This window comes from Polaromonas sp. P1_F4 (assembly GCF_056405675.1).
In genome coordinates this window covers 109,450-167,120 of the sequence record NZ_JBFUBP010000008.1, presented here as the reverse complement: position 1 = coordinate 167,120, position 57,671 = coordinate 109,450, and the positions used below count along the sequence as shown (strand labels likewise).

Here is a 57,671-nt window from a genome sequence, read left to right as displayed (position 1 = left end):
TTCAGGGCCAGAGCGAGGGCCTTGCGCCGGGCAGCGCGCCGGAAATCCGCATACAGCGGCGGCAAGGACAAGGTCAACAGCATGAGGGCCAGGGGCACGACCCAGATGAAACCGACGTATTTGAAGCCGGCCGCACCGACCAGGCCGCCGGCAATGAACATGGCCAGCAAGGTGCCGAAGAGCCGCACCTTGATACGGTTGGCGCGCACACGGGACTCCATGGAGCTGGCGGTACGGTTCCAGTAAAACATCTTGCCGAGCTCGATGCCGAGGTCAGTGATGACACCGGTCATGTGCGTCGTGCGAATCTGGGAGGACGAGATTTTGCTGACCAGCGCGTTCTGCAGGCCCATGGTGAAGGCCAGCACCAGCACGGTCAAGGGCACTGCAAATGGTGTCTGCCGGTTCAGCGTTGCGCCAAGCAGGCCGAAGACCAGCAGAAGCACGGACTCGAGCAACAGCGGCAGCGCGAATTCACTGCGAAGGTGGCGATGGCGCGCCCAATTGACCAGCACGGCCGTCACGGCCGCGCCCAGGGTGAAGGCCAGCAAGGCGCCCACCGCACCGAGCACCAGCGTCAGGTTGCCGAGGATGAGGTTGTCGGCCACGATGGAGACAAACCCCGTCATGTGCGAGGTGTACATGCTGACGAGCAGAAAGCCGCCTGCGTTGACAGCCCCGGCATTGAATGCGAGCACGCCGCCGAGCAGGCGGTTGATGGTGGGCGTGCGGTGCTGCCCGGTGAGATGGCGCAGGCGGCGCATGAGCTACCAGCCCGCCGCCATGCGGCCGCGGTTCAGGATTCCGGCGGGATCGAACTCGCGTTTGAGCTCCCGGTGGATCCGCTCCAGCGGTGGCTTTAATGCATCAAATCGGGCTGTAGCGCCCGCTGGATGAGCGCCAGCAGCTATAAAAAGAGTAGCATGCCCGCCAGCTTGGGCAGCGGCCGCACGCAGTGCCTCTGCGTGCCCTGCACCTGCCCGCACCCATCGCTGGGCGCCATGCCATTCCACCAGCGGCGAGTCGGGTAAATTCTGAACAGGCGCCGTTTGCGGCAAGGACAGCCGCCACAAGTCCTGGTCGGCCTGGCGTGCCTGGAACCACGGGTGCTGCTGGTTGCGGCATGCCTGCCAATAGCTGGCAGCTTCGGCGCTGCCTTGTTTCTCACCGCCCAGCACTTTGCAGGCGGCTTCGACGGCGGCGACAGCGCCGCGCAATCGCAGATAGAGCGTACCGACATCGGCTTCTGCGGACCAGCAGCTCGCGTTGAGCGGCAAGGGCCGGCCGCCCCAGGCGTTCAGCCAGTCAAGCGCCTGCGCCTGGCTGCATTCAAAGCGCAGGGTGGCCTCGGCAGGCGCCGTTGGCAGCACCTTGAGGCTCACTTCAGTGAGCACGCCCAAGGTACCCAGGGCACCCGCCATGAGCCGGGAAACGTCATAACCCGCCACATTTTTCATGACCTGCCCGCCGAACGTGAGCAGCTGGCCGCGCCCATTGATGAGCTTGAGGCCGAGCATGTAGTCACGCACCGCGCCCACACTGGCGCGTGCCGGCCCGTTCAGGCCGCTGGCGACCATGCCACCCACGGTGGCTTTTGCCCCTGCATCGTCGAAACGGGGCGGCTCGAAGGGGAGGCACTGGCCTTGGGCCGCCAGCAAGGCCTCGAGTTCGGCCAGCGGCGTGCCGGCGCGCGCAGTCACGACCAGTTCACTGGGTTCGTAGCTGATGACACCCGCGTACGGCGTCATGTCGAGGATGTCGCCTTGCAGGGATTGGCCGTAGAAGTCCTTGGTGCCGCCACCGCGAATACGCAGCGGCGTGCCGGCGGCAGCAGCGGCGCGTATCCGCCCGGTCAGGGAGTCCATCACATCATCGGTGTCTGAAGGCATGGCTGGATGGTACGTGGGTATCGCGCCTGGGGCGTTGATCTTTTTGCATGCCGCCTGTTCGGTTTTTTCAGAGGGCGAGGCTCAATCCTCGAAAAAATTCACCGGCAGGCCGGGCACATCCACCCGCATCGAAAACACGCAGCCAGACTCGGGATAGGCCTGCAGCTCGGCAGCCGGCCGGTTGTAGCATGCCGTGGTGATGTAAAGCGTTTGCAGGTCGTCGCCGCCAAAACACGGCATGGTCGGGCATTGCGCCGGCACGGGAATTTCAGCCAGCAACTCTCCTGCCGGCGACAGCTTGAGAAGGCGCGCACCTTCAAACATGGCCACCCAGTAGTTGCCCTGGATATCCACCGCGGCGCCGTCGGGCCGCCCGCCATAGCCGGGCATGCCGAACTGCCAGCCGGCAGGTTTGCCCGGCCATTGGTGGAAAACGCGGCGGTTTGCTATGGCGTTGCTGTCGGCATCCCAGTCCCAGGCATGCGTGGTGTGCGTGGGGGTATCCGTCCAGTACACAGTTGCGGCGTCCGGCGACCACGCCAGGCCATTGGCGATGATGGCGCCGCCTGCCTTGCGCTCCACCACGGGCACGAGGCTGTTGCGGCAGTCGATGGAAAAAAGCTCGGCCACGGACTTGTCCCGTGGTTCGTACATCGTGCCGGCCCAGAAGCGGCCGCGGGGGTCGGCCTTGCCGTCGTTGAACCGCGTCGTGTTGGTGTCATGGCCGGCCCGCATGAGCTGCTGGAGCTCGGCGCCCCACTCGCGGGCGCGGTAAATGCCGTCGCGCAATGCGATCACCAGCCCGCTGCCTTGCCCCTGTGTACGGGCCGGCGCAATGCTGCCGGGCTCCGACGGCATGGGCCAGCTTTGCACCGTCCCCATAAAGACGTTGCAACGGTGAATCTGCCGGCCTGGAATGTCAACCCAATACAGCATTTGCTCGTCGGGATGCCAGAACGGCGATTCACCCAGTTCACTGGGTTGTGCAACAACGGTTTGCCATGTCATGCGGCGTTCCTTGAAAGGCTGAAAAGTGGATAGGCACCCAAGGTTAGCACCGGCAGGGCCACCGCCGGAAACGGCCACCGCAACCCCATCCTGGCGATCGTGCAACGCCCATAAGGCACGCGCCAAAAAAAACAGCCCACCGGCTTGCGCCAGCGGGCTGAACATCCAAAGGAGATACTCAATCAGGGGGCTGCCTGGGGCAGCCCGAATTCGTCTGACTATGAATTAACGGTTGTAGGCGGTCTCACCGTGCGAGGTGATGTCCAGGCCTTCGCGTTCGTCTTCTTCGCTGACGCGCAGGCCGATCGTGAGGTCAACCACCTTGTAGGCGATGAAGGAAACCACACCGGACCAGACGATGGTGATCAGCACGGCCTTGGCCTGGATCCAGACCTGGCCGGCGATCGTGTAAGCGTCAGGCGTCACGGCCGTGGCGGTCACCCAGTCACCCACGAAGCTTGGGCCGCCCAGGGCTGGCGAGTTGAAAACGCCGGTGAGCAACGCGCCCAGAATACCGCCCACGCCATGCACGCCGAACACGTCGAGCGAGTCGTCAGCGCCCAGCAGTTTCTTCAGGCCGTTCACACCCCAGAGACAGGCGAAGCCGGCGATCAGGCCGATGATCAGGCCGCCGCCGATGCCGACGTTGCCGGCTGCGGGCGTGATGGCCACCAGGCCGGCGACAGCGCCGGACGCTGCGCCCAGCATCGAAGCCTTGCCGCGCATCAGCGCTTCACCGACGCACCATGCCAGCACAGCGGCAGCGGTAGCACCCAGCGTATTGATGAAGGCCAGGGCGGCGAAGCCGTTGGCTTCCAGGGCGGAGCCGGCGTTGAAGCCGAACCAGCCCACCCACAGCAATGCGGCGCCAACCATGGTCAACGTGAGGCTGTGAGGGGCCATGGCTTCCTTGCCGTAGCCAATACGCTTGCCGATGCAGAAGGCGCCTACCAGGCCAGCGACAGCGGCGTTGATGTGCACCACGGTACCGCCCGCAAAATCCAGGGCGCCCATTTGCCAGATATAACCGCCCTTGGCGCTCATCGCGTCGGCGACTTCCTTGCCGGTGTAGGCGTCAGGGCCCATCCAGAACCAGACCATGTGGGCAATAGGTGCATAGCTGAAGGTGAACCAGATCGCCATGAACAGCAGCACTGCGGAGAACTTGATGCGTTCGGCAAAGGCGCCAACGATCAGCGCGCAGGTGATGCCGGCAAAAGTGGCCTGGAAGGCTGCGAACACGATCTCGGGGATCACGACACCCTTGCTGAAGGTGGCGCCATTGGCAAAGGTGCCCGCGACGTTGTCCCAGATGCCCTTCATGAAGAGCCGGTCGAAGCCGCCGAAGAAGGCGTTGCCTTCAGTGAAGGCCAGGCTGTAGCCATAGATAAACCACAGCACGACGATCATCGAGAACGTCACCATGACCTGCATCAGGACGGACAGCATGTTCTTGCTGCGGACCAGACCGCCGTAGAACAGCGCCAGGCCGGGCACGGTCATCATGATGACCAGCAGCGTGGAAACCATCATCCAGGCGGTATCACCTTTGTTGGGAACAGGCGCCGGTGCTGCGGCGGCAGCCGGTGCAGAGGCTGCAGCTGCAGCGGCGGGTGCTGTCGCTGCGGCAGGCGCGGCGGCAGAAGCAGCAGCTTCAGCCGGTTTGGCTTCTGCAGCGGAAGCAGCAGGTGCAGCTGCCGGGGCCTGCGCCATCACGGCGCCGGTCGTCAGCAGGCTCAATCCCAATACAAGGGAGGCAAGTAGTTTTTTCATGTCTATGTTCTCTTCGTTTTTTGGGTAAGCCTTACAGCGCTTCCTTGCCGGTTTCACCGGTACGGATGCGCACGACCTGCTCGAGGTTGTAAACAAAAACCTTGCCGTCGCCGATCTTGCCGGTGCGGGCGGCGCCCTCAACCGCTTCAATCACGCGATCCACCAGATCGTCGGAGACTGCTGCTTCGATCTTGACCTTGGGCAGAAAATCGACGACATACTCTGCACCGCGGTACAGCTCGGTATGGCCTTTCTGGCGGCCGAAGCCTTTGACTTCAGTCACAGTAATGCCTTGCACGCCAATGCCGGAAAGCGCTTCACGCACTTCGTCCAGCTTGAACGGTTTAATGATGGCCGTTACGAGTTTCATTTTCAGGTTTCCTCCAGGGATGAATAGGGAAGCAGCATCGTCAAGCACCACCTCAGCCGGATTAAGGCTTTTGTACGAGTCATTGCTGATGGAGTCTCCGTAGAAGCTCCAAAGGTTGGCAACTTGCGTGGACTTCTTAGCAGGTAACGTGCCAAAGACGCTTTGCATGGATGACCGGCCTGCCCCTGAACTTCGAGCGAACCTCCGCAAATTGCACCGGACAGGATGCACCAACAAAGTGCTCACAAACGCACAATTTTGGCGCATAAATCCGAAAAGGCATCATCAAGCCTGTCTTTAGTGCACGGCGTCTTCTGCAACGTTCGTTTCTGGGACGGCCAGCACCAGGAGATCGGCGGCAAGAATGCCATGGCGGATTCTGGTACTGACACAACCAGGCAAGTGCATGGGACGAAAGTGAGTGCCACTATCGGATGCAGCGAGGCACGCCTTTCTGGTGAACCGGCGGGTGGCTTCTCTCGCTAGGCGATACTCGTCTTACGTGAAGGTATGGTGCGCCTGCAACCCGGGATGGCCTCGGGTTCAGTTGTGATGCCGCCTCTGAGGGAGGAAGTTTCGAATGAGCTTGTCTTTAGTGCATAGCCGCGCCTTGTTGGGCCTGGAAGCAAGGCCGGTGCAGGTGGAGGTGCATCTTGCCAACGGTTTGCCCAGCTTTACGCTGGTCGGGCTTGCGGAAACGGAAGTCAAGGAAGCGCGTGAACGCGTGCGCTCGGCCATCCAGAACGCCGGACTGGAATTTCCCGCCAATAAACGCATTACGGTCAATCTGGCACCCGCCGACCTTCCCAAGGATTCCGGCCGGTTCGACCTGCCCATCGCGCTCGGTATCCTGGCGGCCAGCGGCCAGATCGACGCCCGCAAGCTGGAAGGCTATGAGTTCGCCGGTGAGTTGTCCCTGGGCGGCGACTTGCGACCCATTCGGGGAGCGCTTGCCATGAGCCTCGCCCTGGCGCGCCCGGCACGGCTTGCCGCCGAGAAATTGCCGAAGCTGGTTCTGCCAGAGGCCAGTGCCCAGGAAGCAGCGTTGGTCCCCGGCGCTGAAATCTTTCAGGCGCACCATTTGCTAGATGTGGTGAGGCAATTTTTGCCGGGCGACACCCCGACTGAAGCAGGGGAAGGCTGGTCTCGCGTCAAGCCGATCGTGCCTTCGGGGCAGTCCCCGTATCCCGATCTGGCCGACGTCAAAGGCCAGGCGGCGGCCCGACGCGCCCTGGAAATTGCCGCGACCGGCGGGCACAGCGTACTGATGATGGGCGCCCCAGGCTCCGGAAAATCCATGCTGGCACAGCGCTTTGCGGGCCTTCTGCCGGCCATGACCACCGAAGAAGCACTGGAAAGCGCAGCGGTAGCGTCATTGGGCGGCCGGTTCACGCTGGACAAATGGGCGATACGCCCCACCTGCGCGCCGCACCACACGGCCAGCGCCGTTGCGCTTGTCGGTGGTGGTTCCCCGCCGCGGCCTGGTGAAATTTCCCTGGCGCATCGCGGCATCCTGTTTCTGGATGAACTCCCGGAGTTTCCGCGGGCAGCCCTGGAAGCACTGCGTGAACCGCTGGAGTCCGGCACCATCACCATTTCGCGAGCCGCCCAGCGCGCCGAGTTTCCGGCGCGCTTTCAACTGGTCGCAGCGATGAACCCTTGCCCCTGCGGTTACCTCGGCTCGAGCTTGCGGGCTTGCCGTTGTTCGCCCGAACAGGTGTCGCGTTACCAGGGTAAGCTCAGCGGCCCGCTGCTGGACCGCATCGACCTGCATGTTGAGGTGGGTGCGCTCGCAGCCGATGAACTGGTCAACGCGCCGCCGGGCGAGGCCACCGCCGTTATCAGGGTCCGGGTTGCCACGGCACGTGATCGCGCTATTGCCCGGCAGGGCACCACCAACCAGGCACTGGAAGGCCAGGCCATTGATGCACAGTGCCAGCTCGATGACGCGGCCGCGAAATTCCTGAACACCGCAGCAGCGCGGTTAGGGTGGTCAGGCCGCAGCATCCATCGCTGCCTGAAAGTGGCCAGGACAATTGCCGACCTCGCAAGCGCGCAGGCCGTCCAGGTCGTCCACGTCGCGGAAGCCGTGCAGTACCGCCGGGCGCTCAAGGCAGCCCATTGACCGCCGCCGCACAACTGCTCGAAGGCCTGTTAATTTCAAACGCTCAATAGGTGGCAAGCACATTCAGGAACCAGCCCCGGCTGCGATAAGACAGGTCGGTCAGGTCATCGGAATACTTGGTGAAGTTGTATCCCACCCCAACCTTCACCCCCTTGCCAAGGTGGCGATAGACACCGAGGAGCATGCCGGCTTTTGCATCCTGCGCCTCCGTGGCGCGCAGGTTGCGCCATTCAATCAGGGCGTCCCATTCTTTAACCAAATGAAGATCCGCCCGGAAGATCAGAAGATCAGCACGGCTGGAGAACCACTCCCCGCCGGCAACCGGCATTTTCAGCTCGCCGATGCGGAACGCGTATTTGGCGCCGACGGAAAGCCACGGCTTCACGTCGTAAATCGTGTCGACGGAAAACACCTGGCTGCGCTGCGCGTAGTCGGCCGCCTGGCCCGAAGGGGTCAGCTGGCCCGCGGTCGGTACGTTGTGCAGGTTGGTGTACTTGAACAGGGTGTTCCAGCGGTCGTTGTCAACCGGCCGGTAGGCGCTGCCCAGCACAAACTCATGGTAGTTGCCGTCGACAAAGGCCCCTTGGCTGTTGCTTGAGCGCGAGACATTGAGCTTGCCCAGCACGCGCCAGGCAGGATCCACCTGCAGGCCCACCGTGTTGCGCATCAACCAGGTGGTACGTTCACCGGAAACATTGCTCCGGTCGTTGCGCCACTCAAGATTACCGCCGTATTTCAGGCTGTCCTTTTTGTAGCCGACAGAGCCACCGAGCGCACGGCGCCTGAGATCACCGGCCAATGGGTCGGACACGGTTCCGAACTCGACCTTGGCGCCCCAGTTCCAGCGGTCATTGGGCGACCAGTCCATGCCAAAGGCTTGCGTCAAGCTTTGCGGGCCGGCCCCATTGACTGCACGTGCCTCGCCGAACACCCGCAGTTGATCCGATACGCGGGTGCTTGCACCAGAGACCAGCGTCCCTTGGCGGCCGCGCCACGCGACATCCGGGCTTTCTGTTTCCATCGTGTACGCCAGATAGGCATTGCTCCGGTCGGAGATGCGGTAGTCGGCGCCCAGCTTGCCGCCGGCGCCCATGCTCCCGCCGGACGCTTCGCCACTGAGCTTCACGCGTTCGCTGACTTGCAATGCGCCACCCAGGCCGACGCGGTTGTTGGGGTCGCGCGTATCGTCACGCTCCAGCGTGCCCTGAACGTAACCATAAGCTTCCCAGCTTTCTTTTTCGCCGGGTTTTCCACCCGAACGATCAGGCCGGTAATCCGCCCTCACCTGCGCATCCGTGCGCGATCCGGTCTGGGACAGCAAGGGGCTGGCATTTGGCGTGACATTGGAACGATCGTCCGCACGGACCCCGACAGCGACTTCCCATTCGCTGTTCAGCGTCTGCCGCACCGCAAGCTCGGCGTTCTGGCTATTCTGCAGATCGCCGTCGCGCTTGTCTGCCTTGACCAGCACGCGCGTGCCCGGAGCAAGCTCCACATCGGCGGCGGCACCGGCCTGCCGGACCGCCTCGCCGCCTATGCCAATCTGCCCCGGGGCCGAATAACCGCGGTCACGGTTCTGGACATAAGAGGTGATCTTCCCCTTCATGCTGTCGGTGACTTCGGCGAGATCCACCGAGCCTTCCAGACGTTCTGCGCCGGCCGACTGGATGCCGCCGTTGTTCAGCGTGTTAAATCCAAAGCCGCCATCAAGAGAGGTTTGGGCGCCATTGCCCGGCCCCTTTGAACGTGCCGCCTCAAACTTCAGCCAGGTGCCAGGCTTGTAGCGCAGCGTCCCGTCGATTCCCTTGAGCGTCTGGCTGGATCCTGTTTCGCCCTGGTGGTAGCTGCTGGCGCCCAGCTGCACATGGTCGTTCAGCCATTGGCTCGCGCGAATGCCGGTCGACAGGTTGTTAATGGCCGTGACGCCGGGCGCAAACTCGTATGTCGTCACGAGGTAGACCGGCTGGCCGCCTACCGCAGACGCCATGATCAGGCCGGCGCCGGCGCCGGTCGCGGACAGAGGCGACTGCAACAGGATACGGCCTTGAAGGTAGTTGATCTCGTAGTCCTGCGTAGGTGCGAGTTCGCGGCGCTCGATCACCATGCCGGAGTCCTTGTCGCGGACCTCGATCCAGACGCGCTCCGAGCCCTGTGTGATGTCGAGGTGGCGCAGGTAGTACAGCGAGCCTCCCGTGCCGCGAAATTCCTCGCGCGAAGCCAGCGTTCCCGGATCGGCGGCAAAAGCATCAATCTGGGTCTGTTTTTCGCCATAGGTCGTGGCATCTTCAGAGCGGTAGCGCACCTGCGCGCCATAGAGGCCCCGCGAGTACTGCATCAGCTCCGTTCCGCTCCACGAGGTCTGGAAGTTACCCCACATCACGTGCGAATCGCCTTTTTGAAGTTTGACAAAAAACTTGCCTTGCGTCGGCGCATCGTCCACCGTCGTGCTGTCATCGCCGTAGACGGGGTAGTAGAGGTTGGGGTCAATGCTGCGCAGAAGGTATTTGGGATCCTTGCTGGAGAAGTTGGAAAACAGGTCTTCGATAGGGCCTTCGCGGGTATCGGCCGAAGCCGTCAGCAGCCATTCGCCCTTGATTTTCCCCTTGAGGTAAAAAGCGGCACGGCCATCAACATACACCTTGTCTTCGTAGTGGTTCAGGTCTCCGGTCACCAGTTTCGCGGGCCCGGAGACATTGTTTTTCCCGACCGTCAAATCCCCCAGAGCCAGGTAAAACCAGTCATCCGCGGCGATGTTGAGGTTGCGGCGGAACGTGCTTGCGCGTCCGTCTGATTCTTTCAGCGTCACCTCTACAGACTGCGGGCCCGCCGGCATGATTTGCTTCATGGCGAACTTGCCCTGCGCATCGATCGGCAGTTCCAGCCCCAGCGCTTCGATGCGCTGGCCCGGCTTGAGATTGGTGCCGTTGACCGTGACCGTGCCCCCGGTAACCGGAATATTGCGCAAAGCCAGGCTGTTTTCGCCATAGCCTGTCAACCGCTCGCGCTCGAGCTTCTCCGCATCTTCATTGACCGGCATGGCGCGCGCCAGAAGGTTCAGGGATTTCAGACTGGTCTCGTCGAAACGCCCCTGGGCGTCATAAACACGCAGGAGGTAGAACACCTGGTCGCCGGCCGTGTTGGCCGGAACCGTCCAGTTGAGCGCGCCTGACCATGTGATGGGCACAACCTCAAAAGGTTGCTCCTGTGTCTTCTGCCCTGCACGGAAAAGCCGCAGTTCGGCTTTTTTGATCCAGGGAATGTAGTTCGACCAGGCCCGAAACTCCACCATCTCGCCCTTGACGACGGCATTGGGTGTAACCCAGGCATTCATCACCGGCGCAATGGCCAGGCTGTCGTAACGCACCTGGATGTCAGCCTTCTCGAGCGCGACGTCAGCGCACCGCTGACCATCTGCCTCATTGGGAATCTCGGATGCATTGATGGGCTCGCCATCAATCGTGATGCGAAACGGCACCGTGGACTGCCCGACAGACTGCGGTGTGCAAGGCTTGGCGACCGCCAGCGGAACAGGCGCGGCGGCCGGCGCGGCGGCTTCGAACCATACGCGTAGCTCGACACGGCGATTGCGGGCCATTCCTTCGGGTGTCGCGTTCGATGCCAACGGTTTGTTCTCACCTGCACCCTCGATCGAATAGGTGACGGCGGGATTGTTCAGCTGCTGCTTCAGATAGGCCGCAACCGCCAGGGCGCGCGCCTCGGAAAGCCCCTGGTTGTCCCTGAAGATTCGCTTGGTTTCCGGCGACAGCCTCTGGTTGTCCGTGTGCCCCACAACAGCAATGCGCATGCCTGGAGACGACGCGCCTTTGGCGCGTATCTCTGCAGCCAGCGCTTCGATGGACGCTTTGGCGGCAGGCAGCAACTCGGCCTTGCCCGATACAAAAAGGCTCAGGCCACTGGCTTCTTCCAGCGCCTTGTTGACGGAGGCGACGCTCTGCGGCACCTGCGCGGCGCGGCTGCGCATGCCTGCCGCCTCTTCCCGCGTAACGCCCGAAGGCAACGGGTAGTTGATGGCCGGTTGTACCTCCGCAGGCGGCGGCACCGAGAACATGTCGATACGGCCATTGTCAATTCGCTTGCCACTGACTTCGGTGGCGGCCCATACAGAAGACCCTGCACAAAGGACGCTGACGGCTACTGCAATGGTGTGTGTACGGAAATTCATTTCGCCGACTCCAGCTCGGTTTCAATCATCAAGGGATGGAGGGGTTCACTGTCTGTTTCCGCGCGCTCCTTCTTTCGCCTTTCCTTCCACAAGGCCTGTATCCGGTCGCTGATCGTCGACACGCGTTTTTCCGCAAGCCCTGCCGCCTCGGCGCCTCGGCGATAGGCAATGCGCAGGATGGATGGACGTGCCGCCAGTTGCGAAGGCAGCTTTTCCAGCGTCGCGAGGTACGCAGGCTGCAACTCCGTGCCGTCGTTCAGGAATGCAGCGCCGGAGAGTTCCAGCCGGACCACGCGATGGACCGTCGCGCCGAAATTGAGTTTCACCATCTTGCCGCGTGTCACCCGGACATCACGCGGGTTTTCGGTTGTCAACCGATAACCCGAAGGCAGGGTTCTTTCGTCCACCTTCATCACGAAGTTGGAACCGCGGTCAGCGTTCGGGATTGCCGCGCAAGCCACGTGGAAGCGTCCATCATGGTCGCTGGTGACCAGCAACCCGCGCGCAGTTGCAATGCGGACATTCGCGATGCCCGGCTCCCCCTCGTCCTGGTAGCCATTGGCGTTCTTGTCGTCAAAGACCTTCCCGATGATGTCGGAGCAATCGAAGGTGGGATCTGGGACCACACGTACCGTCGCTGTGGCGGTGTTGGACACCTGGGCGTTGACCAGCGCATTGCGGGCTGCGACCTGATTCACGTAAGTGCCTTCCGACACACCGCTGCCGACCACCAGCAGCATGCGCAGTGTTTTGCGCTCACCTGCGGTAAACGTCTGGCCGGCCCAGGTGAGGTTGCGTCCGCTCACCGTGGGCTCAAGTGCCACGCCGTTGAGTGATGCCGAGCCGGTGCGATACCTGAAGCCCGCCGGAATCACATCCACGATATTGATGTTGCCGAGCACCGCATTCAGCGTGTTGGTCGCCGTGATGTTGTACGGCACCAGGTCGCCGCGAACCACATTGACCAGCGGCGTGTTCTTTGTCATCACAATCGCGCCGCCCAACACCGGGTCCAGCGGGATATGGTTGTTCAACACGTTGGCCGAACCTGGTACTGCGGCAAAGGTGAACGTGTAGAAGTACTGGGTCGTGGCCGCACCGCCCGCAAGGGCCAGGGTGTTGCTGGGGCAAGCTGCGGGGTTGTGCAACGGCACGCCCGCTGTGGGTGCGAAGTTGCTGTTCTGCACCAATGCCGGGTCTGGGCTCGGAGGCGCCAGGCCCACGCCCAGGGTCGCGGTACAGGCTGGAATAATCGCCGACGGACCGGGCAGGTAGCCCGGTGGCGACGTCACCGTCAGCGTGTACAAGGTCGCGCCTGCCGGAGCGCCACCCAGCAACAGGAACTGGTAAGAACCATCGGCGCCTGTCGTCTGCGTCAGACTGCCGCCAATCACGTCGGCTGCGGTGAGGCCTGGGGCCGAGAGTGTGACGATGGCGTTGGGTACAGGCTGACGGCTGACCGCGTCATAAATCACCCCGCTCGGATCCAGCGGCAGGCTCTGGGCCAGGGTCGTGGTGCCAGCGGTTAGCGTGAGGCCTCTTAACGTTCCGTCGGTATTGTTCGCACCGGCCGGGTTGGAGGTCGAATTTACCTGTCCATTCGTATAGGGCAATCCGGTCTCATTGGGCACTGGGCGTCCATAGATGCGCCCGCTTGTGGGCTCCCGAAAGCGGATCTGGTAACCCGAGCCCGGCGCTACGCTGGGAAAGCTGTAAGCGCCGTTTGCATCGGAGGTTGTGGTGCCCACCACCACGCCGCCGAGTGTCAGCTCAACGATCCAGCCCGGGACCAATGGTTCACCTGGGTCCTTGATGCGGTCATGGTTGAGGTCGCGCCACACGCTGCCCTGTACCGCCGCCACATCGGAGATCGCCGTGGGGTCGGTTGCTGTGTTGTTGCCGGAAAAGCCGCTGGGCTCATTGCCGCCGGAAACCACCGCCGTGTTCACCAGGACCTGCCCGGACAAACCGGCAGCCACCGCAACACGCACCGTGATGACAGGCGCCGTCGCGCCGGAGGCGATCACGCTGTTAGTGTTGCAGGTGACGATGGTTGCGGTGTTGGAGCAGGACCACGTTGCGCCGCCACTGACGGCAGCCACCGTCATGCCCACAGGCAGGGTGTCGACCACCGTCACGGTGGCGGACGTCGCCGCTGCACCGACGTTGGACACGGCGATGGTATAGAAGCCTGTGCTGGACCCTTGGGCGAAGCTGACCGGCGCGTGCGTTTTGGCGATCGCCAGGTCAGGCGCATTGCCCGGGATTTCAGCGAAATTGTTGTCAGCCGACACGGCATTCGCGCTGGCGAGTGGAATCGTCGAGATCGAGGACACCGGGTTGGCTGGCAAGGTCGCCGTTCCGCCGGTACTGCCCGCAATAGTCTGGCCATTGGTCGTACCGGTGGCCTGGGGCAGGGGCTGCGTCACGGTATACGTCCCCTGCGCCAGCCCCGTAAAGCTATAGGTACCGTCGGCCAGCGTGACTGTTGACCTGGAGACAGCTAGCCCATTGATGTCGGTGCCCGTCAGATTGATCGTCTGTCCGCCGATGCCGTGATCGCTTCCATTCATCAGGCCGCTGTTGTCATAGTCCAGGAAGACCTTGCCGGAAATCGTGCCGCCATTGGACACCTCGGCGAAGTTGTTGCCGCTCGAAACCGTATTAGGCGGCAGCACGATGCTGCTGATCCGGCTCGGTGTGACGGCCGGTGTGGTCGCCGTTCCGGGTGTTCCGCCATTCGGTACAGCACCCGCGGTGGTAATGCCGTTGGAGGTGCCGGCGGGTTGTGCGGGCTCCACCACGGTGTAAGTTCCAGGCAAAAGATTGCCGAACGAATAGTTGCCCGTCGCGTCGGTGACCGTGGTCGCGATCAGTGCATTGCCTGCGTCCCTGAGCTCGATGGTGACGCCTGCGAGCGGATCGTCTGCGCCGTCCTGCGCGCCGTTGTTGTTCAGGTCCTTGAATACCTTGCCCGAAATGGTCGAAGGAACGACCTCGGCAAAGTTGTTGTTGGCGGAGCCCGAAGTTTCGGCGGCTCCGCCGTCACCATTGAGAACCACGTTGGTGATCTGGCTGGTGGTAGCCGTGGGGTTGGATGCCGCACCGGCTGAACCCGTGCTGCCATTGATGCCACTGATGGGGCCGGCGGTCGTGATGCCATTGGTGGTTCCCGCGGGCTGCGCCGGCTGGCAAACGGAGTAGCTGCCGGCAGCCAGTGAGGAGAACAGGTAGTTGCCGAGCGCATCGGTGGTTCCTGTCGTCAGCAGCGCGCCGCTGCAGTTTGCGCCGCTGCGCAGTTCAATACCGACCCCAACGATCCCCGTGTCGGTGCCGTTCTGAAAGGTGCCGTTGGGCGTGACGTTGTTGTCTCTGAAAACCTTGCCGGAGATGTAGCCAAGGGTGCTGATCGTCAGCGTCGCATTGGCAGGCGCCTGGTTGTTGCCCAGATTGGTCTGCAGGGCACCAGCCGGAATATTGTTGGTGTGCACCCCCGCCGTCAGCCCTGTGACATTGACATCAATCGTGCAACCGCCCGCAGGGATGGTACCGCCGCTGTTCAGCCTCACACTGGTGGCGTTGGCTGCGGCCACTACCGTTCCGCCGCAAGTCGTTGTCATGTTGGGGGTTGCCGTCAGACGGATCTGGCCGGGAGCCGTCGGCAGGATGTCGTCAAAATCCGCGCTCAAGGTCATTGCTGCGGCATTCGTGTTGCCGATGACGATGCTCAGGCGCGATACGCCGCTCGGTGGGATCACCGCAGGGGCGAACTGCTTGCCGACGGTTGGCGGGGTGGAGGTAATCAGCTGTGCGCTGGTGGGCTCCTGGTTGGTGACGCCCTCGGTGGTTGTAATGCTCCCGGTCGGGATGGTGTTGGTGTACACGCCCGAAATGTTGCTCAGAACATTCACCGTGACGGTGCAGAACCCATTGGCTGCGAGTGCGGCCCCGGTCAGGCGAACGCTGGTGGCGGACGCTGCTGCAACAACAGTGCCGCCTGAACAGGTCGTGGCCGCAGCCGGCGTAGGCGCGACGACAAGTCCGGCGGGCAATGCGTCCGTCACGGTCATGCCGTTGAGCTGTGTGTTGTTGGGATTGTCGAAACGAATCGTCATCACCGATACCGCGCCAGGCGCCTTGGTGTCGGACCCGGTCGTGAACCCGACAGGACTGCCCGCGTCCAGGGTACGGGCGCTGAAGGCCTTATGCACCACGATCGGTGACCGTGCACGCAACGTGTCGCTCGTAGGCTGGGTGTTCGCCAGGGCGTTACCGCCAGCGGTGGCGGTCAGCGCGTTGGCTGGAATGGTGTTGACATAGTCGCCTTGCGCCGCCACAAAGACGTCGATTTCCACCTGGCAGGTTGCTGGCACATTTCCGGCCGCGGCGACGATGATGCCGCCCGAAAGCTGCACCGTGTTGGCCGTCGAAGAGACCGTCGCACCCTGACATGTCGTCGTCGGATTCGCGCCACTGGGAACAGTCACGCCGGCCGGCAAGGTGTCGGTGACCGCCAGGTCGCTGACAGGCTGTGAAAGCGGGTTATAGAAAGTGATGCGCAAACGGGACCGGGTACCCGGCGCCACCACGTTAGGCGTGAACTGCTTGACGATGCCAATGTTCGTGCTGATCGCCAGGCTGGTCGTTGCCGGGTTGGCATTGGTCAGGTTCTGGTCGGTGATGATGGCGCCGGGCGGAATGGTGTTCGTGTTGCCACCGGTCACGGCAGACGTCACGTTGACCGATACCTGGCAGGTCGCGTTTGCAGCCAGGTTTGCCCCTGACAGACGGACCGATCGCGCGCCCGCCGCAGCGGTCACAACCCCGCCCGGGCACGTCGTTGCGGTTGCCGGGGTAGGTGTCACCACCCACCCATTGTTGGTACCGCCTGCAACACCGCCGACCGTGAAGTAGTCGGTGATATCCAGATTGGTAACCGCCTGGGACCCGTTGGATATGTTGATCGTCAGCCGGCTCACCTGGCCGGGGAAGGCCAGGGAACTGATGGAAGTCGTTTTGCTGATGGCCAGGCCGGTGGGGGCATTGAAAAGCAGCGTGCCGACAACGGCGGTGACATTACGCACGCCGCCGTCCGCGAGGATGCCGTTGGGAGGGATGCTGTTGACCCAGTTCGCGGCACCTGTTGCCACCACATCAAACAGGAAAGCGCAATTCCCGCCGCCCGCCACATTGGCACCGGTCAACGTTGCGCTGCCTGCTCCTGCAACAGCCGTGATGGACGTGCTTCCCGCGCAGGTCGTCTGCGCATTGGGCGGGGTGGCCAGCACCATGCCCGCCGGGAGCGGATCGGTCACACTGACGTTTGTCAGCGCGAGCGCGCTCGAATTCAGGAGCTGAACCGTGACCGTTGATTTGCCGCCGGAGGACACGCCGGATGGATTGAAGCTCTTGTTCGCGGTCAGCGCGGAGGTGTAAGTCAGCTGGGGGGTATTGGTTGATACCGTACCCAGTGTGTGTGTCGTGCCGTTCCCGTAGGTTTCGGTGCCGTCGACCGTCGCGGTGTTGTTATAGACGCCGGCCGGCCCTACGACATCCACCTGCAAGGTACAGCTGCCGTCCGCACCCATGCCGTTGTTGGCGCGAGCCGGAACGGTGCCGCCAGTGATGCCGATCGAAGTGGAGCCGGCAACCGCCGTGATGGCAGGGGCGCCGCAGGTGCTTGCCGCGTTGGCCGGACTGGCGATGCGAAGCTGCCCCCCACCGCTGGTTGCCAATTGCAGAGTATCCGAAATCGCAACGTTGGTCAGTGGGTTCGCCGACTTGTTCGTCAGCGTGATGGTCATGCGGACAATGGTTCCCTCGGCAAACGTGCTGGCGCCGGGAGAGGACTGGGCAAACGCCTTCGTTGCTGCGAGCACGGGCGGGTTGGTGCCTACGCTGGTGGAATTGGAAGCACCCCCGTTGCAAGTGGCGCCGCCGTTGTAACAGACGCCGCCGGCAGCGATGACGTTGTTCGAGGTGGCCACCGCAACAGTGGACGCCATTGCCCACATGGTGATGGTGCAGGCACCCGGTACGCTGACACTGGTGCGAGCCGGGACGGTGTCGATGGTAAAGACCGGCGCATTGCTGCCCAGTGGGCTCGCAGAGTTGACGTTGCCGCAGCCCGCGCTGACAGTCGGCGTGTAGTTGAAGCCGTTGATCGTGCCGGTGAGGAATGTCTGGCCGTTGGTGAAGTTGTCCGTCACCGATACGGTGTTGATCGCGCCAGCGCCGAAGTTTTGCACGGTGATCTGGTACTGGATCGGGTTGCCCGGCGCCACGGGTGTCGTGGGTTGTACCGATTTGAGAACACGGAGGTCGTCGGCAACCAGGATGGTGGCCGATACCGCCTGGCTCTTGATGGCGGGGTCGCCCACATCCACGGCGCCTTGGGGAATACTGTTGGTGTAAGTCACCGGCACGCCGTTCGCCTGAACAGCCGCGGTGAAATTCACTGTCACCGTGCAGCTGCCATTGGCGGGAATGGTCCCGCCGGTCAGCCTGACGCCTTTGTTGCTGTTGATCGCGGCAGCGGCGCCACCCGCACAGCTGGTCACCGCCGATGTGACGTTCAACCCTTTTGTCGGGTCGACGCCACCAATCCCGTCGATCGGCGTGTCATCAAAGGTGGTGACAGTCAGTGGCGTATTGCCGCTATTGCTCAAGGTGAGGGTGAGAAATCCAGAGGCACCGCTTGAAAGGGAGGTGCTGGGCGTAAAGCCCTTGGACATACCGAGCGGAGACCGGACCGTCACGCTGGCCTGCGCATTGGCCTGGGCGGGCAGCCCAAGCACATTGGTGAAGTCGGTGCTCCGGTTGATGATGTTGTTCTGGGCACCGGTCGAGAACTGGCCGTTGGTCTGGTTCGCCTCCACATTCACAACGAAGGTGCAACTCCCGTTTGCCGGCAGATCTCCGGTGCCGGTCACACTGGTTGCGCCCGCTGCCGGTGCGGGATTGAAGGCCGGTACCGGACCGCTGGTGCACGTTGCATTCGCGCCGGGCGCTGCCGCGACCTTCATGATGGCGCTGCCACCGAGCTGGGGAAAGTTATCGGTGATGCTGAACCCGGAAATTGCCACCGGGTTCGGGTTGACCAGCGTGATGGTCAGAGGTGTCGAAGCGCCTCCCAGTACCAGCGTCGAGCTGGTGAATGCCTTCGAAATTTGCGGTTGCTGCAGCGCCCGCACCGTAAAGGTCTGCGACACGTCTCCAACGTTGCTTCCGCCGGTACTGGTGACCGCGCCATTGAGGATTTGATACGCATAGGAGGTTGCGTTGCCGGTCGAGGTGCCGACCGTCACCGGAATATCGATGACACACTGGCCGTCAATCCCGCCGGCGGCGGCAGGTATGGTGCCGCCAGCCAGGGCAAGCGCCTGAGTTCCCGGGTTGGCGGTCAAAGCCCCACCGCAACCATTTATGGCCGCAGACGCAATGCTGAGGCCGTTGGGCAGAAGGCCAGGCAGGCTGTTGCTGAAGTCCACGTTGGTGGCGGGCACCGGATCGCTGTTGGACAAGGTAATCCGCAAGGTTGCCGTCTCGCCGGGATACATCCCCTGTGCCGGAATGATCGCGGTCACCGAAGCCGTCAAGGCTTGGGCCGCAACGGGCATCAATCCAATGGCCAATCCGAGAGCCGCAGCACGAAGCAAGGAGCCGGCAGAGGCTTTCGCCAGAAATTTCGAGGACAACATAGGCAGTTCGACTCTTTGAATGCTTGGGAACCGTGCCGGTAGGCAGTCCGCAGGAGCACCGAGTCAACGCTGGCAGAGGACGTACAGCGTTCACTCGGCATGTCTCATGTCAGACAACATACAGGTAACAAACAGTACGAAGATTAACTATGTTGCGATTTTTCTAATACTAAATTTACTACTTTGTTAGTCTGAAGTGACAGAAGTGGAACTTTTTAACAACCCTATTAGTTGTATATGTTTCTTTGTGTAATTTTTCGTTGTGCCGATGCAAACCAAGTGGACATTTTTGGCAGCAGGCGGAAATACCCGAAGAAACCGCTGTTGAGCCAGGCATGACTGCGGCTTTTGTGAACGGAATCCCTCACAACGGACAGAGGGCGGCATCTACGGCCCATGCAGCTCCCGCAAGCGGGAATGGCCAATCACACCCGTGCGACACGCGCCGTACATGCACCGGCTGTCGAACGCAGACAGGTTGCCTGCGGCAGGGCTGCGCCTTTGAGGTTCGTCAGCCCTGATGCTTTTTTCCTTTTGGATGGGGGCCGCCAGACCCTGGAACGGCCACTAAATCCGGACTTCTGGAGTCCGACCTTCACACAGCGCAGGTCAACCTTCTCGCTGAGCTTTCAAGGGATTTTTTTTGCGCGCTGACGTTGGGGCCGGCGCGTCTTCCACCAGCGCGCAAGGTGCACCCTCAAGTCCTGATGCGGGTGGGTGATGCGCCGGATCGCGCCGGCATAATCCAGCGCCAACCCGGGTGTCCATGCGATCGATTCGGCACGCACCCGAACGCTTCCGGCCAGCCACATGTCGGGGTGAAAGGCCAGGCGCAGCAGGGTTCGCCAGAAAGGTTTGTCGGCAAATACACCTTCCATCGCGGCGTCGATAGCCTCGGTCACGACCACCGAGCAGTTGCGATGCGTCAGGTTATAGGTGTCGTCCTGACGGTACGCTTCCCAGAACGACTGCAGGTGGCTGCGGTTAAACAGGCGAAAGCGGATGCGAAAGGTTGAAGGGCGCGTCGCACCGGCTTCCTGCTCATAAGAAGGAAGCCACATCCCCGGATGGTCGTTGCTTTGTGTGGCGCGCACCTGGTCGACAAGATTGCGCTGCGTGATGGTCAGGCGCACACGTGGATGGTGGCTGATATACAGCTGAGGCCCGCACTCCAGCGCAACATGGCCGGTAGTCACGCTGCCTTTGCGGGAGAGGGCCGCGATGTACCGGTCTACCAGCGGAAGCCGGATGCGCTCTTCGCTTTGATCCACGGCGGTCCAGATGTGAACCACCATCTGTTCGCCGAGCGTGCTGGCACCCGAGGGCGAGACGGACGGCGGTGTACTGGTGCCCATCTCCCTTTTTCTTTTATAGAGCTCAATGGCTGCAAGCCGCGATCCCGGCGGCAAGCGTTGCAGGCGCCAGGCGCCGCGCATCACAACGTAGCCGCCCGCCATCAGTGCAAGGCCGGTGCAAAAAGACACGTTCATCGCGGAAGGCAGGGGCCAGTCGGTCACCAGCAATATCGCCATGACCAGATAACCCCAACCGATGATGTTGGAGATGCGCCAGTTCGGATACCGGATCAAAAGACTTGACGCAATGCGGACCAGTCCATTGAAGGTAAATGCGGCGGCGAAAAGAACGCCTGCAGCAATCGAATTGTCCCAGGGGAAATCCAGCAGCAGACAGGCAAACACCACCATGGCCGCGCCGCGCAACATTTCAAAGCGCCGCCGCGCACGCGTGTGTGTGGTGCCTATCACCAGTTCCGCCAGGCCTTGCAACAGCAACACGGCGCCGAACACCCAGCCCGCCATGTCGGTCACACCGTCAACCAGGTCTATCAGCACCACGACACCCAGCAACACCGCGAGCAGGCCCGCCACCAGAAAGATCTTCCAGCGCTTCACGAGCGCATCGCCGCCAAAAAGGGTTAGTGCAAGTCTGAACATGTTGGTACGGTGGCCGCCGGGGCAGTGCCACGCGTCAGGGGAGCGCGTAGCTCGCAGCGACCAAGCTTCACTTCAAAGAGGGGAAATCAACCACGTAGCCATTCATGGGCAGGGTGGCGCGCTGAATGGCCTGCTGCTGCGGCAACGCCGTCCACACCACTTTGCCCTGATCGGTCACGTCCGTAGCAACACCCCTGGCCGTAAACGCGTCGATCACGTAGGGCACCCCTTGCGATGACAAGGGGCCGATGCCGTCCGACACATGGAAATGCAGGTGCGGTGCCGTGGTGTTGCCGGAGTTGCCCAGCAGCGCCAGCACCTGGCCGCGCTTGACGCGGTCGCCGACACTCACCTTCAGCGAGCCCGGCTGCAGATGTGCATAAAACGCGTAGTAGCCACGTCCCAGGTCCAGGATCACATGGTTGCCCGTCACGTTTTGCATCGTCGTGTCGGGCGGCAAGGCGTTGGGCACCCGCTCAGGCAGCCCGTCGAGCACGGAAACCACTTTGGCATCCGCCACGGCAATCGCTTTTTGCCCATAGGTCGGCCAGTTTTCGTTCTTGTTGCTGTCGCCGTTGCTTTGCTGAGAGTTCGCGTCAATCTTGATCCAGTCGATTGCAAACCGCTGGCTGACGTAGAGAACGCCGTTCACCGGGATGCCGGCACGCCGGTGCGGGGCCTCCCTGCAGCAGCCGTTGAATGCAACCCAGCCGGTCCCCTCAAGCGGCGGGCCGATCAGCGGAGCCGGCCGGGTGCTGACGGAAACATTGCCACCGGTCTGCGTGGTCTGAACGCTGCTCTCACCGGCAGTTTTGACGGCTGCCGTGAGTTTGATTTCGGGCCCGGCGGTGACCACGCGGTGCGACAGGACTTTCGGAATGGCCTGGCCGGCCTCCAGCACCACGTCAATCCAGAATAAACCGGCCTGTGCTGCGCCGATGCTGTCACCACCCGCGCCGTCCAGCAACGAAAAAGTGCCGGCAACATCCGCCCCGGCGACGGTGGTCAGCACCTTGCCGGAAGCAGCATCCAATACCTCCAGCGATACCAGCTTGACCGGCACGGCCCGCGCATTGGTAACCTGCAGCTCGTAGTCGATGTGCACACGCCCATCAGCGCCGCGAAAAGGCACGGGGCGCGAGGCGGCGCTCAGCAGTACGGGCGTGTTCTGGTCGTGCGCACCGGCAAATTCCAGATTGTTCAATCCGGGTTTGGGTCCTGCCGCAAAGGCGTGCAGACTTCCGGCAAGTACCAGCACTGCCACGAAAAAACGACGCATGCGATCCTCCTTGTGATGGCGGGGCCATCATAGCGCCAAGCATCGCACCGTCGAAGCATAAAAGGGAACGGGCCGCGCGGAAGGATCCCTTCGCGCGGCATAGGGTAAGCCTCACCAAAGCCCACACCAGCAGGCGCGCTGAAGCCTGCGCGCCTTCCGGTCTTTGACTAGATCAGCGGTTGCTGTAGTCGGGAGACTGCTGCTGCGTGACCACAGGGGCCGGTGGCGGCTTGGGACCGTAACTGGCGCCATCCTGGGTCCGCAAGGTCGACCCTTCCACTGTCACGCGGCTGCCAACGCTGGGAGCGCGGGCTACTTCTACCATGCGTTGCGAACCGTCTTCCATGCGCACGCCGACCTGGTAAACCGTTTCCTTGCGAACATGCCCTTCAATGGCGTTGCCGGCGAAACCGCCACCCACCGCGCCCAGGATGGTGGCTGCCGTACGCCCACCGCCATGGCCGACCTGGTTACCCAGCACGGCGCCCAGCACGCCACCCGCCACAGCACCTACGCCAGGACCGGCCGGCTTGGTGGAGCGCTCAACCGGCGTCACCGATTCCACCGCACCGCACACATGGCACACAGGCGCCGGCGCCACGGCGACCGGTGCAGGGTAAGGGGCCGGCGCGGGTGAAATGCCCGCGTAACTCGGGGCGGGTGCCGGTTTTGGTGTCGGCTTGACCACCTTTTTGGCCGGCACGGGGGCGGGCTTGGCGGGCGCGGCAACCGGCTTTTCAGCCATGTCGTCCGCCGCATTGCTGGCCGCGGCCATGGGCGGCGCCACCTGAGGCACGGCTTGCGGTACTGCGAGTGCCACCGGGGTCGCTGTAACCGGGTTGCGCATCTGGTAAATCATGGTGCCGCCCATGGCCAGGACGGCCACTCCCAGTATGCCGACAGCGGCCCACAAGGGCTTGCTGGCTGACGAAGCCTGCTGGCCCGGCTGGAGTGTTTCGGTGGATGTGTTCATGGCAATTCCCTCTGTGAAATCAATCGGTCCCCGCAACGGGGTTCCATCTGTCGTTGTTCAACGTTTCCCATGCCGCAAAGGTAAACACGCTTTGGCAGGCGGCTGTGTATTTATGTAAACGCAGGTTATTTTCCGGCAAAGTCACCGTAAACGCGAATTGCAACGGTGGCCCTGAACCGTTCACGGCCTGCGCCCGGCCATAAACCGGCTTTCAGAGATTGGGCGCCAGCAGGCGCTGCAACGCTTCGGCCTTGAGGCCGCGCCGCTTGGCCAAGTCCTGCAGCTGGTCGTCGCCGATCTTGCCCACATTGAAATAGGTGCTCTCAGGGTTGCTCAGGTAAAAGCCGCTGACGCTGGCGGCCGGCGTCATGGCCAGGCTTTCAGTCAGGGCCATGCCGATTTCTTCGGCTTTGAGCAACTCGAACATCTCTTTCTTGACGCTGTGGTCCGGACAAGCCGGGTAGCCGGGTGCGGGACGTATGCCCTGGTATTTTTCGGCGATCAGCGCCCCGCTGTCCAGGGACTCGGCGGGCGCATAGCCCCACAAATCCTTGCGCACTCTTTGGTGCAGGCATTCGGCAAACGCCTCGGCCAGTCGGTCGGCCAGCGCCTTGAGCATGATGGATGAGTAGTCGTCATGGTCGTCGAGGAAGTACTTTTCCTTTTTCTCGGCACCTATGCCTGCCGTGACGGCAAAAAGACCGATGTAGTCCGGAATTTCTGAGGTATTTTGGCCCGCAGCGCCCGAATATCCGGCGCGAGCAGCTATCAATTCAGTAGCAGGTACCTTGGGTGCAACAAAGTCAGCCAGGCAACGGCTGGGGCGCATCACACCGTCAATCGCGGTTTTCTCGGTCTGCTGGCGCAGGCCGTACCAAGTCATGGCCACTTCGCTGCGCGACTCGTCGGTGTAGATCTCGATGTCGTCGCCCACGCTGTTGGCGGGGTACAGCGCCATCACGCCGTTGGCGGTGAGCCAGCGGCCTTCGATCAGGCGCTTGAGCATGCGCTGCGCATCGGCGTACACGCGCACAGCCTCGGTGCCTACCACCTCGTCTTTGAAAATGGCCGGAAACGCACCCGCCAGATCCCAGGTCTGGAAGAAAGGTCCCCAGTCGATGTACTGGGCCAGCTCCGACAGGTCGAAGTTCTTGAACACGCGACGGCCAATGAACTTGGGCACGGGCGGTGTGTAGTTGGCCCAGTCCATCGACGTGGCATTGGCGCGTGCTTTGGCCAGCGGCCACATCGGCACCTGCTTTTTGTTGGCGTGCTGGGTGCGCACCTTGTCGTAGTCGGTGTAGAGCTCTTCGATGTATTTAGCAGCCTGGTCGGAGAGCAGGCTTTGCGCCACGCTCACGCTTCGGGACGCATCAGGCACATACACCACCGGGCCTTCGTAATGCGGGGAGATCTTGACGGCCGTGTGCACGCGGCTGGTGGTGGCGCCGCCAATAAGCAGCGGGATCTTTTTGATGCGGAAATGGTCGTCCTTCTGCATCTCGGCCGCCACATATTGCATTTCTTCCAGGCTGGGCGTGATGAGGCCCGACAGGCCGACGATGTCGGCGCCCTCGACCTTGGCGCGCGCGAGGATCTCATGGCAGGGCACCATCACGCCCATGTTGACGACCTCGAAGTTGTTGCACTGCAAGACCACCGTCACGATGTTCTTGCCAATGTCGTGCACATCACCCTTGACCGTGGCGATGATGATCTTGCCTTTGGTCTTGACGTCACCGCCGGCGGCTTCGAGCAGCAGCTTTTCGGCTTCGATGTAGGGCAGCAAATGCGCCACGGCCTGCTTCATCACACGGGCGCTTTTGACGACCTGGGGTAAAAACATCTTGCCCTGACCGAACAGGTCACCGACGATGTTCATGCCGTCCATCAACGGTCCTTCAATCACATGCAGCGGCCGGCCGCCCTCTGCAAGGATCTCCTGGTAGACCTCTTCGGTGTCGGTCACGATGTGCTCGTTCATGCCGTGGACCAGCGCGTGCGACAGGCGCTGGCGCACCGGCAGGGCACGCCACTCGTTTTTCTTGCTGTCGTCCTTGGCGCCGCTTTTGGCGGTTTCCGCCACTTCGATCAGGCGTTCACTGGGAGTGAGTTCGGGCTCGCCTGGCTTATAGACCGGTGTGCGGTTGAGCACCACGTCTTCGACGCGCTCGCGCAGCACCGGATCGAGGTCGTCATACACGCCGACCATGCCGGCGTTAACGATGCCCATGTCCATGCCGGCCTGGATCGCGTGGTACAGGAACACGGTGTGGATGGCTTCACGCACCGGGTCGTTGCCGCGAAAGCTGAAGGACACGTTGGACACGCCGCCAGAAACCTTGGCGCCCGGGAGGTTCTGCTTGATCCAGCGCGTGGCGTTGATGAAATCGACCGCGTAGTTGTTGTGCTCTTCGATGCCGGTGGCGATCGCAAAAATGTTCGGATCGAAGATGATGTCTTCGGGCGGAAAGTCCAGCTCATCGACCAGCACGCGGTAGGCGCGCTCGCAGATTTCGACTTTGCGCTCATAGGTGTCGGCCTGGCCTTTTTCATCAAAAGCCATCACCACCGCCGCCGCGCCATAGCGCTTGAGCAGTTTGGCCTGCTGCCTGAAGGGCTCCAGGCCCTCTTTCATCGAGATCGAGTTGACGATGCCCTTGCCCTGGATGCAGCGCAGGCCGGCTTCGATGACGCTCCACTTGGAGCTGTCGATCATGATGGGCACGCGGGCGATGTCGGGCTCGCTGGCGATCAGGTTCAGGAAGCGCACCATGGCGGCCTGGCTGTCCAGCATGGCCTCGTCCATGTTGATATCGATGATCTGGGCGCCGTTTTCGACCTGCTGACGGGCCACGGCCAGCGCCTGCTCGTATTCACCGTTGAGGATCATGCGGGCGAAGGCCTTGGAGCCGGTGACGTTGGTGCGCTCGCCAATATTGACAAACAGCGTGCCCGCACCGATGGCGACCGGCTCCAGGCCGGACAGCTTCATGGGGGGAACATTGGGTAAAGATTCAGTTTCAGACACGGACTCACCTTGAGGCAAAGGTGAGCGTCGTTGCCGCAGGGGCCGCCGGAAGCCGCCGCCTGTAACCCAAGCCTGACGAACGCTTGTGTTCGCTGCAACGCTCCTTGGGTTACCATCATTTTAAGGGCTGAACGCCGCCCGCGCCATATCCTTGCGCCAATGGCAAGAGATACCAACAAAAGTCCAGGGGATAGCCGGAGCCACCATGTTTGAAAACCTGTTCGGCAGAAAACAGAAGGGAACGCCCGATGCGCCCGAGTCCATGCGTCCCAAAGACCGCATGCGGGCCATTGAGGGCTCCAGCACGGCCGAGCTTGCCGCCAGGCTGCTGATTGCACCAACCGCCCTGATGCAGCTCACGCCCGAAGAGGCTTTCACTGTCGTCAGCTACATGACGCCGCGCAGGATTTCCGAGGGAACGACCTTCATCCGCGAAGGCGACAAGAGCGATACCGGTTATATGGTGCTGCTGCTCGAAGGCGAAGTCACCGTCGAAAGCATTGTGGTCAGCCGCCGCACGCCGGTCACCATCACGGTGCTGGGCCCCGGCAGCCTGATCGGCGAAATGGGCCTGGTCGACGGCCAGGCGCGGCTGGCATCATGCACTGCCAGCAGCGACGTGAGCTGCGCCGTGCTGTCGCGCGCAGCGCTTGAAAAAATGGGGGAAGAGCAACCGGTGACTGCGGCCAAACTGATGTTTGCCGTTTCGCTGCGCATCGCCGAACGGCTGCGCGACACCAGCGAAAAACTCAAGATGTACAGCCAGCTGGTACAAGCCATGCAGCAGGAAATCGACCGGCTGATGCCGGGCTGATTTCCGTCTGGCAGAAAAGCGGGGATGGCGGCAGGCTGGCCGCCCTTTCGATTTAGTCGAGCTTGATTTTGGCGACCTTGATCAGGCGTCCATAGTCGGCGTGCTCTTTCATCACCATGTAGGCAAAGTCGGCAGAGCTCATGGGGCTGGGGGTAGCGCTCATGCGTGCAAACTTTTCCGCGGTATCGGGCGTGTTGAGCGCGTCGGCGAATGCCCGCTGAAGCTGGTCTGCCGTGGCTTTGGGAAGGTTGGCCGGGCCAAAGATGCCGAACCAGGTGCTGATGTGAAAGCCGGGCAACACGTCATTGATGGTCGGAATTTCCGTGAAGCTGCTGGAGCGGTTGATGGTGGTCACGCCAAAAGCGACCAGCTTGCCCGACTTGATGTTGGCGCTGGCAGAGGCCAGGTTGTCGAACATCAGGTCGGTCTGGCCGGACAGCAGGCCAGCCTGCGCCTGGGCCGAGCCGCTGGAAGGCAGGTGCACCACGCTGATCTTGGCCAGGCTTTTAAACAGCTCGCCCGCGAGGTGGCCGGCGCTTCCATTGCCGCCGGAGGCATAGTTCAGCCGGCCGGGATTCTTGCGTGCGTAGGCAATCAGGTCCTTGGTGTCCTTGATTTTCAGCCGCCTGGCCGTTTCGGCATTCATGACCAGCACGTTCGGCACCCGCGCCACCAACGTGATGGGCGTGAAGTCCTTCAATGCGTCGTAGGGCATGTTCGGGTAGAGCCACGGGTTGATGGCATGGGTGGCCACCGCCCCCATCACCAGCGTATGGCCGTCTGCAGGCGCCTTGGCGACGAGGGCCGCACCCACGTTTCCGCCGGACCCCGGCCGGTTGTCAACCGTGACTTCGGTTTTGAGCAGGGGACGCAGCTTCTCGGCCAGGATGCGCGCAGCGTTGTCCAGCGGGCCGCCGGCTGGATAGGGCACGACGATCGTCACCGGTTTTTGGGGCGACAGTTGCGCATGGCCTGCGAAAGCCGTCATCGCCAATATGAATGCCGCTGCGGCCTTGATGAATAAACCCACCTTCATGATTTCCTTGGTTGTGTTGTGTTGCGTTGTTTTGCCGAACCATCAACGCTGCAAGGCGCAGCGCCGGAGAATGAAAACAGGGTTCGGCAAAGGGGCCTGACTATAGCCGCGAAATATGACTTTTCGGGATATGACCGGACACGCCATCTCGTATGCATACTTATTAATTACACGTACGTTGGGGTCGGGAAAGCGGCTTTTTTCAGCCACCCGACCGGCATCACCCGGAAATGATGCGGGGCAGCGCTGCCCTCAGGCGGCCTCTTTGTAGAAGGCGCCGCGCTGCAAGGAGCGGCTGGCAACCGGCGCAACCGCGTGGGCGATGGCACCTATGTGATCCGGCGTGGTGCCGCAGCAACCGCCCACGATGTTGACAAGGCCTTCTTCGGCAAACTCGCGCAGCAGGCGAGACGTCACGTCGGGCGTTTCGTCAAAGCCGGTATCGCTCATGGGGTTGGGCAGGCCGGCATTGGGGTAGCAGCTGATGAAGGTATCGCCCGCCACGCGAGCCAACTCCTGGATGTAAGGGCGCATCAGGGTGGCGCCCAGTGCGCAGTTGAGGCCGACCGCCAGTGGTGCGGCATGGCGCACGCTGTGCCAGAAGGCCGTCACGGTCTGCCCGCTCAGGATGCGGCCCGAAGCGTCGGTCACGGTGCCGCTGATGATCAGGGGCAGGCGCTCGCCGGAGTTGTCAAAGTACTCATCTATGGCAAACAGCGCGGCCTTGGCGTTGAGCGTGTCGAAGATGGTTTCGACCAGCAGCACGTCGCTGCCGCCCTTGACCAGTGCCTCCGTCTGTTCGTAATAGGCCTTGCGCAACTCCTCGAAACTGGTGTTGCGCGCGCCCGGGTCGTTCACGTCGGGGCTGATGCTGGCCGTCTTTGGCGTAGGTCCAAGGGCGCCGACGACAAAACGCGGCTTGTCGGGCGTTGAAAACTTGTCGCAAGCGGCACGGGCGATGCGGGCCGACTCGTAATTCATCTCGACGGCCAGGCCGGCCATGTCGTAGTCGGCCTGCGCCACGGTCGTCGCGCCGAAGGTATTGGTTTCAATCATGTCGGCGCCCGCAGCCAGGTAGCCCTCATGGATGTCCTGGATCACGTCGGGGCGTGTCAGGCTCAACAACTCGTTGTTGCCCTTCACGTCTTTGTGGAAGTCCTTGAAGCGTTCGCCGCGATACTGGGCCTCGTTGAGCTTGAAGCGCTGGATCATGGTGCCCATCGCACCGTCAAGAATGGCGATGCGTTGTTCCAGGATGGCCGGCAGTTGCTGCCCGCGGGTGTAGATGATTGGCTTCATGCCCCGATTTTAAGGCGCTGCGTCATTTCCAGCGGACCCGCAGATAGCGCCCCTGTTTTCAGCCGGGCATTCTGCGTCGGATAAGGCTCCAAGCCAGCATAAGCCGTGGAACCGGCTTTGCCGGGCCACAGGCGGGCGGCCCCCGAGGGGCTGGAGCCCGCGTCTCCAAGCCTGCCTGCGCAGGCTTGGACGGGCGACAGAGGCGAAGCGTCTCGCGAGACGCGGCCTGCAAGGCCTCGGGAGCTACACGAAGTGAGCGACCGTGGGGGCTTAGACTATCAGCCCCGACTATGAAAAACTTTCAACCCAAAGAAGCCTGGACCTGGCTGCAGGCACACCCTGACGCGCTGTTTGTGGACGTGCGCATGGAGATCGAGTCGCTGTACGTCGGCCGCCCGCCGGGCGTGGTCAACGTGCCGTGGTACGAATACCCCGACCTGCAGCCGGACCCGCAAAAGTTCGCCGATGCCGTGGCACGTGAAGCCGCCGGCAAGGCGCAGCCGGTGCTGCTGATCTGCCGCTCCGGCAAGCGCACGCTGGACGCCGGCAAGGCCCTGGAAGCAGCCGGCTTTTCTGATGTGCAGCATGTGGTGCACGGCTTTGAAGGCGAGCTGGACGAACAGTTTCAGCGCTCCACACTTTCCGGCTGGCGGTTTGACGGCTTGCCCTGGGAGCAGATGTAGCCGGTGCACACGATTATTTATGCATCAAACAGGCCTCCGGCCCATATGTGACGAGCGCAAGCAGCTACCTTTTTCATAGCATCCATTTTTTCACCGCCCCCGACTTTCTGGCCTAAAACCTTGTCTTCACTGCCCATTTCCCCGCCCCCGCCGACGTCCCTGGACGTGCTTGGCCGGGTTTTTGGCTATGACAGCTTCCGCGGGCCGCAGGAAGCCATCGTGGACCACGTGGTGCGCGGCGGGGATGCTCTGGTGCTGATGCCCACCGGCGGAGGCAAGTCGCTGTGCTACCAGATTCCGGCCATCGTGCGGCAAAACGCCGGCCACGGGGTCACGGTGGTGATCTCGCCGCTGATTGCGCTGATGCATGACCAGGTGGGCGCCCTGCATGAGGCCGGGGTGTCCGCTGCATTTTTAAATTCGACGCAAAGCTTTGAGGAAAGCAGCCAGCTTGAAAAGCAGCTGCTGCGCAACGAGCTGACGCTGCTTTACGCGGCACCCGAGCGCATCAACACACCGCGCATGAAAGGCCTGCTCGGCTCACTGCATGAACGCGGCCTGCTCAGCCTGTTTGCGATTGACGAAGCGCACTGCGTGAGCCAGTGGGGCCACGACTTCCGGCCCGAATACCGGTCCTTGAGCCTGCTGCACGAAACCTTCCCGAACGTGCCGCGTATCGCGCTGACGGCGACCGCGGATGCACTGACACGGCAGGACATGATCGAGCGGCTCAAGCTCGAAGATGCCCGCGCGTTTGTCAGCAGCTTTGACCGGCCGAACATCCGCTACACCATCGTCGAAAAAACCGATGCCACGCGCCAGCTGCTGCGCTTCATTGAAAGCGAACACGCCGGAGAAGCCGGCATTGTGTATTGCCAGTCGCGCAAACGCGTGGAGGAAATTGCCGAAGCCCTGCAGGACGCCGGCCTCAAGGCCATGGCCTACCACGCCGGCCTGGACAGTGCCCTGCGCCAGCAGCGGCAAGACCGCTTCCTGCGCGAGGAAGGCACGGTGATGGTCGCGACGATTGCTTTCGGCATGGGCATCGACAAACCCGACGTGCGTTTTGTCGCGCACCTGGACATGCCAAAAAACATCGAAGGCTATTACCAGGAAACAGGCCGTGCCGGCCGCGACGGCCTGCCGGCCAATGCCTGGATGACGTACGGCCTGCAGGACGTGGTGAACCAGCGCCGCATGATAGACACCAGCGAGGCCGCCAGCGAAGAGTTCAAGCAGGTCATGCGCGGCAAGCTCGACGCCCTGCTGACGCTGGCTGAAGACACGCGCTGCCGCCGGGTCAGCCTGCTGGGCTATTTCGGCGAAGACAGCCAGCCCTGCGGTAACTGTGACAACTGCCTGAACCCACCAGCCGTGTGGGACGCGACCGAGGCCGCACGCAAGATGCTCAGCTGCATTTACCGCGTGCAGCAGGCCAGCGGTATCAGTTTCGGCGCCGGCCACCTGATGGACATCCTGCGCGGCAAAGCCACTGAAAAAGTACTGCAGCACGGCCATGACAAGCTCAGCACCTTCGGCATCGGCGCCGACCTGGCCGAAGTGCAATGGCGCGGCGTGTTGCGCCAGCTGATCGCCAAGGGCATGGTGCGGGTCGACCCCGACGCATTCAACACACTGCAGCTGCTACCCGATGCGCGCCAGGTGCTCAAGGGCGAGGTCAGCGTGATGCTGCGCGAGCAGTCAGCCGGCACCGGTGAACGGCGCAAAGGCAGTTCCAAAAAAAGCACCAAGACCTCCGCCAAAGGCATGGCCGAAGCCTCGCTCAACGCCGGTGCGCTGGAGCGTCTGGCCCGCCTGAAAGCCTGGCGCGCCGAAGTCGCCCGCGAACACAACCTGCCGGCCTTCGTGATTTTTCATGATGCAACCTTGCGAGCCATTGCAGAACGTGCGCCGCAGGGCATTGCCGACCTCGAAGGCATCAGTGGTATCGGCGTCAAAAAACTTGAAGCCTACGGGGCCGAAGTGCTGCGCGTCTGCGCCGGGGCGGATTAGGCCCTCGCAAGCCGATGGCCGATTCCCGTGCGGTGCCGGCCGCCCGGCCGCTTAAGTTGCGCCAGACGTATCGCGGATTTCGACGCTGTCTATGGCGGCCCGCGCAGGGCGCTGCGGTGTCAACAGCCCGCGTACCAGGCCGGCAGCGTTAAAACACCACGACACGACCGAAAACACGGCTTTGGTGGCGCTGCGTTTTCGCCACGCCATTAACAGGACGGGTGCCGCTGCAATGCAGGAAAAGGCCCCGATGCGCGCTGTCCACGGCATGGGAACCACCAGAACGGCAAGCAAAACAGCCCACCACATCAGTACGGCAACATACAGGCGCAATTCGCGCACCCGCGTTAGCACCAGCCCCAGGTGCGATTCGCCCCAGGCCGCGCGCAGCACTTCGCCCAGGCCGCAGATGTAGCGGCTGCGCCAGCGGCGCACCAGCAACTGATAGGGAGGCGCATCGTGGCCATGGTGCCGCACGGAATCGGTGCCCAGGCGCCACAGTTTCCAGCCTCTGGCATGCAGGCGCATCGCCAGGTCAAACTCTTCGTAGCTGTGCAGGTTTCGGTCTGAAAAATACCCGGCCTGCTCCACCGCGGCCCTGCGGTACAGGCCGCCCATGTCCAGCCGGTCCACCATGCCCGCCTGCATATGGCCCAAACCCCGCTCCACGCGCGCCACGTATTCCAGGCTGCTGGTATTCATTTCAACGACTTGCCCTCCCACGCCGGCCACGTCGGGGTGCGCCTGCATGAAGGCCAGCGCCTGCGGCAAAAACGCGGGCAGCATTTCCATGTCGCCGTCCAGGATGTACACAAATTCGCCCGCCGAATGCTGGTACCCCAGCTGGGGGCCGATGCCGCAGCAGCGTTCATCGGCACGCGCCAGCTGCACGATTCGGATGGGATAGGCAGACGCCAGTGCCACGGTGCGGTCGCTGGAGCAGGAATCGGCCAGCACCACCTCGCCACCGACCATCCGGACGGCCGCCAGTGCACTTTCCACCGCGGCCACGATGCGCTTTTCTTCATTCAGGGCCTTGATGACGATGCTGACCGTGCAAGGCGTTTCGCTGGCTTCAGGAAGCATCGTCACGGCTCCTCAAAATAATGCGGGCCGGCACACCCACGGCAAGGGCTCCGGCGGGGACGTCGGTGATCACCACGGCATTGGCGCCAATGTCGACGTCGTCCCCGATCCGTACAGCCCCCAGGATCTTCGCGCCGGCGCCGATATTGACGCGGTTGCCGATGTGCGGCGCCTCGAGCGGCCTGTCGATACGCTGGTTGCCGATGGTGACGCCCTGGCGGATGATGCAGTCGTCCCCGATCACGGCCCGGCCATGCACCACAATCGCACCGGAATGCTCAATCACCAGGCGCCGCCCAATTTGGGCCGAGACGCCAATCGTGACGCCGCAAAACATTTCAGCCAGTTTGGCCAGCACCAAGTGCACGGCACCCAGCGGATAACGCACCAACCTGGACTGAAACCGGTAGCGCAGGTGCCCCAACCGGTATACCTGCAGCGCCCAGAAGCCCAGGGACAAGGCGCCTTCCTGCGCCACACGCAAGTCTTCAAGAAAAGCCATTGTTATTGAGCTTTCGTAACATGCATCAAGACGTGAAGCCCCTCGCCCGGCCGCAGGCTCCAACGGGGGCCGCTCGGGTTTGGGGGATGAGGTCCGCGGCAAGTCCATCAGAACCCGACAAAAGCCGGGGCAGAAAATTCAGCCCTTGCGGAAATGCGGCGCAAGATTCGTACCAATGGAATCACCCGGAACTTGCCTGGCTGCGGTACCACCGGCGCAAGCAAGCTGTCAGAAGGCCATTGTGCCGGGGATGATTGGGGTTCCCTGTCAGCCGTATTCCCGCATAAGGTTATGCATCTTTCGCCGTGGTTTGTCTTGGCCTCGTAAGGGCTTGCCCTGAGAGGTGCCCGCCATAGTTGGGCTAGCATCCGCCATTGGCATGGTTTGTGCTGATGTCGACCTACTTATTGACTGGAGAATCCCCGTGATCAAACTCGTAAAGAAACATGGACTTGTCGCCCTTGCAGCGGCTGGCCTCACTGTTGCGGCCATGGCACCTGCCCATGCCGGCAAGACACTGGACGCCATCAAGGCACGGGGTCAGGTCATCTGCGGCGTGAACGTCGGGCTGGCGGGGTTTTCCTCTGCCGACAGCAACGGCGCCTGGACCGGGCTCGACGTGGACGTCTGCAAAGCCGTCGCCGCCAGCGTGCTGGGCGACGCCAGCAAGATCAAGTGGGTTCCCCTGAACGCCCAGCAGCGCTTTACCGCCCTGCAGTCCGGTGAAGTTGACGTCCTGTCGCGCAACACCACGTTCTCGCTGACGCGAGATGCTTCGCTCGGTCTGCACATGACCGCCGTCACCTACTACGACGGCCAGGGCTTCATGGTCCCTGTGAAAAGCAAGATCAAAAGCGCCAAGCAGCTGAAAAACGCCACCGTCTGCGTGCAGTCCGGAACCACCACGGAAAAAAACCTGACGGACTTCTCCAAGGCCAACAACCTCAACATGAAACCCGTCGTGTTTGAAAAGCAGGAAGCCGTCAACGCCGCCTACTTCTCCGGCCGTTGCCAGGCCTACACCACGGACGCATCCGGCCTGGCCTCGGTGCGCAACAAGGAGGCCAAAGTACCGGCCGACCACCTGATCCTGCCGGAGCTGATCTCCAAGGAGCCACTGGGCCCCATGGTGCGCCGCGGTGACGACGAATGGTTCGCCATTGTCAAATGGGTGATCTACGGCATGATCGAAGCGGAAGAATATGGCGTGACCCAGGCCAATGTCGATGCCATGACCAAGGAAAGCAAGGACCCGGTGGTCATGCGCCTGACCGGTAGCGGCGAGGACACCGGCAAGCTGCTGGGCCTGGACAAGGAATGGCTGGTTCGCGCTGTCAAGGCCGTCGGCAACTATGGCGAAATCTTCGAGCGCAACGTCGGCCCCAAAACGCCCCTGGCACTGCCACGCGGCCAAAACAACCAATGGAACAAGGGCGGCCAGATGTACGCCATGCCGGTGCGCTGAACGACTCCTTCCGATGCGCTGAACGCAACGGGCCGCTCGCAACCATCCGTTGACGAGCGGCCCGTTTTACTTGGGTAACCGCCTTATGTCCGAGCATTCCCTGATTCCCGCGCGGCCGGCGCCGGCGCTGCGGCGCAGAGTTTTTTCCTGGCGCAGCAAGCAGGCGCGCGCCGTTGTCTACCAGATCCTGGCCGTCAGCCTGATCGTCTTCCTCGTGTGGCTGCTCGTGAGCAACACCATGAGCAACATGAAGACGCGCGGCATCCAGAGCGGCTTTGATTTTCTGTTTCAGCCCGCCGGCTTTGACATCGGGGAAGGCTGGCTGAATTACGACTCGATCGACCCCTACTGGAAAGCCTTTCTCGTGGGGCTGGTGAACACGCTGCGCGTGGCCGTGGTGGGCATTGTGCTCACGTCCGTGCTGGGAACCCTGCTGGGCGTGGGGCGCTTTTCGCGAAACGCCCTGATCCGCGGCCTGTGCTACGGCTATATCGAGATGTTCCGCAATATCCCGGTGCTGCTGCAGTTGCTGATGTGGTACCTGCTGTTCACGGAATACCTGCCGGCCATTGACCAGGCCCTGCATATCGGCAGCCTGGTGTATATCAGCAAGAACGGCCTGTCTTACCCCTTTCCGGTGTGGCATCTCGGGCAGACGCTGGCCCTCGTCGGCATGGCGGCCGGTGGTGTGGCGGGGTTTGTTTACGCGCGCCGGGCACGCCGCCACTTTGACCAGACCGGCCATGCGCGTCCCGTGTTGTGGGTGGTGCTGGGGCTGGTCGCGGCCGGTGCGCTCCTGGGCTGGCTGGCCGGTGGTGCGCCTTCCGAATGGAACCTGCCGAAACTGACGGAAACCCAGGTGGAGGGCGGTGGCGCGCTGTCGCCTGAATACCTGGCGGTGCTGCTCGGGCTGGTGCTTTACACCTCGGCCTTTGTGGCGGAGGTGGTCCGCGCCGGCATTGCCTCGGTCTCACTGGGCCAGCACGAGGCCAGCGCATCGCTGGGGCTCTCGCGCGGCCACTCCATGCGCCTGGTGGTGTTGCCTCAGGCACTGAGGGTCATCATCCCGCCGCTGACCAACCAGTACCTGAATCTCACCAAAAATTCGTCGCTGGCCGTTGCCGTGGGCTACCCCGACCTTGTGTCGATTGCCAACACCTCGCTCAACCAGACCGGCCGCGCCGTCGAGTGCATTGCCATCATCATGCTGATCTACCTCACCACATCGCTGGCCACCTCGGCGCTGATGAACTGGTTCAACAGCCGGGCCGCCATCAAGGAGCGCTGACATGAACCAGACCTTTGTTCCCGTCGCGCCCCGCCCGGCCCCCATCAAGATGGAGGGCCCGGGCCCCTGGCTGCGCAACAACCTGTTTTCCAGCGTCGGCAATGCGCTGGTGTCGGTCGGGGTCATCGCCCTGTTGCTGTGGGCCGCATCGTCGGCCCTTCGCTGGGCGGTGTTCAACGCCGTCACCGCCGCCGACGCGGATGCCTGCCAGGCCGCACGCGGCATAGGCGCATGCTGGGGCGTGATCAACGAAAAAGCCCGCATCATCCTGTTGGGCCGCTACCCCCTGACGGAGCACTGGCGGCCGGAGCTGGCAACCTTTTTGCTGCTGGGCCTGGTGGTCGCAAGCTGCAGCCGCTGGTTCTGGAAACCCTGGCTGGGATTGATCTGGGTCGTGGTCCTGACGGCGTTCTTCACGCTCATGAGCGGCGGCATGTTCGGGCTATCCAAAGTGTCCACCGACCAGTGGGGCGGCCTGCCGCTGACCGTGATGCTGACGGTGATCTCCATGACGATTGCCTTCCCGATTGCGGTGGCGGTAGCGCTGGGGCGGCGCTCCAACATGCCCGCCATCAAGACCCTGTGCGTCATTTACGTCGAGCTGATTCGTGGCGTACCGCTGATCTCCGTGCTGTTCATGGCCAGCTTCATGTTTCCGCTGTTCATGCCCATCGGCAAATCGCCCGACGTGCTGATCCGGGTGATCGTCGGCATCACGCTGTTTGCCGCGGCCTATATGGCGGAGATTGTCCGGGGTGGTTTGCAGTCCCTCTCGAAAGGCCAGACCGAAGCAGCCGCCAGCCTGGGCCTGGGCTATTGGCAGACGCAGATCAAGATCGTTTTGCCGCAAGCCCTCGGCGCTGTGGTGCCCAGCATCATGAACAACTTCATTTCGCTGTTCAAGGACACCTCCCTCGTGACCATCGTGTCGCTGTATGAACTCACCGGGGCCCTGTCGCTGGCGGTCGGCTCCGATCCGAACTGGCGGCCGTTCAAGATTGAGGCTTACATCTTTATCGCCGCGATTTACTTTACCTGCTGCTTCGCCATGTCCCGCTACAGCCTCTGGATAGAGCGGCGGCTGGCTGTGGGCAAGGCCCGCTGACAAAAACAAGGACCAACATGAGTGATCCCATCATCCGCTTTGACAAAGTCAACAAATGGTATGGCAACAATTTCCATGTGCTGCGCGACTTGCAGCTGGACGTGCAGCAGGGCGAGCGCCTGGTGATTTGCGGGCCGTCCGGCTCGGGCAAATCCACGATGATCCGCTGCATCAATGCCCTGGAGGACTACCAGGAAGGCAAGCTCACCGTGGCCGGCTCCGTCCTCGGCGACGACATCAAGGCCATTGATGCCGTGCGCCGGCAGGTCGGCATGGTGTTCCAGCAGTTCAACCTGTTCCCGCACCTGACCGTGCTTGAAAACCTGACCCTGTCGCCCACCTGGGTGGCGGGCCTGTCCAAAAAGGAAGCGACCGAGCGGGCCATGCATCAGCTCGAACGCGTGCGCATCGCGGAGCAGGCACAAAAGTATCCCCTGCAGCTGTCGGGCGGCCAGCAGCAGCGGGTAGCCATTGCGCGTGCGCTGTGCCTCACGCCGAAAATCATGCTGTTTGACGAGCCGACATCCGCGCTCGATCCTGAAATGATCAAGGAAGTGCTGGACGTGATGATCTCGCTGGCCGAGCAGGGAATGACCATGCTCTGCGTGACGCATGAAATGGGCTTTGCCAAGGCGGCAGCCGACCGCGTGATCTTCATGGACCAGGGCCAGATTGTTGAACAGAACACGCCTACGGACTTCTTCAACCACCCGCAGACCGACCGGGCGAAGGATTTCCTCTCCAAGATTCTGGGACACTAGAAGGATGTGCCAACTCCTCGGAATGAATGCTGCCAAACCCGCGGACCTTCGTTTTTCATTCACGGGTTTTGCCGCACGCGGCGGCTTGACGGACCATCATGGCGACGGCTTCGGCATCGGCTTTTTTGAAGACAAGGCCTGCCGCATTTTTATGGACAGCCAGCCTGCCGCCACTTCACCCGTGGCCGAGCTGCTCAAGAGCTATGCCATCAAGTCCTGCAATGTCGTGTCCCATATCCGCAAGGCGACGCAGGGCGATCCGCAGCGCCTGGAAAACTGCCATCCGTTCACCCGTGAGCTCTGGGGCCGCCACTGGCTGTTTGCCCACAACGGCGACCTGATCAACTACTTTCCGGCCCTGGGCGGCAACTACCAGTCCGTCGGCACCACCGACAGCGAACGCGCCTTTTGCGCCCTGATGGAAAAACTCAAGGCCATCAGCCCGCGTGAGCCCTGCTCGCTGGACACCGTGTTTGACACCCTGTGCAACATGAGCGAAGGCACGGGCGAATACGGCGTATTCAACTACCTGCTCTCCAACGGCCAGGCGCTGTTCGCGCACTGCTCCACGCGGCTGTATTACCTGGTGCGGGAATGGCCGTTTTCACACGCCAAGCTCGTTGACGCCGACCTGAGCATCGACTTTGCCCAGACCAATGCCCAGGAAGACCGGTTGTGTGTCGTCGCTACCCAACCGCTGACGCTCAATGAAAACTGGCAGCAGCTGCAGCCCGGGCAATTGCTGTGGATTGAGGGCGGCCGTATCGTGCGGCAGGCGCAGCTGAAGGTCAGCGAGGATGTGCGGCGTAAAAACGAAGCCAACCTGGCTTGCGTATAGAAATGAGGCCTCAGACCAATACTGACGGGCGCAAGCAGCTATTCTTTTGATAGCAATCCGGCACTGACGGAGCGTCTGTAACAGCGCCTGTTCCTATTGCATGAACCCCATGGCCCGCCCTTCGCGTACCTCGGGCTTGATGCGGTGCTCTGCCTCCAGCTGGGCCAAAAACTCCTCGCTGGAAAACTCTGCCGCAAGAATATCCACCTGCCGCTTCACGGCCGCGAAATCACCCGGGCACAGCTGCACCAGTTTGCCGAGCCTCTCCCGCAGCGGGGCCGCAAGCCGGTCGGCATCGCCTCCAAGTGCTTCGGTGACAAACATCTGCTCACGCTGCGCATGGGTCAGCGGCATGAACCTGATCTTGAAGGTGAAACGCCGCAGCGCTGCCTGGTCCAGGCTTTCGAGCAGGTTGGTGGTGCAGATGAAGATGCCCGCATGGCGCTCCATGCCCTGCAGCATTTCGTTGACCTCGGTCACTTCGTAGGTGCGCTGGGCGCCGCGCCTGTCCTGCAGGAAACTGTCCGCTTCATCCAGCAGTAGTACGGCTTTTTCTGCTTCGGCTTCGCGGAACATCGCTGCCATGTTCTGCTCGGTTTCACCAACATACTTGCTCATCAGGTCGCTGGCCTGCTTGATGATGAGCGGCAAATCCAGTGCTTTGGCGATGTGTTCGGCCAATGCCGTCTTTCCCGTGCCCGGCGGGCCGTAAAAGCACAGGCTGCCGTGGCTTCGGCTTTTCAGTGCCTCGACGATACGCGGCACCTCGAACCGGGATTCGACATTGAGCATGGAAAGGTCGTAGGTGGTCGCATTGCGCCGGCCGGAAGTTTCCGCCCGGTTGCCCAACGCGACATCGGCATTCTTGAGCTGGCGCTCGATCAGCGACTCCATCAACAGCGGCCGCCCGCCGGACAGGATGGCCTGCATGCCTTCTGCGTCCACCTGCACATCCACCGCGTCTTCAGGCGCGCTGGCCAGCCGCGCAAACCGGACAGCCGTGCGTATTTGCGCGGGCGTCAGGCCCTTGCGGGCCGTCAGCTTGGCCACAAAGGCATCACTGACCTGAACACCTTCCAGTGTCTTGCGTACCAGGCCTTCACGGGCACCCGGCGGCGGCGACCTGAGTTCCAGGTGGTAGGCAAAGCGCCGGCGAAAAGCAGGGTCGATCTGCTCGATGCGGTTGGTGACCCACAGGGTGGGCACGGTGTTGGATTCCAGGATCTGGTTGACCCAGGCCTTGCCGCTGACCGATCCGCTGGCAGGTACGGGCAATTGTTCGGAGCGCGCCATCAGCTGCGCGGCTTCGCTGGAAATCGGCGGAAACACATCTTCGACTTCGTCAAACAGCAAGGCGGAGTGCGTGCTGCCCTTCAGGAAGACCTGGGCGATTTGCAGCGAACGGTAGCGGTCGCGGCCACTGAGCGAGTTGCCGTCACGGTCGGCATATTCGACTTCGAACAGGTCCAGGCCGGCGGCCTGTGCCACCACCTTGGCCAGCTCTGTCTTGCCGGTGCCGGGCGGGCCGTAAAGCAGCACATTCACGCCCTGCTCCTTGCCGGCCACCGCATTGCGCAACAGCGACACCAGCACCTGGGCATCGTCGTGCACAAAAGCGAAGTCCGCCAGGCCCAGGCTGCTGTGCGCGGCCGGCCGTGTGAAGACCGCCATCAACTCGTTCTGGTCGCGGTATTCGCGCATCAGCACCGGCGGCAGTTTTTCACTCACCTTCATCAGGTCCGCAAGGTCGGTGATGTTGTGCTCGGAAATCAGGTTCTCGACCATGCCGATGCGTTCCAGCCGCGAGCCGGCGCGCAGGGCTTCGGCAACCTCGGGCGCCTTCACCCCCGCCACGTCGGCAATGGCGGCGTAGGCCTCGGGCGCATTGTTAACCTTGAACTCCACCAGCAGGGAGCGCAGGTCGCGCTGGTAGCGTGCCAGGGTGCCGTAGAGCAGCAGCGCACGCTCGGCCCGGTTGAGCTGCAGCAGGTTTGCCAATGCATCGATGTTTTTCTCGACCAGCGTGGATTGTTTCTTGAGCGCCTGGGTCAGCCATTCGCCGGTGGCGGCCAGCACGGAGAGCAAGTCCTTTGGTTGGTCCTTCGCATGCTCGTCGAGGTAGAAGAACAGCGTGCCTTCTTCATAGGGGCCCCGCCAGGCGCCGTGGCGCGCCATGAACTCGGCGTCGGTCAGGCTTTCATGGCCGCGCCAGAACTCGTTGTCCTTGCAGCGGCGGCCGAGAAACTCGCGCAACCGCTGCACCGCCGGAAGCGGCCACACGAGATGCCGGCCCGAAAGCGAGAGCAGGCTGTTGAGGTCGCGGCGCACATTGAACTTGGCTCCTTGCCTTGCCGCCAGCGTCAGCACGAAATGCGAGCACATCAGGTCCAGCACCGGCGCTTCTTTCAGCCCGGGGGACAGCAGCCACTGCTGCTCGCTAACGGAACGCTTGCTCATGGACAAACCTCCCTTTGCAACTACACGGTTGGTAGACATGCCTGTGAGATACCCTGCTTCGAGACCGTCGCCTCATTGGCTATGAGCACCGCAGATGCGACCTGGTTCAATGAGACTCCACCATAACGCAGCTTGAAGCATCATGGAAGACGCTACTTGTACCCCCACGTGTGAAATGCACCACAGAAACTCCTGCGAAGATGCGCAAAGATGATCCCGCACAATCCCAGCATTGCCCCGCAGAGGAATTCCCATGCTCAGTCTCAAAGATATAGAAACAGCCGCCCAGCGCCTGCAGGGCCACCTGCTCGATACGCCCTGCGTGGAGTCCAAGACGCTTTCGCAGCTGACGGGCGCGCAGATCTACCTGAAGTTCGAAAACCTGCAGTACACGGCGTCCTTCAAGGAGCGCGGCGCCTGTAACAAGTTGGCCCAGCTCTCAGCCGACGAACGGCGCCGCGGCGTGATCGCGATGAGCGCTGGTAACCACGCCCAGGGCGTCGCGTACCACGCACAGCGCCTGGGCATACGGGCGGTGATCGTGATGCCGCGCTTCACGCCGGGCGTCAAGATCGAACGCACCCGGGGGTTTGGCGCCGAAGTAGTGCTGCACGGCGACACGCTGGACGAATCCCGTACCCACGCGCTGACGCTGGCCGAGCGGGAGGGCCTGGTCTTCGTGCACCCTTACGACGACGAAGCCATCGTCGCAGGCCAGGGCACGGTGGGGCTGGAGATGCTGCACGCGGTACCCGACCTGGAAACGCTGGTGATCGCCGTAGGGGGCGGCGGCCTGATTGCCGGCATGGCCACAGCGGCCAAAGCCCTCAAACCCGGCATTGAAGTCATCGGCGTGCAGACCTCACGATTTCCCGGCATGGTCAATGCCATCAAGGGCACCCAACACCCGCAAGGCACCAGCACCATTGCCGAAGGCATTGCGGTGGGAACGCCGGGCGTCATTCCACAAGCCATCATCGCGAAACTGGTCGACGACCTGGTGCTGGTAGAAGAAGGAGATATCGAGCAAGCCATGGTCATGCTGCTCGAAATTGAGAAAACCCTGGTGGAAGGCGCGGGAGCAGCCGGGCTGGCGGCGCTGCTGAAGTACCCGGAGCGTTTTGCGGGTAAAAAGATCGGCCTGGTGCTGTGCGGCGGCAACATCGACCCGCTGCTGCTGGCAGCCATCATTGAGCGCGGCATGGTGCGTGCCGGGCGCCTGGCCCGCATCAAGGTCAGCGTGCGCGACATTCCCGGCTCCTTAGCCAAGATCACCGCCACCGTGGCCGACGCGGGGGCCAATATCGATGAGGTGCATCACCAGCGCGCCTTCACCATGCTGTCGGCCCAGAACGTGGAGATCGAGCTGGTGATCCAGACCCGCGGGCGCGACCACATCCAGCAAGTACTGGCGGCGCTGAATGCGGCCGGCTTCGAGGCGTCAGAGCAGCACTAAGCTAAGGCCCTAATTCCAGCCAATCACCTCAAAGCCCTTTTCACTCAGGCAGCGCTGCACAAAGCTGCGGTAGGTGCTGTTGGGTTTGTCGTTGTGAAACGCGCCCGACACCGCACCCGCAGAGCCGCCCACGGCGGCGCCCGCGGCGCCGGAGCGCAGCACGCCTTCGCCGCCGCGCCCGGTGATCAGCGCCCCCACCGCCGAAGCTACACCCCCGACGGCTGCGCCTTCACCGGCGCGCCGGCCGACTTCGTTGGTGCTTTGCGACGGGCTGAGCCCCGCGGCCGAGGCCCGTGACATGCAGGCGCTGGCCTCGGCCTGGCCTTGCGCGTCGCCCACCCGGTTGAGGGTGGCGTTGGGATAGAGCACGGGCTTTGCCGAGGCGCTGTTGGGACCGCTGGAAGCACACGCCGACAGCAAGGCCAGGGCAGACAAGGCAGCGCCGGCCGGAAAAAAACGGAACCGCCGCTGAGGCGCGAAATGGGCTGGGGATTTCATGCATTCCTTCCACAAATAAGCATGGCAAAGGTTACCGCAAGCCAGGCGCCGGGCATCTTTGTCGCCCGCATCTTCGTGTAACCATCTTCATGCGGGTAAAATCTGCGAAGAGTCTCAAGCATTTCAGGAATCACCCCCATGTCCAGTCCAGCCAGCCACACCACCAATGCAGCCCACGACAGCGCCACTCCCGCCCAGGAGCAGGACGCCGTCGACGCGATCGTTCCGTTGATCCCCATTGTTCTGCCCGTGGTGGGCGGCGTGCTGATGTTCCTGCTGGCGTTTATCGCCATCTACATGGCCTGAAAGCCCCCGCTCTCACCCCGAAAGTCCGCATCTTGCGGACTTTTTTGTTTCCGGGGCTCCGCGCCCTCTTCTCCACTCTCTTCCCGGCCCACTTCCCGGCCCCCTCAGCCTGTTCACCGAGGAACCGGCCTGAAACTGCGGGCCGAAACGGCCGTCCAGCCATTCTTCACCCCGATGTCATGACTGCAGGAACCCCGGTGCAGTCTATGCATAACCTCATGCCGGTTATGCATAACTTTTGCCTGTAACTTACAGGTAACTCGCGCCGATCTTCTTAAAATGAATTGACTGGCCGATCCGTGGAAGATGAAAAGCAGCCTCACGCTGCCGCTTTTTGTCATTGCGCCGCAGCACTTTTGAAGCTTGCGCACCGCCCGCCGACCGGGACCTGTTTGTTGTGCAAAGGGAAGCTTCCAAGCCTTATTCCGGCAGACGTCTGAGCAGCGCAACCGTCGAGGTTGCCGCGCGACGTTTCCCGAAATAACGCTTTTTAACTTTGGAGTTTTTTCGATGAACCACCCCGCGATGCAAGGGCTTAACCTCAACACGCCCCCCTACGTCAAGAATGCCAAACTGATTGCATGGGTTGCCGACATGGTGGCCTTGTGCAAGCCCGACAACATTTACTGGTGCGACGGCAGCGACGCCGAATACCAGCGCCTGTGCCAGCAACTGGTCGACGCCGGCACCTTCAAAAAACTCAACGAAGCCAAGCGCCCAAACAGCTTCCTGGCCTGCTCCGACCCGACTGACGTAGCGCGTGTGGAAGACCGCACCTTCATCTGCTCAGCCAAAAAGGAAGACGCCGGCCCGACCAACAACTGGATGGCGCCCGCCGAAATGCGCACCACACTGCAGCCCCTGTTTAACGGCTGCATGAAGGGCCGCACCATGTACGTGGTGCCTTTCAGCATGGGCCCGCTCGGCTCGCCCATCGCGCACATCGGCATTGAACTGTCCGACAGCCCTTACGTGGCCGTCAACATGAAGATCATGACGCGCATGGGCAAGGCCGTGTTTGACGTGCTCGGCCTCGACGGCGAGTTTGTCCCCTGCGTGCACACCGTGGGGGCACCGCTGGCCGAAGGCCAGCAAGATGTGAAGTGGCCTTGCAACAAAACCAAGTACATCGTCCATTATCCCGAGACGCGCGAGATCTGGTCTTACGGCTCCGGCTATGGCGGCAACGCCTTGCTGGGCAAGAAGTGTTTTGCGCTGCGCATCGCTTCCAACATGGGCCGCGCCGCTTCGCAAGACGGCTCCGGCAACCCGGGCTGGCTGGCCGAGCACATGCTCATCCTCGGCGTGACCTCACCTGAAGGCAAGAAATACCACGTCGCGGCGGCCTTCCCCTCGGCCTGCGGCAAGACCAATTTTTCGATGCTGGTGCCGCCGGCAGGCTTTGAAGGCTGGAAGGTCACCACCATCGGCGACGACATCGCGTGGATCAAGCCGGGTGCGGACGGCCGCCTTTACGCCATCAACCCGGAAGCCGGCTACTTCGGCGTGGCGCCGGGCACCAACATGCTGACCAACCCCAACTGCCTGCGCAGCCTGGACAAAAACGTGATCTTCACCAACGTCGGCCTGACAGACGACGGTGACGTCTGGTGGGAAGGCATGGAGCAGGACGCCCCCGGCAAGGCATTGCCGGCGCACCTGATCGACTGGCAAGGCAAGGACTGGACGCCGCAAATCGCCAAGGAAACCGGCGCCAAGGCCGCCCACCCCAATTCACGCTTTACCGTGGCCGCCACCAACAACCCGGCGCTGGACCCGGCCTGGAACGACCCTGCCGGCGTGCCGATTGACGCCTTTATCTTTGGCGGCCGCCGTTCCAACACCGTGCCGCTGATCACTGAAGGCCGCAACTGGGTGGAAGGCGTGTACATGGCCGCCACCATGGGCTCCGAAACCACCGCCGCCATCACCGGCCAGGTTGGCGTGGTGCGCCGCGACCCGTTCGCGATGATCGCTTTTGCCGGCTACAACATGGCCGACTATTTCCAGCACTGGCTTAACGTGGGCCAGAAACTGGAAGCCTCCGGCGCCAAACTGCCCAAGATATTCACGGCCAACTGGTTCCGCAAAGGCGAAGACGGCAAGTTTGTCTGGCCCGGCTACGGCGAAAACATGCGCGTGCTGAAGTGGATGATCGACCGCATCGAAGGCAAGGGCCAGGGCGTCGAGCACATCACCGGCGTCAGCCCCCGCTACGAAGACATGAACTGGACCGGCCTGAACTTCAGCGCCGAGCAGTTCAAGACCGTGACCAGCATTGACAAGGCCGCTTGGCTCAAGGAGCTGGAACTGCACGCCGAACTGTTCAAGCAACTCGAACATCACCTGCCGAAAGAGCTGGAGGAGACCAAAGCCGCGATCGAGCGCCGCCTGGCCGCCTGACCGGCACGCCACGCGCGGGGCGTTTCGCACAACCTGCGGTACGCCTCACTTCCCGGTGCAGTGACTGCGCCGGGGCAAAAAAAAGCCACCGATCCGGTGGCTTTTTTTGTGGGCCGCTGCAAAGAGCGGCGCCTGGCGCTTAGATGTAGCTGCGGTGGTAAGCACGCAGTTCTGCACCACCGAGGCGGCGGGCGCGCTGCGACAGACCGGCCGGAGCAGATACCTCATCAACCACAGCTTCGGCAGCAACGACTTTCGTGTCGGCCTGGCTGCGCAGGAAGGCCTTCAGTTCTGCGCCACCCAGGCGGAGAGCGCGCTGTGTCAGGCCGGCCGGAGCGGACACCACGGCTGCGGGGGCAGCAACAGCCTCTTCAACGGCGACTTGCTGGCGAGCCATTGCAACTTGCAGGTCGGCCATCACGCGGGGATCGTTCTTGGCGGCTTGCCACAGGCGCTGGTCGGCGCGGGCCTCAGCCAGGCTACGCGACCAGGCGTCCAGGCCAACCTTGAGGCTGACAGCGGCATTGCGCGCAGCGCCGGCGAAAATCGCCAGGACAGCAAAAGCGACAGCCCAGAGGCCGATCCACATGACCAGCAGGTGGCCTTCGGCGACGCTGTCCATCACTTGGTACGCCACCACCATCACGGCGGCCGCGACAGCGGACAACAGCAACGTGGCCAGGCCGCGGGTGCCGGAGAATGCACCGCCCAGCTGACGTACGGCACCAAAGGCCGACTCAGCGCGGACAACGCCGGGGTGCTGTGTGGAATATTTGATATTGACGAAGCTGGTCATGGTGAACTCCCTTTGGGTTAACTCCGCTGAACCAAAATTGCAGCGGGTAAGGGGATATTAGGGTTACCACTGATGTTATTCAACTTTATCTTTATGATGTGATTCATTCACATTGGTGATAACCTGAGGTTTTCCGGCCTTTTTTCACCTTCTTTCCACCTTTCAACACCCGCCCCGAGCCCTTGACCCCCCTCAATTTCCGGACCCTGGACCTCAACCTGCTTCGCGTGTTTGACGAAGTGATGGCCGAACGCAGCTTGACCCGGGCGGCGCGCAACCTGTCGCTGACGCAGCCGGCTGTCAGCAACGCCCTGCGCCGGCTGCGTGAAACCCTGGGCGACGAGCTGGTGCAGCGCAGCGGCCAGGGCATGGCACCCACCCCGCGCGCCGTGGCGATCTGGCCGGCTGTGCGCGAGGCCCTGCAGCAGCTGCAGGAGTCGCTGGTGCCCAATGAATTCGTGCCCGGCGAAGCCACCACCATCTTTGTGCTGGCCATGGCCGATGCCACCGCGGCTGAATTGATTCCCGGCCTGGTGGAAACGCTGGACCAGGAAGCGCCCGGCGTCTCAATCCGCGTGATTCCACTCACCACACGCGACCCGCGGCGCCTGCTGGACGAGGAGCTGTGCGACCTGGCGGTCGGCTACTTTCCCTCGGTGCTGGCCGACCTGACGGCCGGGGCGCAAAGCGGCGAGCCCCTGCCCTTTTTGCACCAGCGGCTGTATGACGGCGAATACGTCTGCGTCATGCGCAAGGACCACCCGCTGGCCACCGGCCCTTTCACGCTGAGCAAGTTCTGCGCGGCGCGCCACATGCTGGTGAGTTTTTCGGGCCGACCCTATGGTTTCGTCGACGAGGCCCTCGCCTCCCTGGGCCGGGAGCGGCATGTGGTGCTGACGGTCAACCAGTTCTTCACTGCGGGGCGGGTGGTGGCCAACTCCAACCTGCTCACCGTGCTGCCGCGGCATTTCGTCGGGGTGACGGGCATTGCCGACCAGCTGGTGCTGCGCCCTCTGCCGTTTGACGTGTCACCGGTGCACGTGGACACCCTGTGGCACCGGCGCTCGCAGCAACGCAGCGCGCATGTGTGGTTGCGCCAGGCACTGGTGCGCGCGGCCGACAAGGCTTTTTTGGCCTGAGGCCCCTGATTCACCCAAAGGACTGGCCAGCCTGGCTATCCCGAAGAGATGCCTACACGTCGCTATAAAAATCATAGCTGCTCGCGCTCGTCAGTATTGGGTTTGATTCATTTTTGATGCCAAAAACAGGCCGTCTTGGGTGCGGGAGTCGCCGTCGGCCAGCGCTATTGCAGCGCGCTTCTCCAGCACGCATTTTTACCCCTCAAACTGGTGTTTTGAGCAATAAAGACAAGCGCAAGTCGCTAGCTATTTGATAGCAGCCGTGGCAACCGGATCAAACCACTGCAGTTCCCGGCTGCGGTGTGGTCAGCACGCAACGCAGACACCAAAACAGCGCACTTAATGACCCGGATCCGGTGCCCTGCGGCGCGATTTTCAGCGTGTGGCGCCGCTTTTTCTGGCTACAGGCCAGACTCCGGCCGCTCCTGACTGGCGCCGCCAGAACAAATTAATTCTTTAGTTCTCTCATTTGGTGTTCTGCGCGTCATAAGTCTTCAAACGACCTACTTGCAAAAAAATGTAACGTGAAGCAAAGTCAAAACATGGACATCACACCCGTACAGAGCTCTTCCCGGAGGGCGTCGTTACTGCGAGGCATACGTTAAAAAATGTTAGCTAAATCGTTACTTGCGCATGCAGCCGAAATCGCGATGTCCTCTGGCGGGGCAATCGTCTTTGGGTTGCGTTGACCGGCACGGCTTGAACCCTCACCCCAAAACCGGCCCGCATGAATTCCCGCCCGCACTTTCCCCTCAAGCCGCTTGGCCTGGCGCTGGCATTCGCCGGCCTGGCCATGGCACCGCATGCCGGCCATGCCCAGGTCACCAACGATTTCTCGGCCGCAGGCACTCAGGACTGGAACGACGCGGCCAACTGGAGTGGCGGCACGCCTACAGCCGCCAGCTTGGCAAGGGTCCCGACGAACCAGCAGGTGGACATTATTAGTGGACCAGCCGCCCAGGTGGGCACACTGCAAGTGGAGGAAAACGGCCAGGTGGTCGTCCATGCGGGCCGCACCCTGGCCGCTGGCACGCTCCTGCTGGGCACCACGCCGACGCCGGGTAACGCGGGATCAATGCTGATTAATGGGAGCGTCACGGCCACGCGGCTGAGCGTGGGCGACACGGTGACCGGAGGGCAGATCCTCATGGACGGCGCCGGCGCCAGCCTGAACGTGTCCCCCCCCAGCCTGGCTGCGGGCGACCAGTTCATTGTTGGCAACAATGGAGACGGGCTCCTGGGCATCCGCACCGGCGCCACCGTGACGGTGGGCGGCACCCGCACCCTGCACCTGGGCAATGTGGGCACCGGGACGCTGGTCATCGGCAACATCGGGCCCAGCGGCACCCTGAATGCTGACGCCGTGGTTTTCGGCAATGCCAGCTCCAGCATCAAGTTCAACCAAAACGACGCCACGCCCTACACCTTCTCCGCGGCGATCAGCGGCGCCGGATGGGTAGAAGTGTTCCGCCACCCCGGGGGCTCCTCCACCATACTGACGGGCGCCAACAGCTACACCGGCGGCACTTTCATCAGAACCAATGCCCGCCTGACCGGCAGCACCACCAGCCTGCAGGGAGCCATCAGCAACGACGGCGTGCTGACCTTCGACCAGACCACCAATGGCACCTATGCAGGGTCCGTCAGCGGCGGCGGCGCGCTGGTCAAGGAAGGCACCGGCACGGTGATTCTTTCTGGCACCAACACCTACACCGGCGGCACCACCATCAATGGCGGCACCTTGCGCGGTACTACCGCCAACCTGCAGGGCTTGATTACCACCAACGCCAACCTGGAGTTCTTGCAAGCAGGCAACGGAACGTTTGGCGGCGTCATCAGCGGCACCGGCAACGTGGTCAAAAGCGGCACCGGCAATGTCACCTTTTCCGGCACCCACACTTACAGCGGGACTACCGTCGTCAGCGGCGGCACGCTGTCGGTCAACGGCAGCCTGACCAACTCTGCCGTGCAGGTGCAGAACGGCGGCACGCTGGGCGGCACCGGTTCCGTGCGCAACACCACCATCCAGTCGGGCGGCACGCTGGCGCCCGGCAATTCCATCGGCACGCTCACCGTCGTCGGCAATCTGACTTTCAATGCGGGCTCCAATTACAGCGTGGAGGTCGATGCAGCCGGCAGCAACGACCGCACCAACGCCACCGGCACGCTGACCATCAACGGCGGCACGGTCAACGTGCTGGCCAGCGCCGGTACCTACTCGCCGACCACGCAGTACACCATCCTCAATGCCACAGGCGGGCGCACCGGCGTCTTTAGCGGGCTCACGACCAACCTGGCGTTTCTGACGCCGTCGCTCACCTACGACCCCAACAATGTGTACCTGACCCTGGCGCGCAACAGCACCGGCTACAACACCCTGCCCGGCATGACGCCCAACCAGCAGTCAGCCTCGAATGCGCTGCAAAATGCCTCCGGCAGCGCGAGCGGCGACATGAGCACGGTGCTCAGCGCCCTCAACAGCCTTTCAGTGCCGCAGGCCCTCGCCGCCTTCGATGCCATAGGCGGTGCCAACCTGGTCGCCTTGCGCCGTGCCGGCCCCAGCTTTGCCGCCGCATTCGGCGAACAGCTGCAGGCACGCGTGGGCCGAAGCAGCCTGGGCTCAGTCTGCGGCAGCGACGACGTTGCGGGCCGCGAAGCCCTGAGGGCGCTTTTCCCGGCCATCGAAGACGGCTGCGGTTTCTGGCTGCGCGGTTACGGCAGCCACCAAATCACCGACAGCGACGGCAACGCCATGGCCAGCCGCCTGAACAGCACCGGCCTGAGCGCGGGTTACGACGCCGAAGTGTCGCCAGGCTTGATGCTGGGCGGCGCCGTGACCATCGGCACATCAAGGGTCAGTTTTGATTCAGGTGACCAGGGCAGGGCTCGCAGCGCGGCGCTGGCGATGTACGCCGGCTACACCGACGGGGCCTGGCGCCTGAATGGCGTGACCAGCGTGGCGTTTCACGGCAACCACATGGACCGCGGCATCGTGGTCGGGCCGATCAGCCGCGTGGCCTCATCGAATTTCGACAGCAGCACCGCCTCGGCCTACGGCGAGTTGACGTACGACCTGGACATGACCGGCTGGACGCTGCAGCCGATGGCCGCGCTGGCCTTCAGCCGCAACCAGACCAACGGCTTTGCCGAGCAGGGCGCCGGAGCGCTCAACCTGCAGGTCGCCGCGCAAACCGTGTACTCGACCAAATCGATGCTGGGGCTGAAAGCCGGCTTTGACGTGGGCCGGCTGCGGATCGAACCGCGGGTGGTGTGGGCGCATGAGTTTGGCAAATACAACACCCCGATGACGGCGCAGCTGCAGGGCGCCGGCACACCCTACCAGTTCCAGATTGCGGGCGTGGCCCTCAATGCCAACACGGTGGTTCTGGGCGTGGGCGTTTCGGGCCGCATCCACGACAACTTCAACCTCTTCGCCGACCTTCAGACCGAACAGAACGCACGCCAGCGCAACCTGGCCCTGCTGATGGGGGTGCGCGGCAAATGGTGAGCCGGGCATCTCAAAACATGTTGGCCCCTGACCGACCTGATTCACAACACATTTAATCCAGCCACACCCGCGTCATATCTCATGGCTTACAAAAGCATGCCCCCCATCCCGCCATCCCTGCCGCCTCTCCCGCCGCGCCAACCCAAACCGAAACCCGGCAAGGACGCCGGCGCCCACCGATACGACACCATCGTTTTTTTGCTGATCATCGGCCTGGCGATTGTGGTGGCCGGCAGCGCAGCGCGTTACACCCTGGTAGACCGGCCTGCGGCCAAGGCACAAAAGGAAGCCCAACTGCTGATGCAGCAGCTGATGGCCGCGAACCAGAAGAACCAGCAGCAGCTTGAACAAAAACTCGCCGAAGCCAAGGCCCAGACCGAGGCCTTGCGCGCCAACATGGAGCAGATGAAGGCCGAGATCCAGCAGCCCAAGGCCGCAGCGGAACCGGTTCCGGAGCCGGTGCAGAAACCGGTGCCCGACGCCCAGGCCGCGGAACGCAAGCGGCTGGAGCGCGTCAAGGTGGTCGATGAACTGGTGGACTCCCTGACGCCGAACCTGCAGGTCAAGTTCCAGCAAAAGGTCACGTGGCTGGACCGCAGCGTCTCCTTCGGTTTCAGCCTGACCAACGCAAGCCGCCGCGCCGTCCGCGTGACCCCGCCGCGCATCGCCCTGACGCTCAACCCTCTGCCCAATACGAAGCTGACCGTGAAATCCAGCGATGTGCAGGCTGACATCTGCCCTGGCGGCTTGATCGGACCGGGAGAGACCATTAACTGCAATGTGGTGCTGCGTTCAGAAGCCACCTTCACCGGTGTCGGCCACATTCCGTTTCGCGCCGTCATCTCGGCACGCACGGAGCTCCCGGTGACCAGCGAAACCTGGAAAACCGTGCGTTCCGCCTACAAGGAAGCCTACCTGGAGGAACACATGGTCAAAAGCGTTTCCTTTAATGGGGAGCTTTGGCGGTAATCGCGGGCCGGCAGCAGGGTCACGCACGCACCCTATCGAGGCGGCTTAAGCCGGCGGCAGATTGCCATGTCATTCGCTATCAAATAGATAGCTGCTTGCGCCCGTTCGTATTGGATTTCAGCCATCTTTGATGCTTGAAATCAGTGGTTTTCGCGGGGTTGCCGGCATCGCCAAGGCTTTTGCGGCACCCCAGGGGCAGGCTGGAGGGTCCAAAGCTCCCTGAGTCGCTTTTTTACCCCCTCAATCGGGCTGTAAGCCAATGAGGACAGGCGCGAGCCGCTACCAATTCAGTAGCGTCACGCTGACGCCGAACGCCCGCGGGCAATCCCATTCAAGCGGCTCGCGGCCGAGGGGCATGGTTTTTGCACACACTTTTGCACACAAACTGTATGCAGGAGCCACCCATGCCAGACTACCCACACCCCCCTACGCCCTCACACCCACTTGCACGCCGCACCGCGCTGAAGATCCTGGCCAGCGGCGCCGCATCCATGGCGCTGCCGGCCCTGGCTGCCTGGCCGGACAAGCCGATCAAGATCGTGGTGACCTTTCCGGCCGGCGGCGCCAGCGACATCGTCGCGCGGGTGATGGCCGAGCAGCTGGGCAAAAAGCTGGGGCAGGCGGTGGTGGTCGACAACCGGCCGGGCGCGGGCGGCAGCGTGGGAGGCCTGGTGGTGGCGCAGGCGCCGGCAGACGGCTACACGCTGATGTTGAGCAACTCGACACCGGTTTCCATCGGCCCATTCGCGCTGGAAAAGCAGCCCTATGACCCGGTGGAAGGCTTCACCCACATCGCGCTGATCGGCAATGCGCCCTGCGTGGTGATGGCCAACCCGCACGCGCCCATCAAGACGATTACCGACGTGGAAGCGCAGGCCCGCAAGGCGGGCCGGCTCGACTTCGGCTCGGGCGGCCCGGCCTCGATCGGCCACATTTACGGCGAGCTGATGAAAAAGTCCATGGGCGTGAACCTGGTGCACATCCCGTACCGCGGCGGTGCGCCCATGACGACAGACCTGATCGCGGGCGTGATCCCCGTGGGCATCGACGTGCTGACGGCGTTTGTGCCCTACTTCAAGAGCGGGCAGCTGGTGCCGCTGGCCGTAACGTCGGCCAGCCGCTCACCGCTGGTGCCGGATGTGCCCAGCGTGCTGGAGTTTGGCTACCGCAAGCTGGTGCTGGACAACTTCTTTGGTTTGAGCGGTCCGGCGCACATGCCGGCCGACGTCGTGGCACGGCTGAGCAGCGCCTGCAACGAAATACTGGCAACGGCGGAGATCAAGAAGAAGATGCTGGAGCTGGGCATCACCACACAGCCGATGAGCCCGGCGGCGTTCACCGGCTTCGTCAGGGAGCAGGTAGCCGTACTGTCGCCCGCCGTCAAAGGAGCAGGGGTCAAGCTCTGACCGCATCCGCCCCGAGCAAGACCCCGTCTTTACCAGCTGAAGCCGCGGTCTGGCTTTGCCAGCCGCAAGGCGGGCGGCCCCGTACGTGAGAAAAGGGGCAGCGCGCCGCAGGCTCGAAGTGGGGAAGCGTGGGGGCTCAGCGAACCACGCTGAGATAAGCGTAGGCGGCGCTGCGCAGTTCCTGGGCCTGCAGCGGATTGCGGCCGGCGCGTGCTTCGGCGCGTTCCATCAGGTTGTGGGCCACACCGTTCACGGGGGCCACGCGGGTTGCGGCGGGCAGGAAACGGGCGATCTGGGAAATCAGGCTGTACATGGCAGGGTCACCTTCATGGGGTGAAAAAGTTGCGGTGAATGAAGAATAAGGGTTTTCCCTAGGGTTTCAAGCCTAACCGGGGCCCAAACCCATGCAAAAAATGCATGCCGTGCTCCGCGGCGGCACATGCAGGTGATTTCTACGTGATTTCCGGGGAAAACTTCACGGAGCCGGCGGCTATGCTTGGGCTGTGGCCCATCCCCCAAATCCCTCTTCCCTGCCCACGGCTGAGACCCCTGCTTCATCGCCGGACGGGGCGCTGGCGCTGCTGCGGCAGATCGCCTCGAATATTGACGCCATGCTCTGGTCCTGGGACCCGCAAACCGGCCGCATCACCTATACCAACCCGGCGTTCGAGGCGTTCTGGGGCCTGTCGGCCGACACCCTGGCAGACCGGCCGTGGCAATGGCTCGAGCATGTGGACCCGATAGACCGCGAGCGCGTGCTGAGCCTGCAAACCAGCCCCCTGAAGCGCAGCGAAGAATACAGGGTCATCCGGCCGCAGGGCGGCAACGCGCGGCTGAGCCAGCGCGCACTGCCCATGCACAGCCCTTCGGGGCAGTTGCTGCGCGTCATCCACCTGGCCAACAACATCACCTGGCAGCTCGACACTTCCAAGCAATTGCGTGTGGAGATCGGCCGGCGCAACGACTCCGAGGCCAAGTACCGCGCGGTGGTGGAAAACGTCAGCGAGGGCATTCTTGTCACGGCGGCCGGGCGCATCCTGTATGCCAACCCCAAGGCACTGGAGCTGACCTCGCTGGACGAGGAAACCGCCAAGTCCCGGCCCTTCATCGAATTCATCCACCCCGACGACCGCGAGAAGGTGCTGAGCAACCACATGAAGCGCCTGCGCGGCGAGCCGGTGGAGAACTACTACCAGTTTCGCGTGCAGCACAGCCGCAGCGCCATACGCTGGCTTGAGATCAGCGCGGTGATGTTTGAATGGCAGGGCGCGCCCGCCACGCTCAACTTCCTGACCGATGTCACGCGCAAGCGCCAGGCAGAGGAAGACATGCGCAAGGCGCTGGCGCACGAGCGCGAGCTGTCGGAGCTGAAGTCACGGTTTGTCGCTGTGACATCGCACGAGTTCCGCACGCCACTGGCCGCCATCCTGTCGTCCGTGGAGCTGCTGGATGCCTACGGCGCCAGCTTTCCGGCCAGCGAACGCCGGGAGCTGCTGGGGCAGATCAAGACGGCGGTGGCCCGCATGAACAGCATGGTCGAGCAGGTGCTGCTGACCAGCCGCCTGGAGCTGGGCAAGTTTCAGTTCGAAGCCGCACCGCTGGCCGTGCCCGACTGGCTGGTGCAGGTGATGGGTGAGCTTGAGCGCGGCAACCCGCAGGCCGCGCGCGTGTCGCTGACCTGCGACGGCCTGGACGCGCCGCGCACGGCGGACCAGCAGTTGCTGCGGCACATCGTGGTCAACCTGCTGGGCAATGCGCTGAAATATTCGGACCCGGACACGCCGGTGCAGTTTGCCGTTCGCGGCGTGGGCGACCAGATTCACCTGCGCATCAGCGACCACGGCATCGGCATCCCGGAAGCCGACCTGCCGCGCCTGTTCGGCAGCTTTCACCGCGGCACCAATGTCGGCAACATCTCCGGCACCGGCATCGGCCTGCACATCGTGAAGGAATGCGTTGACCTGCACCAGGGGCAGATTGAAGTTGCCAGCAAGCCCGGGCAAGGCACGACATTCACCGTGCGCCTGCTGGCGCCGCTGGCCTGACACACCCCGCCCGGCACCGGCGGTTTTGTCGTTTCAGGGGCCTTTTTTCCGGTGGTAGGTCAGTGCCGCCTGAATGCACAACGACAAGGCATCCCGGGGCAATGGATCAGCCGCATCGAGCACGATGGCCCGGTTGCCCTCATAGCGCAGCTCCCCCGGAAACAAGGTGCGGAAGGTGTCCACCAGCGTGGTGTTGCAATTGAAGTACAGGGCGTACTGCGCCGGGCTGGATTTGACCGGCCCCAGCCGGATGGTGCTGCCGCTTTTGCTGGCTGACGTGAGGTAGGCCGGCTCGCCCCACTTGAGGGTTTCCTCCAGCTCGCCGACGCCGGGTGTGGCCAAAGCCGTGTCCAGGATCAGCTGGCGCAGGGCCAGTAGCTTGCGCCGCAGTGCCGGCGGGTAGGCTGCGAAGGTCTGCGCGACGGCTGCGTTCCCGATCTGCTTCACAAGCGGCTCCTGTTCATTTGCTGATGCCATGCGCAATCTAGCGCAAGGACGGGTGGGGCCGCAAGCGAAAAAGCCCGCCACCCGGAACCAGGCCCGTCTTCCCGCACAATCGGCGGGGTGAACATCCAGCTCCTGTCCGACCTGCACCTCGAGAGCAACCCCGACTTCAAGGCCGTGCCCGTACCCGGCGCCGACCTGCTGGTACTGGCCGGCGACATTGGCTCCTATCAGCAGGGCTCGCTGCTGGGCGAGAGGGGCATTGCCGACTTCGGCCTGGGGCAGTTTTCGCCCTTGCCTCTGGCCCAAGGCGGTGCGGACTGGCCGACGCCGGTGCTGTTTGTCCCGGGCAACCACGAATACGACGGCCTGGACTTTGATGAAACCCATGTGCGGCTGCGCGAAACCTGCGAGCGCCTGGGCATGGTCTGGCTCGAACGTGAAATCGTGGTGCTGCAGGGTGTGCGTTTTGTGGGCAGCACGCTGTGGACCGACTTTGACGCCCTGAGCGCAGGCCAGGCCCAGGCATCGGACATCACGCCGGGCGAGCAACTGAAAGCGCGCGAAAAAGCATTCCGCGCAGCCAACTTTTACCTCGGAAAAAACCATTCCTTTCGCGATGGCCAGCCACTGCTGGCGGCCGACCTGCGCGAAGAGGGCCTCAAAAGCCAGGCCTGGTTGCGGCAGGCACTGGCCGTACCATTTGAAGGGCCTACCGTGGCCGTGACGCATTTCGCCCCCAGCTTGCTGAGCGCCGACCCGCGCTACGGCCTGGTGCCGGGCACGGCGGGCTTTTGCAATACGCTGGACGACCTGCTTCCGTTGGCCGACCTGTGGCTGCACGGGCACCTGCACTGCGCCATCGACTACGTCAGCCGCGGCTGCCGCGTGGTGGCCAACCCCCTGGGGTATGCGCGTAAACAGGAGCAGGACGGGTTTCTGCCCGACTTGCTGATCAGCATCGGCCAATAGTTGCTAATAGCCAATAGCACTCTTATGGACGTGTGGCCCGCATGCCGGCGCTGACTAAAGTCGTAGCGCCGCGTCGCGCACAACGGCGGCGCTTCT

The 57,671-nt window shown here is 62.7% G+C and carries 38 protein-coding genes and 1 riboswitch (1 of these 39 running past the window's edge); of the genes, 18 read left to right on the top strand and 20 right to left on the bottom strand.

Annotated features, from left to right (window positions below; genetic code table 11):
• The 5 genes from AC1DYQ_RS16795 to glnK all read right to left on the bottom strand — a co-directional run.
• Nucleotides 1-764, bottom strand: the 5' portion of a protein-coding gene (locus tag AC1DYQ_RS16795) for a YoaK family protein (protein ID WP_457281746.1). The gene continues 13 nt to the left of window position 1, outside the view; the window shows 764 of its 777 coding nt (coding positions 1-764); the start codon lies at nt 762-764; its stop codon lies off the left edge, out of view.
• A 3-nt stretch (nt 765-767) separates the two neighbouring features.
• On the bottom strand, nt 768-1,889 hold the full coding sequence (gene glcE / locus AC1DYQ_RS16790) for a glycolate oxidase subunit GlcE (protein WP_477687723.1): 1,122 nt from the start codon (nt 1,887-1,889) through the stop codon (nt 768-770).
• 81 nt (nt 1,890-1,970) lie between these two features.
• Complete coding sequence (locus AC1DYQ_RS16785; RefSeq protein ID WP_477687722.1) at nt 1,971-2,897, bottom strand: SMP-30/gluconolactonase/LRE family protein; 927 nt, start codon at nt 2,895-2,897, stop codon at nt 1,971-1,973.
• Nucleotides 2,898-3,122: 225 nt separating this feature from the next.
• Nucleotides 3,123-4,670, bottom strand: coding sequence for an ammonium transporter (locus tag AC1DYQ_RS16780; protein WP_477687721.1), 1,548 nt, complete (start codon nt 4,668-4,670; stop codon nt 3,123-3,125).
• Between the two features lie 31 nt (nt 4,671-4,701).
• Nucleotides 4,702-5,040 (bottom strand): P-II family nitrogen regulator, encoded by a 339-nt coding sequence (gene glnK / locus AC1DYQ_RS16775; RefSeq protein WP_007873831.1) that lies wholly within the window; start codon nt 5,038-5,040, stop codon nt 4,702-4,704.
• A gap of 580 nt (nt 5,041-5,620) precedes the next feature.
• Here glnK and AC1DYQ_RS16770 point away from each other — a divergent pair.
• The gene (locus AC1DYQ_RS16770) at nt 5,621-7,165 is read left to right on the top strand and encodes a YifB family Mg chelatase-like AAA ATPase (protein ID WP_477687720.1); all 1,545 of its coding nucleotides are present in this window, start codon (nt 5,621-5,623) and stop codon (nt 7,163-7,165) included.
• 43 nt (nt 7,166-7,208) lie between these two features.
• Here the strand turns inward: AC1DYQ_RS16770 and AC1DYQ_RS16765 are convergent, their stop codons facing one another.
• The 6 genes from AC1DYQ_RS16765 to metH all read right to left on the bottom strand — a co-directional run bounded on the left by AC1DYQ_RS16765 (nt 7,209) and on the right by metH (nt 26,286).
• Entirely contained in the window at nt 7,209-11,348 is a 4,140-nt protein-coding gene (locus AC1DYQ_RS16765; RefSeq protein ID WP_477687719.1) for an OmpA family protein, read from the bottom strand.
• The gene (locus AC1DYQ_RS16760) at nt 11,345-19,048 is read right to left on the bottom strand and encodes a beta strand repeat-containing protein (protein WP_477687718.1); all 7,704 of its coding nucleotides are present in this window, start codon (nt 19,046-19,048) and stop codon (nt 11,345-11,347) included. Before AC1DYQ_RS16760 ends, AC1DYQ_RS16765 begins: the two co-directional genes overlap by 4 nt.
• A 629-nt stretch (nt 19,049-19,677) precedes the next feature.
• Nucleotides 19,678-21,003: an HdeD family acid-resistance protein gene (locus tag AC1DYQ_RS16755; RefSeq protein ID WP_477687717.1), complete on the bottom strand. Its 1,326-nt coding sequence runs from the start codon at nt 21,001-21,003 to the stop codon at nt 19,678-19,680.
• A 67-nt stretch (nt 21,004-21,070) separates the two neighbouring features.
• Nucleotides 21,071-22,282 carry a M23 family metallopeptidase gene (locus tag AC1DYQ_RS16750; RefSeq protein WP_477687716.1) on the bottom strand — a complete coding sequence of 404 codons (1,212 nt, stop codon included), beginning with the start codon at nt 22,280-22,282 and terminating at the stop codon, nt 21,071-21,073.
• Between the two features lie 172 nt (nt 22,283-22,454).
• Nucleotides 22,455-23,255, bottom strand: a complete 801-nt coding sequence (locus AC1DYQ_RS16745) for a glycine zipper 2TM domain-containing protein (RefSeq protein ID WP_477687715.1) — start codon at nt 23,253-23,255, stop codon at nt 22,455-22,457.
• 211 nt (nt 23,256-23,466) lie between these two features.
• Complete coding sequence (gene metH / locus AC1DYQ_RS16740; protein WP_477687714.1) at nt 23,467-26,286, bottom strand: methionine synthase; 2,820 nt, start codon at nt 26,284-26,286, stop codon at nt 23,467-23,469.
• A gap of 15 nt (nt 26,287-26,301) precedes the next feature.
• Nucleotides 26,302-26,398: riboswitch (S-adenosyl-L-homocysteine riboswitch) on the bottom strand.
• A 93-nt stretch (nt 26,399-26,491) separates the two neighbouring features.
• Here metH and AC1DYQ_RS16735 point away from each other — a divergent pair.
• Nucleotides 26,492-27,100: a Crp/Fnr family transcriptional regulator gene (locus AC1DYQ_RS16735; protein WP_477670305.1), complete on the top strand. Its 609-nt coding sequence runs from the start codon at nt 26,492-26,494 to the stop codon at nt 27,098-27,100.
• Between the two features lie 52 nt (nt 27,101-27,152).
• Here the strand turns inward: AC1DYQ_RS16735 and AC1DYQ_RS16730 are convergent, their stop codons facing one another.
• Both AC1DYQ_RS16730 and AC1DYQ_RS16725 read right to left on the bottom strand, forming a co-directional pair.
• Entirely contained in the window at nt 27,153-28,136 is a 984-nt protein-coding gene (locus AC1DYQ_RS16730) for a Bug family tripartite tricarboxylate transporter substrate binding protein (RefSeq protein ID WP_477687713.1), read from the bottom strand.
• A 252-nt stretch (nt 28,137-28,388) separates the two neighbouring features.
• Nucleotides 28,389-29,435, bottom strand: coding sequence for a homocysteine S-methyltransferase family protein (locus AC1DYQ_RS16725; RefSeq protein WP_477687712.1), 1,047 nt, complete (start codon nt 29,433-29,435; stop codon nt 28,389-28,391).
• 290 nt (nt 29,436-29,725) lie between these two features.
• Between AC1DYQ_RS16725 and AC1DYQ_RS16720 the strand changes: the two genes are divergently transcribed.
• Nucleotides 29,726-30,118, top strand: a complete 393-nt coding sequence (locus AC1DYQ_RS16720; protein ID WP_457281761.1) for a rhodanese-like domain-containing protein — start codon at nt 29,726-29,728, stop codon at nt 30,116-30,118.
• A gap of 120 nt (nt 30,119-30,238) precedes the next feature.
• A complete protein-coding gene (gene recQ, locus AC1DYQ_RS16715) occupies nt 30,239-32,131 on the top strand; it encodes a DNA helicase RecQ (protein WP_477687711.1) in 1,893 nt (630 codons plus the stop codon).
• Nucleotides 32,132-32,182: 51 nt separating this feature from the next.
• Here recQ and AC1DYQ_RS16710 read toward each other — a convergent pair whose 3' ends face one another.
• Entirely contained in the window at nt 32,183-33,217 is a 1,035-nt protein-coding gene (locus tag AC1DYQ_RS16710) for a glycosyltransferase family 2 protein (protein ID WP_477687710.1), read from the bottom strand.
• Nucleotides 33,207-33,719, bottom strand: coding sequence for a serine O-acetyltransferase (locus AC1DYQ_RS16705; RefSeq protein WP_477687709.1), 513 nt, complete (start codon nt 33,717-33,719; stop codon nt 33,207-33,209). The genes AC1DYQ_RS16710 and AC1DYQ_RS16705 overlap by 11 nt, the downstream gene beginning before the upstream one ends.
• A gap of 490 nt (nt 33,720-34,209) precedes the next feature.
• Between AC1DYQ_RS16705 and AC1DYQ_RS16700 the strand changes: the two genes are divergently transcribed.
• The 5 genes from AC1DYQ_RS16700 (at nt 34,210) to AC1DYQ_RS16680 (ending at nt 39,176) form a co-directional block, all read left to right on the top strand.
• Nucleotides 34,210-35,184, top strand: coding sequence for an amino acid ABC transporter substrate-binding protein (locus AC1DYQ_RS16700; RefSeq protein ID WP_477687795.1), 975 nt, complete (start codon nt 34,210-34,212; stop codon nt 35,182-35,184).
• A gap of 85 nt (nt 35,185-35,269) precedes the next feature.
• Complete coding sequence (locus AC1DYQ_RS16695; protein WP_477670310.1) at nt 35,270-36,472, top strand: amino acid ABC transporter permease; 1,203 nt, start codon at nt 35,270-35,272, stop codon at nt 36,470-36,472.
• Nucleotide 36,473: 1 nt separating this feature from the next.
• Nucleotides 36,474-37,577 (top strand): amino acid ABC transporter permease, encoded by a 1,104-nt coding sequence (locus AC1DYQ_RS16690; protein WP_477687708.1) that lies wholly within the window; start codon nt 36,474-36,476, stop codon nt 37,575-37,577.
• Nucleotides 37,578-37,594: 17 nt separating this feature from the next.
• A complete protein-coding gene (locus AC1DYQ_RS16685; protein ID WP_457281767.1) occupies nt 37,595-38,338 on the top strand; it encodes an amino acid ABC transporter ATP-binding protein in 744 nt (247 codons plus the stop codon).
• A gap of 4 nt (nt 38,339-38,342) precedes the next feature.
• On the top strand, nt 38,343-39,176 hold the full coding sequence (locus AC1DYQ_RS16680) for a class II glutamine amidotransferase (protein WP_477687707.1): 834 nt from the start codon (nt 38,343-38,345) through the stop codon (nt 39,174-39,176).
• 93 nt (nt 39,177-39,269) lie between these two features.
• On the opposite strand, the gene AC1DYQ_RS16675 is transcribed toward AC1DYQ_RS16680, so the two are convergent.
• Entirely contained in the window at nt 39,270-41,633 is a 2,364-nt protein-coding gene (locus tag AC1DYQ_RS16675; RefSeq protein WP_477687706.1) for an ATP-binding protein, read from the bottom strand.
• A 253-nt stretch (nt 41,634-41,886) separates the two neighbouring features.
• Here AC1DYQ_RS16675 and AC1DYQ_RS16670 point away from each other — a divergent pair, with 253 nt between their 5' ends.
• A complete protein-coding gene (locus AC1DYQ_RS16670) occupies nt 41,887-43,089 on the top strand; it encodes a threonine ammonia-lyase (protein WP_477687705.1) in 1,203 nt (400 codons plus the stop codon).
• Nucleotides 43,090-43,098: 9 nt separating this feature from the next.
• On the opposite strand, the gene AC1DYQ_RS16665 is transcribed toward AC1DYQ_RS16670, so the two are convergent.
• On the bottom strand, nt 43,099-43,587 hold the full coding sequence (locus AC1DYQ_RS16665) for a glycine zipper family protein (protein WP_477687704.1): 489 nt from the start codon (nt 43,585-43,587) through the stop codon (nt 43,099-43,101).
• 138 nt (nt 43,588-43,725) lie between these two features.
• Between AC1DYQ_RS16665 and AC1DYQ_RS16660 the strand changes: the two genes are divergently transcribed.
• Nucleotides 43,726-43,893, top strand: a complete 168-nt coding sequence (locus AC1DYQ_RS16660; RefSeq protein WP_164483721.1) for a hypothetical protein — start codon at nt 43,726-43,728, stop codon at nt 43,891-43,893.
• Between the two features lie 510 nt (nt 43,894-44,403).
• Nucleotides 44,404-46,296 (top strand): phosphoenolpyruvate carboxykinase (GTP), encoded by a 1,893-nt coding sequence (locus AC1DYQ_RS16655; protein WP_477687703.1) that lies wholly within the window; start codon nt 44,404-44,406, stop codon nt 46,294-46,296.
• Between the two features lie 139 nt (nt 46,297-46,435).
• On the opposite strand, the gene AC1DYQ_RS16650 is transcribed toward AC1DYQ_RS16655, so the two are convergent.
• Nucleotides 46,436-47,092, bottom strand: coding sequence for a hypothetical protein (locus tag AC1DYQ_RS16650; RefSeq protein WP_477687702.1), 657 nt, complete (start codon nt 47,090-47,092; stop codon nt 46,436-46,438).
• A gap of 182 nt (nt 47,093-47,274) precedes the next feature.
• On the opposite strand from AC1DYQ_RS16650, the gene AC1DYQ_RS16645 reads away from it, so the two are divergent.
• The 4 genes from AC1DYQ_RS16645 to AC1DYQ_RS16630 all read left to right on the top strand — a co-directional run bounded on the left by AC1DYQ_RS16645 (nt 47,275) and on the right by AC1DYQ_RS16630 (nt 54,114).
• Nucleotides 47,275-48,231, top strand: coding sequence for a LysR family transcriptional regulator (locus AC1DYQ_RS16645; RefSeq protein WP_477687701.1), 957 nt, complete (start codon nt 47,275-47,277; stop codon nt 48,229-48,231).
• Between the two features lie 727 nt (nt 48,232-48,958).
• Entirely contained in the window at nt 48,959-51,739 is a 2,781-nt protein-coding gene (locus tag AC1DYQ_RS16640; RefSeq protein WP_477687700.1) for an autotransporter family protein, read from the top strand.
• An 81-nt stretch (nt 51,740-51,820) separates the two neighbouring features.
• Nucleotides 51,821-52,708: a hypothetical protein gene (locus AC1DYQ_RS16635; protein WP_477687699.1), complete on the top strand. Its 888-nt coding sequence runs from the start codon at nt 51,821-51,823 to the stop codon at nt 52,706-52,708.
• 404 nt (nt 52,709-53,112) lie between these two features.
• Nucleotides 53,113-54,114 (top strand): Bug family tripartite tricarboxylate transporter substrate binding protein, encoded by a 1,002-nt coding sequence (locus AC1DYQ_RS16630; RefSeq protein ID WP_477687698.1) that lies wholly within the window; start codon nt 53,113-53,115, stop codon nt 54,112-54,114.
• A 136-nt stretch (nt 54,115-54,250) separates the two neighbouring features.
• Here the strand turns inward: AC1DYQ_RS16630 and AC1DYQ_RS16625 are convergent, their stop codons facing one another.
• Nucleotides 54,251-54,427: a hypothetical protein gene (locus AC1DYQ_RS16625; RefSeq protein ID WP_431099058.1), complete on the bottom strand. Its 177-nt coding sequence runs from the start codon at nt 54,425-54,427 to the stop codon at nt 54,251-54,253.
• 190 nt (nt 54,428-54,617) lie between these two features.
• On the opposite strand from AC1DYQ_RS16625, the gene AC1DYQ_RS16620 reads away from it, so the two are divergent.
• Complete coding sequence (locus AC1DYQ_RS16620) at nt 54,618-56,159, top strand: sensor histidine kinase (protein ID WP_477687697.1); 1,542 nt, start codon at nt 54,618-54,620, stop codon at nt 56,157-56,159.
• Nucleotides 56,160-56,192: 33 nt separating this feature from the next.
• Here the strand turns inward: AC1DYQ_RS16620 and AC1DYQ_RS16615 are convergent, their stop codons facing one another.
• Nucleotides 56,193-56,636, bottom strand: coding sequence for a DUF1801 domain-containing protein (locus tag AC1DYQ_RS16615; RefSeq protein WP_477687696.1), 444 nt, complete (start codon nt 56,634-56,636; stop codon nt 56,193-56,195).
• An 87-nt stretch (nt 56,637-56,723) separates the two neighbouring features.
• On the opposite strand from AC1DYQ_RS16615, the gene AC1DYQ_RS16610 reads away from it, so the two are divergent.
• Nucleotides 56,724-57,575: a metallophosphoesterase gene (locus AC1DYQ_RS16610; protein WP_477687695.1), complete on the top strand. Its 852-nt coding sequence runs from the start codon at nt 56,724-56,726 to the stop codon at nt 57,573-57,575.
• Nucleotides 57,576-57,671 lie beyond the last annotated feature (96 nt).

What these genes read in the sequence shown, in the direction of transcription:
- AC1DYQ_RS16780 (WP_477687721.1), bottom strand. Translation starts at nt 4,670, where the DNA reads ATGAAAAAACTACTTGCCTCCCTTGTATTGGGATTGAGCCTGCTGACG.
- AC1DYQ_RS16680 (WP_477687707.1), top strand. Translation starts at nt 38,343, where the DNA reads ATGTGCCAACTCCTCGGAATGAATGCTGCCAAACCCGCGGACCTTCGT.
- AC1DYQ_RS16730 (WP_477687713.1), bottom strand. Translation starts at nt 28,136, where the DNA reads ATGAAGGTGGGTTTATTCATCAAGGCCGCAGCGGCATTCATATTGGCG.
- AC1DYQ_RS16630 (WP_477687698.1), top strand. Translation starts at nt 53,113, where the DNA reads ATGCCAGACTACCCACACCCCCCTACGCCCTCACACCCACTTGCACGC.
- AC1DYQ_RS16725 (WP_477687712.1), bottom strand. Translation starts at nt 29,435, where the DNA reads ATGAAGCCAATCATCTACACCCGCGGGCAGCAACTGCCGGCCATCCTG.
- AC1DYQ_RS16640 (WP_477687700.1), top strand. Translation starts at nt 48,959, where the DNA reads ATGAATTCCCGCCCGCACTTTCCCCTCAAGCCGCTTGGCCTGGCGCTG.
- AC1DYQ_RS16720 (WP_457281761.1), top strand. Translation starts at nt 29,726, where the DNA reads ATGAAAAACTTTCAACCCAAAGAAGCCTGGACCTGGCTGCAGGCACAC.
- AC1DYQ_RS16765 (WP_477687719.1), bottom strand. Translation starts at nt 11,348, where the DNA reads ATGAATTTCCGTACACACACCATTGCAGTAGCCGTCAGCGTCCTTTGT.
- AC1DYQ_RS16760 (WP_477687718.1), bottom strand. Translation starts at nt 19,048, where the DNA reads ATGTTGTCCTCGAAATTTCTGGCGAAAGCCTCTGCCGGCTCCTTGCTT.
- AC1DYQ_RS16670 (WP_477687705.1), top strand. Translation starts at nt 41,887, where the DNA reads ATGCTCAGTCTCAAAGATATAGAAACAGCCGCCCAGCGCCTGCAGGGC.
- AC1DYQ_RS16750 (WP_477687716.1), bottom strand. Translation starts at nt 22,282, where the DNA reads ATGCGTCGTTTTTTCGTGGCAGTGCTGGTACTTGCCGGAAGTCTGCAC.
- AC1DYQ_RS16785 (WP_477687722.1), bottom strand. Translation starts at nt 2,897, where the DNA reads ATGACATGGCAAACCGTTGTTGCACAACCCAGTGAACTGGGTGAATCG.
- AC1DYQ_RS16755 (WP_477687717.1), bottom strand. Translation starts at nt 21,003, where the DNA reads ATGTTCAGACTTGCACTAACCCTTTTTGGCGGCGATGCGCTCGTGAAG.
- AC1DYQ_RS16660 (WP_164483721.1), top strand. Translation starts at nt 43,726, where the DNA reads ATGTCCAGTCCAGCCAGCCACACCACCAATGCAGCCCACGACAGCGCC.
- AC1DYQ_RS16665 (WP_477687704.1), bottom strand. Translation starts at nt 43,587, where the DNA reads ATGAAATCCCCAGCCCATTTCGCGCCTCAGCGGCGGTTCCGTTTTTTT.
- AC1DYQ_RS16705 (WP_477687709.1), bottom strand. Translation starts at nt 33,719, where the DNA reads ATGGCTTTTCTTGAAGACTTGCGTGTGGCGCAGGAAGGCGCCTTGTCC.
- AC1DYQ_RS16675 (WP_477687706.1), bottom strand. Translation starts at nt 41,633, where the DNA reads ATGAGCAAGCGTTCCGTTAGCGAGCAGCAGTGGCTGCTGTCCCCCGGG.
- AC1DYQ_RS16690 (WP_477687708.1), top strand. Translation starts at nt 36,474, where the DNA reads ATGAACCAGACCTTTGTTCCCGTCGCGCCCCGCCCGGCCCCCATCAAG.
- AC1DYQ_RS16710 (WP_477687710.1), bottom strand. Translation starts at nt 33,217, where the DNA reads ATGCTTCCTGAAGCCAGCGAAACGCCTTGCACGGTCAGCATCGTCATC.
- AC1DYQ_RS16615 (WP_477687696.1), bottom strand. Translation starts at nt 56,636, where the DNA reads ATGGCATCAGCAAATGAACAGGAGCCGCTTGTGAAGCAGATCGGGAAC.
- AC1DYQ_RS16735 (WP_477670305.1), top strand. Translation starts at nt 26,492, where the DNA reads ATGTTTGAAAACCTGTTCGGCAGAAAACAGAAGGGAACGCCCGATGCG.
- AC1DYQ_RS16625 (WP_431099058.1), bottom strand. Translation starts at nt 54,427, where the DNA reads ATGTACAGCCTGATTTCCCAGATCGCCCGTTTCCTGCCCGCCGCAACC.
- AC1DYQ_RS16650 (WP_477687702.1), bottom strand. Translation starts at nt 47,092, where the DNA reads ATGACCAGCTTCGTCAATATCAAATATTCCACACAGCACCCCGGCGTT.
- AC1DYQ_RS16770 (WP_477687720.1), top strand. Translation starts at nt 5,621, where the DNA reads ATGAGCTTGTCTTTAGTGCATAGCCGCGCCTTGTTGGGCCTGGAAGCA.
- AC1DYQ_RS16700 (WP_477687795.1), top strand. Translation starts at nt 34,210, where the DNA reads ATGGCACCTGCCCATGCCGGCAAGACACTGGACGCCATCAAGGCACGG.
- AC1DYQ_RS16655 (WP_477687703.1), top strand. Translation starts at nt 44,404, where the DNA reads ATGAACCACCCCGCGATGCAAGGGCTTAACCTCAACACGCCCCCCTAC.
- AC1DYQ_RS16745 (WP_477687715.1), bottom strand. Translation starts at nt 23,255, where the DNA reads ATGAACACATCCACCGAAACACTCCAGCCGGGCCAGCAGGCTTCGTCA.
- glcE (WP_477687723.1), bottom strand. Translation starts at nt 1,889, where the DNA reads ATGCCTTCAGACACCGATGATGTGATGGACTCCCTGACCGGGCGGATA.
- AC1DYQ_RS16685 (WP_457281767.1), top strand. Translation starts at nt 37,595, where the DNA reads ATGAGTGATCCCATCATCCGCTTTGACAAAGTCAACAAATGGTATGGC.
- AC1DYQ_RS16695 (WP_477670310.1), top strand. Translation starts at nt 35,270, where the DNA reads ATGTCCGAGCATTCCCTGATTCCCGCGCGGCCGGCGCCGGCGCTGCGG.
- AC1DYQ_RS16635 (WP_477687699.1), top strand. Translation starts at nt 51,821, where the DNA reads ATGGCTTACAAAAGCATGCCCCCCATCCCGCCATCCCTGCCGCCTCTC.
- glnK (WP_007873831.1), bottom strand. Translation starts at nt 5,040, where the DNA reads ATGAAACTCGTAACGGCCATCATTAAACCGTTCAAGCTGGACGAAGTG.